This is a genomic window from Streptomyces sp. NBC_00568 (assembly GCF_026341855.1).
Lineage (GTDB): Bacteria > Actinomycetota > Actinomycetes > Streptomycetales > Streptomycetaceae > Streptomyces.
Map to the genome: position 1 here is coordinate 3,224,702 of NZ_JAPENW010000001.1, position 56,295 is coordinate 3,280,996.

The window sequence follows — 56,295 nt, forward strand, 5'->3', positions numbered from 1 at the left end:
CGTCGTGATCCACTGCGGATCGGGGCCCTCGCCCGGCAAGCACACCGGACCGGGACCGGTCGCGGCGGTCCTCGGCCGGCATCCCCGGCTGCGACTCGTCTTCGCGCATATGGGGATGCCCGAGTACGCGGACTTCCTCGGCCTCGCCGAGCGGTACGACGAGGTGCGGCTCGACACGACCATGGCGTTCACGGACTTCAGCGAGCGGCTCGCGCCGTTTCCGCCGGAGCTGCTGCCCCGGCTCGCCGACCTCGGGGACCGGGTGCTCCTCGGCACCGACTTCCCGAACATCCCGTACCCGTACGTCCACCAGCTGCGCGCGCTGGAACGGCTCGGGCTGGGGGACGACTGGCTGCGGGCGGTCTGCCACGAGAACGGCGCACGCCTCTTCGGCCTCGGCTGAGGGCGGGGGCGGGGCCCTGGACCAGGGCCCCGCCGGGAACCGCGTGATCTTCCCAGGAGTTTCCTGAGAGGCACCTGTGCGTTTCTCAGGGAAATCACAGGTTGCCGAAAGGATGCTCTCAGCGGCGCCCACCAAGGTGTCCGCTATGACCACGACCTCGCCCCAGGGGCGCACCGAACTGCTGAGGCCGGACGGGAGCCCCGTCCGGGTGCTTGTGGTGGACGACGAGCTGTCGATCACCGAGCTGCTGTCCATGGCCCTTCGCTACGAGGGCTGGCAGATCCGCAGCGCGGGTGACGGGACGGGTGCGGTGCAGACCGCGCGCGAGTTCCGGCCCGACGCCGTCGTCCTCGACATGATGCTGCCGGACATGGACGGGCTGACGGTGCTCGGCCGGCTCCGCCGGGAGCTGCCCGATGTCCCGGTGCTGTTCCTGACGGCGAAGGACGCGGTCGAGGACCGGATCGCGGGGCTCACGGCCGGTGGCGACGACTACGTCACCAAGCCGTTCAGCCTGGAGGAGGTCGTGGCCCGGCTGCGCGGTCTCATCCGGCGTTCGGGCGCCGCCGACCGGCGGTCCGAGTCCGTGCTCGTCGTCGGGGACCTCACCCTCGACGAGGACAGTCACGAGGTGTCGCGGGGCGGTGACAACATCCACCTGACCGCGACGGAGTTCGAGCTGCTGCGCTTCCTGATGCGCAATCCGCGCCGGGTGCTGAGCAAGGCGCAGATACTCGACCGTGTGTGGTCGTACGACTTCGGTGGGCAGGCCAATGTGGTCGAGCTCTACATCTCGTATTTGCGCCGCAAGATCGACGCCGGGCGCGAGCCGATGATCCACACCCGGCGTGGGGCCGGATATCTGATCAAGCCCGCCGTGTCATGAGCGGACGACGACGGCCGCGAGCGCAGAAGAGGCGAGGACGACAGCCGCGCACCCTGCGGGCGCGGCTCGTCGTCTCGGCGGTCGCGCTCATCGCCGTGGTCTGCGCCGTGATCGGCACGGTGACGACCATCGCGCTGGACCAGCATCTGTACCACCAGCTGGAATCGCAGGTCACCGACGCCGGCCAGCGGCTCTCGGGTCCCCCCGCGAGCCTGCGGGGCGCGAACCCCGGCGACGGAAGTCAGGATCCGGTCAAGCCGAACGGCGACGGGGCGCCGGCCTCCGACGAGGGTCTCTCCAGTGAGGACAGGCTCGAGAAGTTCGTCACCATGGGCGGGCAGCAGACGAAGACCATAGCGGCCGAACTCGGCAGCGACGGTGGAGTCGACAACGCGGTCGTCGCCGCGGAGCAGTCCAGCAGCAGCGCCGGCTTCCAGCGGATGAAGGCCGTTTCGCTCACCGCCGGACAGAAGGCCGTGCTCGCCGCCGTCGCCAGGGACGGCGAGCCCCACACCGTGGACATCCCGGGCCTGGGCGAGTACTACGTCATGTACGTGACCGGCGCTCACGGCAGCTACTACGTCGCCCTGCCCACCGAGTCCGTCAGCAACACCATCGACACCCTCATCCTCGTCGAGGTGAGTGTCACCGGCGCCGGTCTCATCGCCGCCGGAATCGCGGGCAGTGTGCTCGTCAGCCTGGCCCTGCGCCCCCTGCGCAAGGTCGCCGCGACCGCCACCCGCGTCTCCGAACTCCCCCTGCACACCGGCGAGGTCACTCTCTACGAGCGTGTCCCGGAGTCCGAGTCCGATCCGCACACCGAGGTCGGGCAGGTCGGGGCGGCCCTCAACCGCATGCTCGACCACATCCACGGCGCGCTGCAGGCACGGCAGCAGAGCGAGATGCGCGTACGGCAGTTCGTCGCGGACGCCAGCCATGAGCTGCGGACGCCGCTGGCCTCCATCCGCGGGTACGCCGAGCTGACCAGACGCGGCAGAGAAGAGACCGGTCCCGACACCCGGCACGCGCTCGGGCGGATCGAGTCCGAGGCCAGCCGGATGACGGGGCTGGTGGAGGACCTGCTGCTGCTCGCGCGGCTCGACGCCGGGCGGCCGTTGCAGCACGAGCAGACCGACCTCGTACCCCTGGTGATCGATGCCGTCAGTGACGCGCGGGCCGCCGGGCGGGAGCACAACTGGCGGCTCGAACTGCCAGAGGAGCCCGCGCTGGTGTCGGCGGACGCCGCCCGCCTGCAGCAGGTCATGGTCAATCTCTTCGCGAACGCGCGCACCCACACCCCACCGGGGACGACCGTCACCGCGCGGGTGCACCGGCACGGGCCGTGGCTGTGCGTGGACGTCCAGGACGACGGACCCGGTATTCCGGCCGATCTGCTGCCGCGCGTCTTCGAGCGGTTCGCGCGAGGCGACTCGTCGCGTTCCCGTTCCTCCGGTTCGACCGGTCTCGGGCTCGCCATCGTGCAGGCCGTCGCGGCCGCGCACGGGGGTGCGGTGACCGTGGACAGCGTGCCCGGCAGGACCGTGTTCACGCTGCATCTGCCCGCGCTCGCCCTGGAAACATCCTGGCAACCGCACTCACAGGTACAGCACAGCGCCACCACATGGGTGCAACAGGGGGCTTGACGAGAGTCGTTCCCATGCGAACCGACTCTTCTCCCGGCAACCTGCCGGCGCGGGAGCACCTCCCGGCCGGAGACGCCGGTACGCCTGTCCTGGACGTAGTGATCCCCGTCTACAACGAGGAGAAGGACCTCCAGCCATGTGTGCTCAGACTCCACGAGCACCTCAAGCGCACGTTCCCGTACGCGTTCCGCATCACGGTGGCGGACAACGCGTCGACGGACACCACCCCTCAGGTGGCGGCGCGGCTGGCGGCACAGATCCCGGAGGTCACGTCCTTCCGGCTGGAGCAGAAAGGCCGCGGCCGGGCGCTGCGGACCGTGTGGTCGGCGTCCGACGCGCCGGTCCTCGCGTACATGGACGTGGACCTGTCCACCGATCTGAACGCGCTGCTGCCGCTGGTGGCTCCGCTGATCTCCGGTCACTCGGACCTCGCGATCGGCTCGCGGCTGTCCCGCTCCTCGCGTGTGGTGCGGGGCGCCAAGCGGGAGTTCATCAGCCGCACGTACAACCTGATCCTGCGCGGCTCGCTCCAGGCCCGCTTCTCGGACGCGCAGTGCGGCTTCAAGGCGATCCGCCGTGATGTCGCCCAGGTGCTGCTGCCCCTGATCGAGGACACCGGCTGGTTCTTCGACACCGAGATGCTGGTGCTGGCCGAGCGGGCCGGGCTGCGCATCCACGAGGTTCCGGTCGACTGGGTCGACGACCCTGACTCGACCGTCCACATCGTGAAGACCGCGACGGACGACCTCAAGGGGGTGTGGCGCGTGGGACGCGCTCTCGCCACCGGTTCGCTGACGCTCGACCGGCTCGCCCGGCCCTTCGGGGACGACCCGCGCGACCGCGAACTGATCGACGTGCCCAAGGGACTGGCCCGTCAGCTCGTCGGCTTCTGCGTCGTGGGCGGCCTGTCCACGCTCTTCTATCTCCTGCTCTACAGCGGCTTCCGCTCCTTCTCGGGATCGCAGGTCGCCAACGCGCTCGCGCTGCTTCTGTCGGCGGTCGCCAACACGGCGGCCAACCGGCGGCTGACCTTCGGCGTACGCGGCCGGGGCGGCGCCGTCCGGCACCAGGCGCAGGGCCTGGTCGTCTTCGCCATCGGGCTGGCCCTGACCAGCGGCTCCCTCGCCGCCCTGAACGCGGCGACGAGCGATCCCTCGCACTCCACCGAGCTGGCGGTGCTCATCGCCGCCAACCTCGCGGCGACCGTGCTGCGCTTCCTGCTCTTCCGCGCCTGGGTCTTCCCGGACCGCCAGGGCGAGTCACCGTCGCCGTCCCCGGTGGTGGCCTCGCACCAGCCGGGCCCGCCGGTCCACCCGACGGGCGTACGGCACGGCGTGGACGCGCGTGCCCCGCTGCCGCAGCGCCCGACGGCGCCCTCGTCCTCGTACGACACGGCCCAGTTCCGCGCCGGTGAAGCCGCGGACCGCACCTGGGGGGACTCGACCATGCAGTTGCAGGCGGTGCGCCCGCACGATCACGATCCGAGGAACGCGCGATGACGACACAGCCCGATACGAGTACCGACGCGGTTGCCGGCACGACTGCCGACGCGAGTACGAGCCGTCCGGGGGGCCTGAGTTCAGCCGTCGGCGCCGGCTCCACGGCGGGTGCCGAGGTCTCCGGAAGCTCCGGTCACTCCTGGGGGCCGCCCGCCTCGGCGCTCCCCCCGGAGCCGGCCCCGCCCGCGGCGGCACCCGGGTCCGGTGAGCCCGAGGAGCCGTTCTTCCGGCGGGCCTGGAGAGGCCGGCCCGAGGACCCGCGCTGGGCGCGCCCCGCTCTGCTCGGTCTGCTGCTCGCCACCGCGGTGCTGTACCTGTACAACCTGAGCGCTTCCGGGTACGCCAACTCCTTCTACTCCGCGGCCGTGCAGGCCGGCAGCCAGAGCTGGAAGGCCTTCTTCTTCGGCTCGCTCGACTCGGCCAACGCCATCACCGTCGACAAGCCCCCGGCCTCGCTGTGGCCGATGGCCCTGTCGGTACGGATCTTCGGGCTCAGCTCCTGGGCGATCCTCGTTCCCGAGGTGCTCATGGGCGTCGCCACGGTCGGCGTCCTGTACGCGGCCGTGCGCCGCAGGTTCAGCCCGGCGGCAGGTCTGATCGCGGGCGCGGTGTTCGCGCTCACTCCCGTCGCCGCGCTGATGTTCCGGTTCAACAACCCGGACGCGATGCTCGCGCTGCTCATGACCGTCACGGTCTACTGCGTGATCCGCGGCCTGGAGGACGGCCGGACGAAGTGGCTGGTCTGGGCGGGCGTCGCGGTCGGCTTCGCCTTCCTCGCCAAGACGCTCCAGGCCTTCCTGATCCTTCCGCCGCTGGCCGTGCTGTACGCGGTCTGCGCGCCGGTGAGGCTGCGGAAGCGGTTCGCGCAGCTGGGCCTCTCGGCGGTCGCGATGGTCGTCGCCGGAGGCTGGTGGGTCGCGATCGTCGAACTGTGGCCCGCGTCCTCCCGCCCGTACATCGGCGGCTCGCAGAACAACTCCTTCCTGGAGCTGACGTTCGGCTACAACGGCCTCGGCCGTATCAACGGCGACGAGACCGGCAGCGTCGGAGGCGGCGGTGGCGGCGGTGGCACCGGGCAGTGGGGTGAGACCGGCTGGGACCGGATGTTCAACTCCGATATCGGCAGCCAGATCTCGTGGCTGCTCCCGGCGGCCCTGATCCTGCTGGTGGCCGGCATCGTCCTCACCCGGAGGGCGAAGCGGACCGACCTGGCCCGCGGCTCGTTCCTCGCCTGGGGCGGCGCGCTGCTGATGACCACGCTCGTCTTCAGCTACATGGCCGGCATCTTCCACCAGTACTACACGGTGGCCCTGGCCCCGTACATCGCCGCGGTGGTCGGCATGGGCGCGACGGTGCTGTGGGAGGAGCGGGGCAAGGTGTGGGCGTCGCTCACCCTCGCCGGCGCGGTCACCGCGTCCGCGGCCTGGGGATATGTCCTCCTCAACCGCACCTCCGACTATCTGCCGTGGCTCAAGTGGCTGGTCCTCGTCGGCGGTCTGGCCGGCGCGCTCGGCCTGATCTTCGCGGGCCGGCTGGGCCGCCGACTGGCCCTCGCGGCCGTCGCGTTGAGCTTCGTGACCGCGGTCGCGGGTCCGACGGCGTACACGCTCTCCACCGTGAACACCGGGCACACCGGCTCCATCGTGACGGCCGGTCCGTCCGGGGCGAGCATGATGGGCGGCGGTCCCGGCGGCGGTGGCGGTGGCATGCGGGGAGGGTTCCCCGGTGGCGGCCAGAACCAGCAGAACGGCAACGGCACCACGCAGAACGGGCAGCAGGGCGGTGGCATGGGCCGGCCCCCGACGGGCGGTACCGGTGGCTTCCCCGGCGGGAACCAGCAGGGCAACGGCAACACCCAGGGCCAGAACCAGCAGGGCGGTATGCCCGGGGGCGGTACGGGTGACGGCGGCATGGGCGGGGGTGGCGGCGGTGTCGGAGGACTGCTGAACGGCGCGACCGTCAGCTCCAAGGCCAGGACGCTGCTGTCGAAGAACGCGGACGACTACACCTGGGCGGCGGCGGCCGTCGGCTCCCAGAACTCCGCGAGCTATCAACTGGCCACCGGAAAGCCGGTGATGGCCATCGGCGGCTTCAACGGAACCGACCCGTCCCCGACCCTGGCCCAGTTCAAGAAGTACGTGACGGACGGCAAGGTCCACTACTTCATCTCGGGCGGCGGCATGGGTGGTGGCGGCAACTCCGCCACCACCTCCAGCTCCTCGCAGATCAGCTCGTGGGTCACGGCCAACTTCAAGAAGGTGACGGTGGGTTCGGCCACCTTCTACGACCTGACGCAGCCGACGAGCGGCAGTTGACGGGCAGTCGTCCGCGGGTCCGTTGGCGGCCGGTGGTCCGGTGAGCGGGCCGGTGGCCGGTAGGTGGGCGGTGGTCCGGTAGGTGGGCGGTGGTCCGGAGCGAAGACGCTCCGGGCCACCGCCTTTTCGCGGCGCGATGATGTGTCGCCCAGCGAACAGCCGCAGTTCGCGGCGAACGTCGAGAGTGCGGCGGATCTCATGGAGGCGCGGGGCGGGGACACCGTCTCGGAGATGCGGGAGCGGGACTTCTCGTTCGCGCTGGAGATGCTGGTCGCGGGGATCGAGGCGATGGTGGCGCGGGGCTGAGCCTCGCGTGGGCGCCTGCCGGGGTGCGTGCGGGTCCGGTGGGTGGGTCGGGGCCGTGCCGGTACATCCCAGTCCGTCGCCGCTGGATCAGACGTGAGTTCTGAACGGGAGCCGCTGCTCGATCCGAACGTAAGCGACGGACATAGGGATGTACCGGCAGGGGCCCCTCCCGCCGGATCCCGGCTGCGGGTCGTACGTGGCGAAGATTCAGCCCCTCCGGCGTTTGAGGAGCGGGGTCTGGGGCGGAGCCCCAGGGGCGGGACGGGTAGGGGCGGAGGGGGCGAGGAAAGGCTTGTTCGGGCGGGCTAGTCCTGGGGGGCCAGGTGGGCGGGGAAGCCGCCGGTGGCGACCGGGCCCCAGCGGGTCGGGGTGATGCGGATGATCGACTTGGCCTGCTTGCGCATGGCCTCTCGGTACTCGTCCCAGTCGGGGTGCTCACCGGCGATGTTCCGGTAGTACTCGACGAGGGGCTCGACGGAGTCGGGGGAGTCGAGGACCTCGGCGGTGCCGTCGATCTGGACCCAGGGGCCGTTCCACTCGTCGCTGAGGACGATGAGGCTGACCCGGTCGTCCCGCTTGGCGTTCCGCGTCTTGGCACGCTCGGGGTACGTCGAGACGACGATGCGCCCCGAGTCGTCGACACCGCAGGTGAGCGGGGAACCCTGGGGGCCGCCGTCGGCCCGGCGGGTGAGCAGGACGGCCCGGTGCCGGGGGCGCACGAAGTCCAGCAACTCGTCCAGGGAGACAGAGGTGTTCGTCGCGATGTTGGGTGCCATGCGATCAGCCTAGGCCGGGTGCCCCGGAGCCGCCCGCGGGCTGAGCCGGTGGGCGGCACCGGACCCGAACGGAGCAGCTAAAGTGCTGTTCGTCCTGTGCTCGCAGTCAGGAATGTGCTGCGGAGCTCTCCTGCGCATGGCCGTATGGCCGTGCATGCCGAAGAGGTTCGTGGTGGCTGCGTCCGAGTTTTCTGAATTGCCCCGTTGTGCTACGGGTTTCGAGCTGGCCGATGCCCTGATGGCCGCGGCGCAGCAGTTGCACGAGACGGAGAGTCCTCACAACACCCTGCGCACCGCCGTCCGGCTGGCCGTCCACATCCTGCCCGGTGCCGAGCACGCCGGGATCTCCGTCATCGAGCGCAACGCCCACCGGCAGACCCTGGCCTGGACGGACGAGGTCGTCCGTTCCGCCGAGGCCCTGACGGCGGACCGCGACCGTCACCCGTACTGGAGCCGGCTCTGGACGGCGCCGGTGGCCCGGATCGAGGACAGCTCCTCGGCCGAGGGGGACGGGGAGCTCGGGCTGTCGGGCCTCGGGCTGAGATCGGTGCTCTCGTTGCGGCTGCGGGTCGACCAGCGCCGGCTCACCGTCCTGACGGCGTACGCGCGCAAGCCCCGCGTCTTCGACGAGTCGGCCACCCGGATCGGGCGGCTGTTCACCGCGCATGTCAGCATCGCGCTGGACTCGGTGACCATGCGCGAACAGCTCACCGAGGCGATGCGCACCCGGGATCTGATCGGTCAGGCCACGGGCATCCTCATGGAGCGGCTCGACATCGACGCGTCCGAGGCCTTCGACAGCCTGGTGCGGACCTCCCAGCGGGAGAACATCAAGCTCCGTGACCTGGCCCGGCGGATCGTGGACGCCAGTGAGGGCGAGTAGCCGGGTGAGGCGCGCTCACGCCGCCGGCAGCGCGTCTCCCTGCACCGCCTGGATGTCCAGCTCCACCTTCAGGGTCGTACCGATGGCGGAGATGCCCGCCTGGACGACCTGGTTGTAGTGCATGGCGAAGTCCTCGCGGTGGAGTTCGGCGGTCGCGCGGAACGCGGCGCGGGTGCCGCCCCAGGGGTCGGCGCCGGTGCCGAGGTAGGAGAGGTCCAGGTCGACGGGACGTGCGACACCGTGCAGGGTGAGTTCGCCGTGCACGGTCCAGCGGTCGGCGCCGGCCGGTGTCAGGCCCGTCGAACGGTAGGTGATCCGCGGGTACTTCTCGATGTCCAGGAAGTCCGGCGACTTCAGGTGGGTGTCGCGCATGCCGTTGCCGGTGTCGATCGAGGCGGCCGTGATCGTCGCCTCGACGCGGGACGCGGCCACCTCGTCGGGGGCGATCTCGATACGGCCCGCGAAGTCCGTGAAGCGGCCGTGCACGCTGGAGATGCCCAGGTGCTGGGCGACCACGCCGATCGAGGAGTGCGCCGGGTCGATGGTCCACGGTCCCGGCGGGGGCAGCTCGGTGCCGCCCCTGCGGGCCAGCGTCACCTGGCCGACCTCGGCACGGCCCGCCGCCGTGACGATCGCTCCGGCCGCGGCGGGCGCGTACCCGAGAGCGGTCACGATCACCGTGTACGCGCCGGGCTCGAGGCTCGTGGTGTCGTGCACGGCTCCTTCGGCGTCCGCCTCGGCCCGCAGCACCTGCGCGCCGCTCGTGTCGGTCACCGTGACGACCGCGTGCGACACGGCCCATCCGTCCCGTGTACGGATCCTCGCGGTCAGTCCCATGGCAGTAACTCCTTGCGATGCGGCAATGAAAACCGGCCCGTGGGGGGCGCGCCTCCGCTCAGAGCGCGCGCATCCCCACGGGCCGGGGCTCGGGCTACTCGCCGGGGTGGGCGAGTTCGATCTCGTGGCCGTCCACGCCACGGCCGCCGACGGTCAGCGCGGTCGCCACCGGCGGATAGCCCGCCGCGATGACGGTGTACTCGCCGCCGTCCAGGTCGGTGAAGGCGTAGGCGCCGTCGGTGCCGGTCCTGGCCGTGCCGACCACGTTGCCGGCCGCGTCCACGAGCGTCACGCGGGCGTCCGACAGGGGGCCGTGCGGCGCCCGTACGACACCCTGGACCTGGGCGCCCGAGTCGAGGTCGACCTCGATCCGGGTGACCCCGGCGCCGCCGACCTCGACGGGCAGCGCCCGCGGCCGGTGACCCGCGGCGTTCACCGCGACCGTCACGACGCCCGGCACCAGTTCGGCGAAGGCGAACTCGCCCTGCTCACCGGTGGTTCCGGAGGCCAGCACATCACCGCGGACGTCGGTCACGATCACCATCGCGTCCTTGACCGGGTCACCGCCCTCGGCGGCCCGGACCACACCGCTCAGCCCGCTGGTGCCGCTCAGCAGGATGTCGTACGCGAGCGGCTCGTCGTTCACGACGATCGTCGAGGCCTGCGGCTGGAAGCCGTCGGCGGAGGCGATCAGGACGTAGGAGCCCACACCGGGCGCGTCCACCGCGTAGGAACCGTCGGCCTGCGCGACCGAGCGGCCGAGCTGCCGTCCCGCCGGTGAGATCAGCGTGACCGCGGCCTGCGGTACGGGCGCGCTCTCGGTGCCGCGGACCTGACCGTGCACCGTGATGCCGCCGGACGCGGGCTGCGGGGTGCCCTCCCTCGTCGCGGTGGCGACGGCGGCGAGCCGCTGCGTGCCCTCGGGGGCCGCCTCGGTGGTGGCGACGGCCGGGGCGAGGGCCGCGGTGGCCGCGGCCTCGACGGCTTCGGCGACGGGAGCCTCGGTGACCGGTTCCCCGGACTTCTCCGCGGCGGCCTGCGCCATCGCGCCGGACGTCCGCAGCGGGACCTCCTTGATGAACAGCACGATGAGGAAGGCGATCAGCGCCATGCCCGCGGCGATCAGGAAGACGTCCGCGATGCCGTGGCCGTACGCGCTCTCCATCACGGTGCGCAGCGGCGCGGGCAGCTTGTCCATGTCCGGGATGCTGGAGCTGGAGTCCGAACCGGAGCCCAGGGCGGCGTACTTGGGGCCGAGGTCGGTCAGTCCGTCCTTCACGTAGTCGGTGATCCGGTTGGCCATGACCGCGCCGAGCGCGGAGACGCCGATCGCACCGCCGAGGGAACGGAAGAACGTCACGGTGGAGCTCGCCGCGCCCAGGTCGGACGGCGCCACCTGGTTCTGCGTGGAGAGCACCAGGTTCTGCATCATCATGCCGATGCCGAGGCCCAGCAGCGCCATGAAGATCGCGATGTGCCAGTAGGCCGTGTCGTAGCGGATGGTGCCGAGGAGGCCGAGGCCCGCGGTGACCAGGAAGCCGCCGCTGACCAGCCAGTACTTCCACCGTCCGGTCTTGGTGATGACCTGGCCGGAGACCGTGGAGGAGATGAACAGGCCGGCGATCATCGGGATCGTCATGACACCCGACATCGTCGGGGACTTGTCCCGCGCCAGCTGGAAGTACTGGCTGAAGAACACCGTGCCGGTGAACATCGCGACACCCACGAAGAGCGAGGCGAGGGAGGAGAGGGTGATGGTGCGGTTGCGGAACAGCCGCAGCGGGATGATCGGCTCGCTCGCCCGGGACTCGACCAGCACGAACAGCAGGCCGAGGAGGATCGCGCCGCCGACCATCGTGTACGTCTGCCACGAGACCCAGTCGTACTTGTCACCCGCGAAGGTGACCCAGAGCAGCAGCAGCGAGACCGCGGCGGAGATGAAGAACGCGCCGCCCCAGTCGACCTTCACGTCCCGCTTCACGACGGGCAGATGCAGGGTCTTCTGCAGCACGATCAGCGCGATGATCGCGAACGGCACACCGACGTAGAAGCACCAGCGCCAGCCGAGCCAGCTGGTGTCGGTGATGACACCGCCGAGCAGCGGGCCGCCGACGGTTGCGACGGCGAACGTCGCGCCCAGGTAACCGGAGTAGCGCCCGCGCTCCCGCGGGGAGATCATCGCGGCCATCACGATCTGCGCGAGGGCGGACAGACCGCCGACGCCGATGCCCTGCACGACACGGCAGGCGATCAGCATGCCGGCGTTCTGCGAGAGACCGGCCGCGGCCGACCCCAGCACATAGATGATGAGCGCTATCTGGACGAGCGCCTTCTTGCTGTACAGGTCGGACAGCTTGCCCCACAGGGGCGTGGCCGCGGTCATGGAGAGCAGCGCGGCCGTGACGACCCAGGTGTACGCGGACTGGCCGCCGCCCAGGTCGCCGATGATCTCGGGGAGCGCGTTGGAGACGATCGTCGACGACAGGATCGCGACGAACATGCCGAGCAGCAGCCCGGAGAGCGCTTCCATGATCTGCCGGTGCGTCATCGGAGCGCCGTCGGCGGCGCCTCCGTGCTTGGCGTGAGAGCCCCGCACACCGGCTGGTGTGGTCGTTGCCATGGGCTTCCTTTTCTTACGTACTTACGCGGGTGTACGGGTGGTCAGTTCTGATACGTCTGTCGCATACGGGGGAGGGTGCGCGGGCGTCCGCTGCGTGGAGCGGCAGTCGCCGAAGCTCTCGCGCAGCCGGCCCATCAGCTCGATGAGCAGTCCGACCTCGTCGTCGGACCAGTGGCTCAGCCGGTCGGCGAGCAGCCGCGATGTGCGCAGGGAGAGCTCGTCGAGCTGCTCCTGGCCGGCGTCGGTGAGGCGCAGGATGCGTGAGCGCTTGTCGGCCGGGTCGGGGGACCGTTCTATCCAGCCCCGGTCGGCGACGTGCGCGACATGGCGGCTGGTCACCGACATGTCCACGGACAGCAGCTCCGCGAGCCTGCTCATCCGCATCTCGCCGTACCGGCCGAGCAGCGTGAGCACGGCGGCGGAGCCTCCGGGGCAGTCGGGCGGCAGGATCCGTCCCATGTCCCTCTTCACGGCACCGATGGCGCTGAGCCGACGAGCCAATTCCTCGTACTGCGCCTGCTCGGCCATCGCACCCCCTGTATTCGTTGCTTGGGGCAACCATAAAAGCAGTTGGTTGCTGCAGGCAAACGAGTTCGGTGCTTCAGGGATAAAAACTTGGCAAAGGCAAGCATTGGCGAATGTAAACACGCAGGTGGGATGCGGTGGCCGGTCTCTGGTTCGCCCGGTGGCGCGCCCGGCCCGGGTGGGCGCGCCACCCGGCGAGGTCCGGTTCCGGGGTGCGGCCGACAGGAGGGACCGGCCGGGGGGGCTCGCGAGGTCCGCAGGGTGAGTTCTCGCGAGGTTCACCGGGGAGAGGTCAGAGCGGGCGCGTCGACGGGTGAGTACGGCGCCGGTGGGCGCGGCGCCGGTGGGTGCTGCGACGGTGGGTGCGGCGACGCTGGGTGCTGCGACGGTGGGTGCGGCGCCGGTGTGAAGGCGCCTCGCGGCCGGTGTGAAGGGGCCTCGTGAGCCGCGTGAAAGCCCGTCGCGATCGGCGTGAAGGGGAACCCTGCACTTGGGCAGCCCCCGCGTATTCGCTAGGGTCCTGGCCTATGGCAAACACCCAGGGCCCCGAGGGCAACTACGACCCCGCGGGCAGCACCCAGATGTTCCGTGCGTTCGTCGACGAGGCCCCCCAGGGCCGGCAGCAGCAGGCGGCCGCTCCCGCGGGTCCGCGCGTGGGTCTGATCATCGGCGTCGTCGTCGCCGTCGTGGTCGTCGCCGCGGTGGCCTGGCTCGCGCTCAAGTAACCGGGCGGGGCCGCGCCCTACTTCCACCGGACGGACACGTCCCGCGTCTCGATGTGCATGCCCAACGGCACCCGCCACGCGTCGACGCACACCGTCCAGGTCCTGCTCTTCCTCGCGCCGGCGGCGATCGGCGCGGGAAGGGTCTCGGTCGACCCGATCGTCGCCCAGTCGATCCCGAGCGACCCGATGATGTGCGTCCCGAACGTCACCGTGCCCGAACGCACCGCCGTACCGCCGGTGTTGCGGAAGGAGACGGTCACCTTCTCGCACCACCGATGATCGGCGGCCGCGCGCGAGGTGTCGCTCACGCCGAGCACGGCGGGCCCGGCGGTCGCCGTGGCCCCGGGCGGCGCGGAGGAATGCCCCGAACTCCCGCCCGTACGGCCGGAGTCGCCGCCGGAGGACGCGGAGGATCCGCCACCGGAGGATGACGAGGACCCGCCGGCGCCGCCGGTCCCCGTGTCTCCCGGACCACCGTCGCCGGCACCCGAACCACCCGCGCCTCCCCGACCGCCGGTAGACGCGTCCGGGCTCTCCGCGTCACCGGCGCCGCCTGCCGGGAGCGAGCCCGGATCACCGGTGGCCGCCTTCCCGGTGCCGGAACTCCCTTTGTTCCCGGCGACGTTGGAGCCGTCCGCGGACTCGCCGCGCAGCGGCACCAGGGACACCTCGCCCGAAGGTGCCACCGCGGCCCCCGACGCCCGCGGAGAGCCGCCCGCGGCCCCGACGGCGACATAGCCGCCGCCACTTCCGTCGCCCGCGCACGCGGCCAGCGCTCCGCCCAGACACAGCACGGCCGCCGAGGCACCCATCAGGGCACCTCGGCGACCGCGTATCGACTCGTGACGCATCGCGCCAGTGTGGCTGACGATCCGTCAATTATGAACCCCGCGTGGGGCGGTCAGTCGGAGATGAGACCTTCCCGCAGCTGGGCAAGGGTGCGGGTGAGGAGACGGGAGACGTGCATCTGCGAGATGCCGACCTCCTCGCCGATCTGCGACTGGGTCATGTTCGCGAAGAAGCGGAGCATGATGATCCGGCGCTCGCGGGGCGGCAGCTTGGCGAGCAGCGGCTTGAGCGACTCGCGGTACTCCACGCCCTCCAGGGCGGTGTCCTCGTAGCCGAGGCGGTCCGCGAGGGAGCCCTCGCCGCCGTCGTCCTCCGGGGCGGGCGAGTCGAGCGACGACGCCGTGTACGCGTTGCCGACGGCGAGGCCGTCGACCACGTCCTCCTCGGACACCCCGAGAACGGCGGCGAGTTCGGCGACCGTCGGCGAGCGGTCGAGCTTCTGCGAGAGCTCGTCGCTGGCCTTGGTGAGGGCGAGCCGCAGCTCCTGGAGGCGCCGCGGAACGCGGACCGACCAGGACGTGTCACGGAAGAACCGCTTGATCTCGCCGACGACCGTCGGCATCGCGAAGGTCGGGAACTCGACGCCGCGCTCGCAGTCGAAGCGGTCGATCGCCTTGATCAGGCCGATCGTGCCGACCTGGACGATGTCCTCCATCGGCTCGTTGCGGGAGCGGAAGCGGGCCGCCGCGTACCGGACGAGCGGGAGGTTGAGCTCGATGAGGGTGTCCCGGACGTAGCCACGCTCCGGGCTGTTCTCGGCGAGTGCGGCGAGCCGCAGGAAGAGGGAGCGGGACAGGGTCCGGGTGTCGATGGCGCCCGAAGACTCGGGTACCAGAACGGCTTCCGGGGCCTCGGCGGCAGGGACATCGTGAAGCGCGGCGTGCGCCTCGGGCGCTGCGTCGCTCTTCGTGAGCGTGAGCACCTTCGAGCTGCCCTGATCTGCGGACATGCCACCCCCTTTGGGTCGCGGACGGTCGCGGCAATCGCTCCCGTCGGAGGAACGCAGCCTCCACCTGAATACCGGAGGCGGGGCCGCGGCAAACGCGCTTCCGGAAGAATGTCACATGTCGGCAACACGCTGTAGTGACATGTCGACATGGAGAGGGTGGATCGGCCCTGGAAAAAGGGGGTCTGACGGTTTTTCAGCGCTGAAACGACAGAAAATGCGAGCTTGAGCGATTCGCTCTTTTCGGTTACGCCTCGATCCTGTTTGCGGATCGAAGACGCGCGAAGCTGCGGGCGAGGAGCCTTGACACATGCATCTGGGAGACTCCCAGCTCGGCGCTGATCTGCGACTGGGTGAGGTTGCTGTAGTAGCGCAACAGCAGGATCCGCTGCTCCCGTTCGGGCAGTTGTACGAGCAAATGCCGTACGAGGTCGCGGTGTTCGACGCCGTCGAGCGCGGGGTCCTCGTAGCCGAGCCGGTCGAGCAGTCCCGGCAGACCGTCGCCCTCCTGGGCCGCTTCGAGGGAGGTCGCGTGATACGACCGTCCCGCTTCGATGCAGGAGAGCACCTCGTCCTCGGAGATGCGCAGCCGTTCGGCGATCTCCGCGGTGGTGGGCGAACGCCCGAAGGCGGTCGTCAGGTCCTCGGTCGCGCTGTTCACCTGCACCCACAGCTCGTGCAGCCGGCGCGGTACGTGGACCGTGCGAACGTTGTCACGGAAGTACCGCTTGATCTCGCCGACGACCGTCGGCATGGCGAAGGTGGGGAACTGCACTCCGCGGTCCGGGTCGAAGCGGTCGATCGCGTTGATCAGGCCGATGGTGCCGACCTGGACCACGTCCTCCATCGGCTCGTTGCGCGAGCGGAAGCGGGCCGCCGCGTACCGGACGAGCGGGAGGTTCGCCTCGATGAGGGCGCCGCGGACCCGGTTGTGCGCGGGGGTGCCCGGCTCCAGCGTCTTGAGCTCGCCGAAGAGCACCTGGGTGAGGGCCCGGGTGTCGGCGCCGCGGCGCCGCTCCTGCGTGACCTCCTGGATCGGCGCGGGACCGGGTGCGGGATCCGGCGCGAGGCCGGGGGCGGGGTTCGATACGGGATCCGGCGCGGGGCCGGGTGCGGGATCCGGCGCGGGGCCGGCTTCCGGGCCGGGTGAGGGGCCGGGGCTCGTCGGGGCATGCGCCGAGGCGCTCGGTGCGGTGGTCGGTGCGGCGTTCGGTGCCGTGGTCTGTGCCGGGGGCGAGGCCGGGGCCGGGGCGGGCGTGAGGGCCGGTGCCGGGGCCGTGGCCGGGGCTTCCTCCTGGGGCGGCGCAGTACTGGCCGACACGGTCAACGCCACCTCTTCATTCGTCAACGATCCGTCAACGTATCCGTCAACTCATCCGTCAAAAGCGGTCATAGCATCACAAGACATGTGCACTGTGTGCAAGCACCGCATAACGCCGTGTTGGAGCCGAGTTGGAGGCGATATGGGCCGTTGGACGGTGAAAACCCCTGACCGGTTGAGGTCAGGGGCTGCGGAAGAGCGTGCGATCAAGAACGATCAGAACGGGTAATCGGCGATCACCCAAGTGGCGAACTCCCGCCAGAGCGCGACGCCGGCCTGGTGCGCCGGGTGCTCCAGGTAACGCTTGAGGGCGTCGGTGTCGTCGACGGCGGAGTTGATCGCGAAGTCGTACGCGATGGGCCGGTCGGTGATGTTCCAGTCGCACTCCCAGAACCGCAGCTCCGGGATCTGCTCGCCGAGCGCGCGGAAGGCGGCGACGCCCTCGACGACGCGGGGCTCGTCGCGCCGGACGCCGTCGTTGAGCTTGAAGAGGACCAGATGGCGGATCACGGACACTCCCTGGTGGTGCGGTTCTCTACTCGGTCGCGCCTCGCCCGGTCACACCCGCTCCGCGTGGGGCGCGCAGACACCCTGCGGCGCGGGCCCGTCCTGCGGGCTCCGCCGTGCGGGACCTGCCGCGCGGGCGTCGGCGCCGGGCGTCAGTTCTGGGCTCCGTCGGCGATCCAGCTCATGAAGTCGCCGACGGCCTGAGCGGCGCTCGATATGCCCTCGAAGCCTATCTGGACGTAATCGGCGGCCTTGGCCGGATCCGTGATGATCACGTAGAGCACGAAGACCACGAGTATGTAGATGGCGATCTTCTTCGAATTCACCGCCATCGCGGCCTCCCCTGTGACTGCTGCGCCCGGTGGGCCCCCTGTTGCCGGCGGTGAGTGTAACCTTCACGCCGCCTTTAAGGACCAACGGCCCGCTGGTCGAGGTCTTTTGCCGGGCCGGAGCGGCGCTCCGGCGGCGCAGGATGAAGGGGAGCCCCGGCGGAATCGTCAGGAGTCCCCGGGGCCTGGAGGGACCTCACTGCGGGGTCCTCGCCGCAGACTTCCCCCCGAGACGGCGGCGTGGACTTGTGGGTCCTTCCCATCAGGGGAAGCGGCGTCCCCGATGGCGCCGCTTCCCCCGTCCTCTGTGGGAGCGGAGAACCCTTGTGGGTGCGGAAGCCCCGGCGACCGATCGGCGCCGGGGCTCTTCCGTACCCGGAGCCGTACGACGTCCCCGCCCCCGGAACGCACGAAGGGCCCCGTCTTTCGACGAGGCCCTTCAGAAGCGGTAGCGGAGGGATTTGAACCCTCGGTGACTTGCGCCACACTCGCTTTCGAGGTCTGTTCGTGCTGGTCAGGGCATGATCCATAGCTGTTCAACCTCGTTCATTCCCGTACTCCTGCCCGCCGCGTGAACCGTTGCGGACGGCTTCGGACGGGGGTGAATGAGACGGAAACTGAGACGGAGCCGACCCGCACTCACCAGGCACTATCCCCACTGGCAGAAGGCGACGGAAGCGTCATCTCCTGACTTGTAGCGCGGCCATCGTTGCCCCCGGGGGTCCGTGGCTTCCACCTTCCGGACGGTGTCGATCAGCTCTCGCGGTCCGCCAGCCCGAAGCGTCGCAAAGACTTCGGGCCAGGTCGACTGGGCATAGTCCGTCACGAGACAGGCAGCACCATCGGACAGTAGAGCAGCGGCGCGCACATCGGCGGCAGGAACTCTGCCTGTCACCGCGTGTTCTGCCGCTTCGGGGCTGGCGGCTGCGATCCAATAGCCAGCCGCCGTGTTACGGGTCTCCCGCTGCGCGAGCACCAGGTTCCGCAGTGCCTCTTTGTGCTCTGCTGTATGCGTCGGGTGCTGGGCGACTTCGGCCTTCAAGTCGGGAAGGATTTGATCCACCCGGAGATCGGTGATCACGGAAAAGCACTGATGGCCTTCGAGCACGATGGGGGAGTCTGCCAAGACGAGGTGGTCCAAGGACCCCTCTCGCTGCCGGAGGATCGCAACCGTCGCCGAGGGCGTGCCGGGATTGCCGAGATCGCATTCAGGGTGCAGCGCCGCCACCCCTTCGAGGGCGCTTGCCAATCCGGCCGTGAGCGTGGTCTCCGGGTCGGCCAGCGCGGCGACAAGCTGACTGCCGAGGCGCCCGACATACCAAGGCACACCGTGGCGACATCCGGTGTCCAGGCCCGCCGTGCTGAGTCCGTCCAGCACGACGGCAAGGGTCGGCGTGCCAGCCACCCAATCTTCATTGGGTGCGGCTCCACCAGGTTGGGTGTCGATGGCGACGCGCATGCTCAGCCTTCGTGTCGGTACAGCGGGGTGATGCGTCGACTCTCCTGCACTTCAAGCGTCTTCGGGTCGTAACGGCACGAAATCAAGGTGGAGAACCTGCGCGTGCGAACCTCTCGGTACAGCTCTGCCAGGTTGTTCTCCAGGAAGTGGACGACCCCGCTCGCACCTATGGCGTGGATGCCAGCGATGTAGAGGAACGTCCCCTTGCCGTCCAGGCGAGGGAGACGGCCCAGGTATCCAACGTCGCCGTCCGACCCGTCTTCGTCCAAGGGGGACCGGTACTTCTTGCCGGCCACCTGGTCGATCAGGTGCCACGCCGTGTCCTTCTCGAACCGAAGGCTGTCGTCCCCTTCAAGCACCTGCGCCACGATCGGGGAGCGGCGCGGACCACAGATGACGACGTGGTTGTCCCGGTTGAGGTTGACGATTCCAGTCGGCGGAATCACTTCGTACTGCGCGTCAAGCTTCATGCCAGTGACCAACTTGCGCAGGTGTTCGAAGTTGTTCAGGTCCTCCCGGGTGACAACCTCGCTGGGGTTTTGATCAGGACCTTTGCCCGCTTCGTACATGCCGGCAACCGACACCGTGACCATGTCCGTGCCGAAGAACGCGCGTTCCGGCGGCGGGCCGGCAGACGCAAGTTGGCCGACGCGCCCCCGACTGACTCCGAGTCGCTTCGCAATCTCGGCTTGCGTCATGCCCGATGCCTGGGCCTCCTCGATCGCTTCCCGGCGGATGCGAGACAGCTCATTCACGTGGCTCTGATACCGCGCCATCAGGTCGATTGAGGCTTTGGCGCGGTCAACGGGGTCCGTGATCCCAGAGACCTTCTCCATGTCGTCCTGCACGTTTCTCCTAACCTCGCCTAGGGGGGCTATCAGACTCTATCGCGAGAGGGGGTTGCGCGCAGCCGCGAGTTTGCCTACGGTACCTAACAGGCGAGACGGCAACCCCCCCTAAGCAAGTCGGGGAAGTCGCATCGTGGCCGTTTGACCTGCACTGACAGCACCCGGAGGAAAGCCCGCGAGGGTCAGTACGAAGGAAGTGCTCGTTGCTTCAGAACTCAACAGTGTGCCAAGTGAAAGCCCGCCCCGGCATTGAAGCCGTGAGGGCGCGGGATCGAATCCCGCCCGGGGCACTTCGGCCGCAGGCCTGCGGTCGTGCTGCGCGATCAGTTGCGCAGCGTTCACCTTCAACGGCGCGCGGCCCCGGTGCTCGAACACCGGGACCGCTGTTCGGGCCGTTCACCTGCTAGGGAGAACACGACCCATGAACCACATCGTCACTGTTCAGGACGTTGTTACCGCGTTCGCCGACTTCATGGAGCCGACGGATGCGGAGCTGGACGCGATCGAGCGGGAGATGCCCGTCATCACGGCGGACATCGAGCTGCTGGACGCGCAGATCGTCACCCTTGACCGCACCCCCACCGAGCTGGACGTCCGCCGGATCCGGCGGGCGCAGCGCCGGGCGCTGGTCGCCCGCCGCGAGCTGGCCAACCGCACCGCCGGCGCGAGCACGTCCGGCGGTGCGGCATGAACCTTCACCGCAAGGGACGGGCCGCTCTCGTGCTGGCCCTGGTCGCCGTGGTCGCCATGGCGTTCCGCGTGTCATGGAACGCGTTGCGGGACATCGCCAACGCGGTCGGCGCGGACAACACGGCCGCGACGCTCTACCCGTTCGTGGTCGATGGCCTGATGGCCCTGGCCCTGGTCGCCACGCTGGTCCTGACGGGCAAGGCGCGGGACTTCGCACTGCGGGTACTGGGCGCCTACACGCTCGCCTCGCTGGTACTCAACTACGTGCACGGCCTCGTGCCGAAGCTGCACGACGCGCAACTCGACTGGACGCGCCTTGCCGACTGGGACCCCGCGAACTGGGCCCTGGTCCTGCTCGCGACGTCGCTTCCGGTCGGGTCGATCTACTTCGGTTCCGATCTGGTCGCCAAGGTTCTCCATCACCGCCCCACCCCGATTCCCCGGCCGGACGCGAATGCGGAGGAATCCACCGAGATCATAAGGAATCGGTCTACGGCTGACCTCGCGGTATCGACCCCGGCACCCGCCCCGGTCGCACCGCGGATGATGCCCGATCCGGTGACCGTCGACTTCCTCAAGTCGACCCAACTGGCCAAGCCGATCCCGGCCCCGGCGCCTGCTCCGGTCGCGGCGATCGAGCGTCGTCCGGTGGCCGCTGAGTCGACCCGATCGCGTCGGGCGACGGGACGCGTTCCCGCCGCCGCTCGATCGGCACGGCCGCGCCGCACCACTGATCAACTGCTCGATGAGGCCCGCACTGCAACGGCCGATTGGACGGACGCGCAGATCACGGCGGAAGGCATCCGCCGCACCGTCCGCACGTCACCGGCGAACGCCCGCACCCTGCGGGACACCCTGCTTGCCGAACGCGCCGCCTGAACTCTCCCACCATCTCTTGGAGTTCCGCTGTGACCAGCACCAACGCTGCTCCGAGCACCATCGACTACGCGTGGCACGCGCACGTGACCGTGCCCGGTGAGGGCCGTGCGTTCGCCCACGGAACCGTCACCGTCCCCTTCTCCTTCTGCTGGGACCGCGTCACCCGCGAAGTCGCCGCATGGCTGCGCTCGCAGGGCTCGACCGTCCAGCTCGCCGACATTCATCTCATCCTCGCCCCGCGCGCCTGACCGGAGGGATCGACCATGTCCAAGCCCAACACTCGCCGCCTGGACCAGGCCATCCGCGAGACGAATCGCAAGCTCGATGCCGTGCGCAAGGGTGAACTGTGGCCGCTGACCGGTTCGGAGCGCCGTCAGATGCTCGCCGCGCTCGCCGGCGGCTCCTACCGGGTGCTGCGCGGCAAGAGCACCGGCCGCGCGGACAACCGGATCGACTCCGTCTCCACCTCCGCAGAAACCCGGCTGATCGCTGAAATCACCGCCTTGCAGGTCGAACGACAGCGACTCGTCACCGAAGCGGCGCAGGCCAAGGCCGCGAAGAAGTCCTCCGGCTGGTGGTGAGCGTGGCCAGCCTGAACACGCCTCCCGGTGAGTGCCCGCAGTGCTGGCAGCACGCCCAGGACCCTCGCGCCCACCGCAACCTCCGGCCGCGCGAGGACTGCCCGCAGTGCGTTGACCACATGAACAACGGCCACCCCAACATCGTGCCGAAGAAGTCCCGCTGGTGGTGACGCGCACCCCCGCCGCCGCTCGCCGCGCACCGCCCTCCCCCTTTCACCCTCACCCCGGACACGGGGCAGTCAGGAGTGTCTCCACCCATGAGTGACAACGTCGTTCACCTGCACAAGAACACCGAAACGGCCCCCAAGTCGGCCACCGTGACCACGCTGACCGTGGTCCCTGACCCGGCACCCGCAGCACCCGTCCCGCTGTGGATCCGCTCCGGACGCGCCATCCACACAGCGGTGACACACGAGACGACCAAGACCACCGCTCGCGCCGTCGCCCGGCACACCCTCTACGTCGCCGGTGGAGCAAAGATCGCAGCGAAGCGGACATGGGACGGGCGGACCGCGTCCCGGTACGAGCGGATGTTCCGCGCCGCCGAAGCCGCGGGCAACCACGAGATGGCAACCGAGTGGGAGGAGCGCGGGCAGCACTTCCGCGAGGCCCGCCACCGCCGCCGCATGGACCTCCTGCACTCACCCGTGGACGCGGCCAAGGGCGTAGCCGTGAGCGTGGGCATGGGTGTCGGGTCGCTGGTCGCCCTCGGGATCGTGATGGCGATCGCGACGAAGGACGTCGCGGACGTCGTCACCCCGTTAATGGCGACGATCGACTTCATCAACCTGCTCATCACCATCGTCCGCGTGGTGTGGGGACCGGCTCTCGCGATCGGCCCGTTCCTGGCCCTGCTCGCCCTGTGGGCCGTCGGTAGCAAGCAGCAAGCCGCACCCGCGTGGGCGCTCCCTGCGAACGTCCGCAACAGCGAGGGTGAGCCGATCACCCCGTCGATCGTGGTCAAGGCCCTGCGCGACCTCGGAGTACCCGCGCTCCGCAACGCAATCAAGGAAATGGGGGACGCCGGCGCGTCGATGCTCGGTCCGATCCGGATCGCCGGATGCGGCGTAGAAGTCGACGTCACCCTCCCGTCCGGGGTGTCCACGAACGAGGTACAGGGCAAGCGGCGCAAGCTCGCCGAGAACCTGACCCGGCACGAGCACGAAGTGTTCATCAACATCCCCGAGGCGGCCCGCACGGTCCGTCTGTGGATCGCGGACTCGGGCGCGCTCGATGAGCCGATCGGCCCGTCTCCGCTGGTCACCGATCAGACGATCAGCGCGAACTACAAGACCGGGAAGGCGCCGTGGGGGCAGGATCTGCGCGGTGACCTGGCGGAGCTGAGTCTCTATCAGCGCCACTTCCTGATCACCGGGCGCTCGAACCAGGGCAAGACCGCTAGCCTGCGCTCGCTCGCGTTGTGGCTCGCTCTGGACCGGTCCGTTCAGTTCTGGATCGCTGACCTCAAGGGCATCGGGGACTGGGCCATGTTCGACGGCATCGCCGAAGTGCTGATCGAAGGCCCCTCGGATGACCACGTCATCGAGGCGACCGAGATGGTCGAGGACGCGGTTGAGGAGATGAACCGGCGGATCGAGGAGCAGCGCCGTGACCCGAGCATCGTGTTCGCGCCGCTGATCGTGCTGGTCGATGAAGCGCAGTTGGCGTTCATGTGCCCGGTCGTCGGCGGCGACAAGCGCCCCTACGGCGGTGCCAAGGCCACCTCCCGCTACTTCATGGCCGTGCGCAAGATTCACAACCAGGGCCGCGCGGTCGACGTGCTGATGTGGCAGGGAACGCAGGACCCGACCGATCAGAACCTTCCCAAGCTGGTCCGCGAGGGCGCGCACACCCGCGCCTCCCTCGTGCTGGGCACCGAGTCACAGGCCCGCATGGCGCTCGGTGACAAGGCGGTTGAGGACGGCGCCGCCCCGCACATGCTCCGGCAGGGGCTGGACAAGGGAACGCTGGTGGTCGCCTCGGACGGCATCAAGATGCCGAAGGGGCAATCGTCCATCACGGTGCGAACCCACTTCATCGATGATGAACCCGCTGTCGAGATCGCCGACCGTGCCCGGGCCCTACGCGACGGCGTCACGACCCTGCGCGCCGTCGATCAGGGTGAAGAGCGGGACGCGCTCGCCGACGTCCTGGCCATCCTCGGGGACGCCCCGCGCCTGCGGACCAACGAAGTCCTCAAGCGGCTGCACGCCCTGGCGCCGGACACCTACGGCGACCAGTGGACCAACGACCGCCTCAAGGCTCTGTTGGAGCAGCACGGCGAGGAGCCGAAGAAGTCGCACGGGGTCATGGTCGTCCGCAAGGATCACGTCCTTCGCGCCCTCGCCAACCGCGACGCCGACGGTTCCGCTTCCGCCTCCCAGTAACGGGGAGGCACACCCTCCCGGCTCGGGGAGGCGGGGAGAACTCCCCAGCCCCCTCCCCGAGCCGCCTCCCCTGCGTTGATCAGCGAAAACACCGTTTCAGGGAGGCGGGGAGGCACCCCAGGTCAACCCCCGAAAACCCCCTCCACAGCCCACCCCCAAGGGGGTGTATCAGCCTCCCCCACCGCGCACCGGAAGGGATTCCGCATGTACCCCGAACAGCCCACCGAGAGCCGCCCCGCGACCGCCGTGGAAGTCCACCAACCCGTTCCGCTCGCCCCCGCCGTCATAGCGTCGGCGCCCCTTGTTCCGGTCCAGCCAGGCAACGTCCCGACCGTGGCAAGCGTCGTCCTGCCCGACGGGCGCGTCGTCACCGGATACGCGATCAACCCCGTCCAGCCCGAACCGCTCGCGGCCACGCCCGCCGTATCCCGCACGGCCGTGAACATCGCCCTCGGAGGAGTTGGGTTCGGCGCAGTGTGCGGCGGGCTGCTGCTCCTGACGACGTTCATCGCCGCACTCACCGCACTCATCACCCAACTGATCACCCTTGCCGCTGTGATCTTCGGCGGCTGGATCGCCGTCCAGATCTTCAGCGCTGGCGGCTCCAAGGGTGGGACCACGGTCAACATCCGCAAGGCCGTGATCAAGCGCAACCGCTTCTACAGCTAGCTACGCCAAGGGCGGCCCCCACCGTCTCGCCAAAGCCGCGGGGCCGCCCTTGCCAACCAGCACCCATCCAAGGAACTGGAGATATCCAGCATGACGCATTTGACCGACAGTCGGCGAGAGGCGTTACTCGCCGCCGCTCTCACGGCCGCGGAACGCGGCTGGCACGTCTTCCCCCTCCGCCCCGGCATTAAGCTCCCGGCGCTGCACGGGGAGCGGACATGCCCCGGCACCAGTCCGTGCGGGAACGGGCATCAGAAGTGGGAGCAGCGCGCCACGACCGATCTCAACCGGATCCGCGCCGCCTGGACGCGAGCCCCGTTCAACGTCGGCATCGCCACGGGCCCTTCCGGGCTGCTGGTCGTCGACTTAGACACGCCAGAGCACAAGGGCAGTTCGGACGCGCCTGACGGCGCGGCAACCTTCCGGGCGCTCTGCGAGCGCGCCGGGCACGCCGTCCCCGACACCTACCGGGTCCGGACCGCGAGCGGCGGAACCCACCTGTACTTCACCGCCCCGCCCGGCGTCCGGATGACCAACACCCAAGGCACCGTTGCCGATTCGGTCGACACCCGCGCGTGGGGCGGTTACGTCGTCGCCGCCGGAAGCACCACCCCCACGGGGGCCTATGAGGCCCTGTGCGGCCCTGTGGTCGCCTGTCTGCCCTCGTGGCTCCAAAGCATCCTGCAACCTGCCCCCAAAGCCTCTCTGGCCCCTTCGGTGGCCGTAGCGGGGCAATCACGCCGATACGCGGATGTAGCGCTCGACGTTGAGACGCGGAACGTCGCGTCAGCTCAAGTCGGCGAGCGGGAAGCGAAGTTGTTCCGGGCCGCGCGGGCCCTGGGACGGTTCGTCGCGTGGGGCGACCTCCCCCGGCATGTGGTGGAGCAGGCTCTTCAGGGAGGGGGCGAGGCGGCCGGACTGTCCGCGTCCGAGTGCCGCTCCACTCTGCGCAGCGCGCTCGACTGGTCTATCGCCCACAACCAGAACCGCCGGGCGACGGCATGAGCACCCGCCGCCATCCCCCTCTGAAGAGCATCACCACCACCCCAGGTCGCCCGTCCGCCGCTCCACAGCCTGTGGACAGGGCGGCCGTGGGCGAGCCGAAAGGCGTCGCCGAAGGCGTCCCCATTGCTGTTCGCCCTGACCCGCACCCGGGCGACGGCCGCTATCCGATCGCGTGGCTCACCATCTGCGCCCCACGCGGCGCCATCCCCACCGCCACTTCCAAGTGCCTGTGCGGCAGGGACCGCAGCGCCGTCGGCCACCGCAAGGTGCACGCCCTAATCGCCGACCACACAGCACACCGTTACACCTGCCCGCTCCGCACCCGCCAGGAAGGGAGGGCCGCCGCATGACCGACACCATCGACGGGGCCGCGCTACTCGACGAGGTGGAAGCCTTCCACCGACGCTTCAACGTCTTCCCGCACGAGGCCGCCTACGTCGCCGTGACGTTGTGGGACGCGCACGCTCACCTGCTCGACTGCTTCGACTCCACCCCGCGTCTCGCGTTCCTGTCCCCGGAGCCTGGGTCGGGGAAGTCGCGGGCGCTGGAGATCGTGGAAACCCTCGTGCCGGAACCGATGACGGCTGTCAACGCGTCCGCCGCCGCCCTGTTCCGGTCGGTGTCCGGGCCCAACGGCCGGCCCACGATCCTCTTCGATGAGATCGACACCGTTTTCGGCCCCAAAGCGGGTGACAACGAGGAGCTGCGCGGCTTCCTGAACGCGGGGCACCGCCGTACCGGGGTCACCTACCGGTGCATCGGCGACGGCGGCAACCAGACCGTTCAGGCCTTCCCCTCGTACTGCGGAGTCGCCGTCGCCGGACTCGGGAACCTGCCCGACACGATCATGACGCGGTCCGTCATCATCCGCATGCGCCGCCGGGCGCGTAACGAGCGCATCGAAGCCTTCCGGGCCCGCATCCATGAGGCGGAGGGGCACAAGCTCCGTGACCGGCTCGCCCAATGGGCCGAACATGCCCGCGGGTTCGTCATGGGTGCGTGGCCGGACATGCCCGACGGGGTCAGCGACCGTCCGGCGGACGTGTGGGAACCCCTGCTCGCCATCGCCGACGCGGCCGGCGGGGAGTGGCCGCACCGGGCGCGCAGAGCGTGCGTGACGTTGGTGACCGCGTCCAAGGCCAATGACAAAGGCAGTCTCGGGGTCCGGCTGCTGACCGACCTGCGCGATCACGTGTTGGTGGGCATCGACCGCCTGCCGACCATCGCCGTTCTGGATCGGCTCAACGCTCTCGATGATGCCCCGTGGGCTGATCTCCAGGGCAAGCCGCTCGACAGCCGGCGGCTGTCGAAGATGCTCGCGGAGTACATGACGGCGGACACGGAGCCGATCGCGTCCCGCAACATCAAGACCGCCGGGAGCGTCCTCAAGGGCTACTACGCCACCGATCTGCACGACGCGTGGGCCCGCTACTGCCCCCCACCCCCGGAAAGTCCGCTACCTCCGCTACCGGGCACTGAAAACCTGGCCTGACCTGTGGAAACGCGGTAGCGGCAACCGTCCTCGGTTGCCGCTACCGCCCCGCTACCCATCCGCTACCGCTACCCCTTCCCGCTACCCCGAACAGGCCCCTGACCTGCGTGGTAGCGGCGGTAGCGGAAGTAGCGCCCCTCAGAAGGGGGCCCCGGCCCCCGCTCCTCCCACGCGCCGAAGGAGCACCGCATCCATGAACGCGGCCCGACTCGCCGAAGCCGTTGACCCGTCCCTTGTCCTGCTGACCGTCGAAGAGGCCGCCCGTCGCCTCCAGATCGGCCGCACCGTCTGCTACCGGCTCATCAGTTCGGGAGAGCTGGAGTCCATCACTGTCGGCCACCTGCGCCGAATCCCGGCCGATGCCGTCCCCGAGTTCGTTGCTCGCCAACGCGTCCGGCAGCACCCCGCCGCCCCGATCACTCTCGCCTCCGTCGCCTGAGGAGCACGCATGGCTGAAGACAAGAACGAGAAGAAGCGCACCCGACAGCCGAACGGCCGTTCGTCCATCTACCAAAGTAAGGACGGGAAGTGGCACGGCCGCGTCACGGTTGGCATCCGCGACGACGGTACGCCCGACCGGCGGCACGTCGAACGCAAGACTCGTGCCGAGGTGACCGCCGCAGTCCGTGAGCTGGAGAAGCAGCGGGACGCGAAGACGATCCGCAAGGCGGGCCGTCCGTGGACAGTCACGACCTGGCTGACTCACTGGGTCGAGAGCATCGCCCCACTCGCCGTCAACGAGAACACCATGGTCGGATACGGGGTCGCCGTGCGGAAGCACCTGGTCCCCGCGCTTGGTGCTCACCGGCTGGACAAGCTCAGGCCCGAGCACATCGAGACCTTCTACGGGAAGATGCAGGCCGACGGCCGTAAGGCCGGAACGATCCACCAGATCCACCGCACCTTCCGCACGGCGTTGAACGAGGCGGTGCGGCGCGGTCACCTGGGACGGAACCCCGTCCAACTCGCCAAGGCGCCTCGCCTCCGGGAAGAGGAGGTGGAACCGTACAACGTCGAAGAGGTCCAGCGGCTCTTGCGGGCCGCCGACGACCGCCGTAACTCCGCACGCTGGGCCGTGGCGCTCGCGCTCGGTCTGCGGCAGGGCGAGGCTCTGGGTCTCAAGTGGGCTGACGTTGACCTTGAACGGGGCGTCCTGATGGTTCGCCGGAGCCGGCGGCGCCCGCGCTACGCCCACGGGTGCGGGGACACCTGCGGCAGGAAAGCCGGGTACTGCCCGCAGCGTCAGCGGACCAACCCGGAGACGGCCGACACGAAGTCCCGCGCGGGCCGGCGGGCGGTCGGACTGCCCGCACAGCTCGTGGATCTGCTGCGGACGCACCGGACCAAGCAGGAGACCGAACGCGCGGCGGCAGGAGAGGACTGGACGGATGAGGGTTGGCTCTTCGCCACGCCGACCGGTCGGGGCACATCACCCCGCACGGACTACGACGATTGGAAGGAACTCCTTGACGACGCGAAGGTACGGGACGGCCGACTGCACGACGCTCGGCACACGGCGGCAACGGTGTTGCTGATCCTTGGGGTATCTGAGCGGGCCGTGATGGGTCTCATGGGCTGGTCAACGACGGCTATGGCCGCGAGATATCAGCACATGGTCGACACCGTCCGGAGCAACGTCGCACAACAGGTCGATGGACTTCTCTGGGTGCCAACGGGAGACGGGCGAAACTAGCTGTGACGGGTTCCCGAGGTCTTGGGCCCCGGGAACCCTACTACCTACTTTCGCCTACGTCGCAGGCTGAGCGGGTGCCGATCCAAGAAATCGGCAGCGTCAGCCCGTCGCTGCTTGTCTGAGTGCAGCAGGTTGACGAGGACGGCCAGTAGATAGGCGATGAGGTACACAAGCACCACGCTGACAAGGATCATCACTGGTGCTCGGGCCATCATCTCGGACAAGACGGCGCTGGTCACAATCACTTCTCCTGACCAGACCCATTCGTGATAGATACCGGGTCTGCCGATTCCTCAGCGGGGTCCGTGGCAGGAGTCATTCTCGATCTCGACGATGGACAACGCTTCGCTTCTGGCCCGCTTGGCGGCGGTTCGCATGCCCGTTTCACGAAGTGTGCCGATCGACACCAAGTCCTGGATGTCACGTTAGGTGTCGACTCGAACACATCGCAAGGGAGAGAGGCGAGCTGCGGGGAGCGGGGGAGGCATCAGGGGGCGCGCGGTAAATCGCGTCCGCTGGCCGAGGCATCCTCCCGAGATGTAGGCCGGGGGCAGAAGACCATGAACCCGGTGGGCTTTCCCGATGAGCGAGCAACTGAGACGGGAACTGAGACGGAAGCCGGAGAGGCGCCCGGTTCGATGAACCGGGCGCCTCTTCTACCTGCGGTAGCGGAGGGATTTGAACCCTCGGTGACTTGCGCCACACTCGCTTTCGAGGCGAGCTCCTTCGGCCGCTCGGACACGCTACCGAGGGAGACCCTACCCCAAGGTGGGCCGTGGTCTGAAATCCGTTTCGGCGCCTCCGGACGTTCCGCGCGGGACGTGGGCCGGACGGCCGGCCGGAGCTCGGCCGCTACTCGGCCGGAGCCCGATCGGAGCGCGCCCGGTGCTCGGTCAGCGGTCGCGGAAGAAGTCGGTGAGCAGTGCGGCGGACTCCTCGGCGAGGACGCCCTCGACGACCTCGGGCCGGTGGTTGAGCCGCCGGTCGCGGACGACGTCCCAGACGGAACCGGTCGCGCCCGCCTTCTCGTCGCGGGCGCCGTACACCACCCGCTCGACACGGGACTGCACGAGCGCTCCCGCGCACATCGTGCACGGCTCCAGGGTGACGACGAGCGTGCAGCCGGACAGCCGCCACTCACCGAGCCGCGCGGCGGCCCTGCGCAGCGCGAGGACCTCGGCGTGCGCCGTCGGGTCCCCGGTGGCCTCGCGTTCGTTGTGCCCGGCGGCGAGCACGGTCGTACCGTCCGGGGCCAGCACGACGGCGCCGACGGGAACGTCCCCGCCCCGAACGGCCAGCCGTGCCTGGTCCAGAGCGAGCCGCATCGGTGCCCGCCATGGATCACGTACGGGATCGGGCGGCCGAGGTACCTGGTGGGGGGTGCTCACCCGGGGAACCTAGCGGAATCCCCCGGAGCCGACGACAGGCACCCGCACTGGCGGGAGCCCAGGACAGGCACTTCTCCCGGCGGGAGCCCAGGACAGTCACTCGCCCCGGCGGGAGTCGACGACAGGGACAGCTCCGGGCGACCCGGCCTCCCGCCCCGCCGCCCGTACAGAGGCGTACTCGGCCTCCTGCGCCGGGGCGGGAGGCCGGGCAACGGCTCCGCTGCCACCGGCACGGCACGCCGACCCGCGGGCACGAGGGGCGAGCCCACCGGAAGGCGGCCGAGCTCACCGGCGGGCTGGGCCGAGACCACGGGCGTGAACGCCGAGCCCGTCGGCGTGAGGGCCACGGCCATCGGTAAGAGGGGTTGAGCCGCAGGTACGGGGACCGGGCGCACTGGTATGAGGGCCGGGCCCACCGGTACAGGGGCCAGGCCCACCGATGTGAGGGCCTGGTCCACCTTCGGGGCGCCGGGCCCACCGTCCGGGCGCCTAGCGCACGGTCTCCAGGACCTCTGCCGCTCCCAGCGCGTCGGCGATCGTGCTGAGCGCGTCGCCTTCGTCCAGGGCCAGCAGTTCCCTCTCGCTCACTCCGAGGTCCGCGAGGATGTAGCGGTCCCCGACGGGGCTGTGCGACACGGCATCGCCGGACACGATCCCCTGCTCCTCGTCGTCGTCCACGGAGTCCTCGGGTTCACCGTCCTCCGTACCGTCCAGGTCGAGGGAGTCCAGGTCGGCGTCGTCGCCGCCCGGCTCCCGTCCTAGTAGTTCGTCCGTGAGCAGGATCTCGCCGTACGAACTGCGGGCAGCCGCGGCGGCGTCCGAGACGTAGATACGCGGATCCTCCTCGCCGTCCACGCGGACGACGCCGAACCACGCGTCCTCCTGCTCGATGAGCACGAGCACCGTGTCCTCGTCCGAGACTTCACGGGCCAGGTCGGTCAGATCCGACAGGGTCTCCACATCGTCGAGCTCTGTATCGCTCGCTTGCCACCCGTCTTCGGTGCGCGCGAGCAGTGCGGCGAAGTACACCGTGACTCTCCCACTGGTCATAGGCGTGCCGGTTGGGGTTCCCCCCGGCGGAGGCTGTGGGCGGGGAGTGCTGCTCCGGGCCCCGCCCACTCGGAATCGTGGCAGAAACAGAGCGTTCAGGGGACGTCTTCGGCCTGCTGTGTCTGCTCCTTTGATCGCTAACAGCGGATCGTACGCGGATGCCCGCGCCGCGTACGCACCTCTCGGCCCGACACGGCCACCGCACCGCCCCTCGTGGGACGGGCGCCGCCCGCTCCCACGGCGGCCGGGCGGCCGGTTTCCCACGGGCGAGCCACCGACTGCGGTCTGGGCGCGTCTTCCCCGCACGGCGGGCGTGCCATCGAGTGGGCTGCGGGCGCGTCACTCCTTCACACCGGGTGTGCCCCCGGTCGTGGTGCGGGCGTGTCACCACGCGCGGTGGGCCGTGTCGCCGAATTCCTCGTCGGCGTGGCGGCCATGGTGATAGGGGCGGCATGTCGGCCAGGTGGGCGCGTCGGTCACGGCGCTGTGGGCGCGCCGGCGACTCCCATGGGAGCGGCCTGGCGACCTGCGGTGCGAGCGGGACGCGGCTCGGCGGGAGCGTGTCACCTGCTCACCGGGCGTGTCACTGGGCTCGGAGTGGGCCTGGGCGCGGGCTGGGCGACGGTCGCGGGCCGCTCCGCCCCGTGCGCGTCGGCCGGCGTCGGTCGCGGTGTCCGTCGGACGCCGCCGGCCGCCGCGCACGGGGGGGCGTGACGGGGCGGGCTACCAGCGGAAGGTGCGCATGCGCATGGCGTGGCGCAGCCGGGCGGTCTTGGCGCGGCGGGGCTGAACCCGGTCGCGCAGCTCGCGTGCCTCGGCCAGGTCGCGCAGGAACTGGGCTCGTCGCCTCCTTCGTTCGGCGTCGCTCTCCAGCCGCTCGGAGGTCTCCTCTTCCGGGTTCCGCATTGGCACACCACCCCAGGTCCGTCCCTCCCACCTTCCCTCTGATGGACGGTTTGATGCCAGCGGACGGGTGATGCCGGGGGACGGGCCTTGCCGGGCGGGACAGTGGCGGGCGGCGGGAGCCCGGCTACTGTTGTGGACATGCGTCTCCACGTCGTCGACCACCCCCTGGTCGCCCATAAGCTCACCACCCTGCGCGACCGGCGCACCGACTCCGCGACCTTCCGGCGGCTCGCCGACGAGCTGGTCACCCTGCTCGCCTACGAGGCCACCCGTGACGTCCGCACGGAGCAGGTCGACATCGTGACCCCGGTCTCCCCGACCACGGGCGTCAAGCTCTCCCACCCGCGCCCGCTCGTCGTGCCGATCCTGCGCGCGGGCCTCGGCATGCTCGACGGAATGGTCCGGCTGCTGCCGACCGCCGAGGTGGGCTTCCTGGGAATGGTGCGCGACGAGGAGACGCTTCAGGCCTCCACGTACGCCTCCCGCATGCCGGACGACCTCTCCGGCCGCCAGGTGTACGTCCTCGACCCGATGCTGGCCACCGGTGGCACGCTCGTCGCCGCGATCCAGGAGCTGATCAAGCGCGGCGCCGACGACGTCACCGCCGTGGTCCTCCTCGCCGCCCCGGAGGGTGTCGAGGTCATGGAGCGCGAGTTGGCGGGCACGCCGGTCACCGTCGTCACGGCCTCGATCGACGAGCGCCTGAACGAGCACGGTTACATCGTGCCGGGTCTCGGCGACGCCGGGGACCGCATGTACGGGGCCGCCGAGTAACTTCGCGGCGGCACCTGAGCCGCTCCGCCGCGACGGCGGAGCGGCTCAGGTGTCAGCAGCTCTTCTTCGAGGCGGAGGGCGCGGGCTTGGGCTGAGCCAGGACGGTCAGCGCCTTGTCGGCGTCCTCCTTTTTCGTCAGCGCCTTGAAACCGGTGCCGATGATGAGGTCGACCGTCGTGGCCTTCGCGCGGCCGTCGGTCTTCAGCTCGGCGCCGGAGAGCTGGGTGTTGAGGACGGGGAGCGCGGCCTGGTCGGCACCCTTGGCGCCGAGCAGTATCCCGGCGCCCGCGACCTTCTTGTCGTACGCGGCCGTCGCGTTGCCCACGTCACCGATCTTGAAGCCGCGTTTCTTCAGCTCGTCCGCCGTCTCCTTGGCGAGCCCGCTGCGGGGCGTCGCGTTGAGGACGTTCACGGTGATCTGGCCGGGCTTGGGCAGGGCGGCCGCGAGCTCGGCGGACGCCGCGGCGGCCTTCGCCGAGGGCGTGACCTTCGAGCCGCATTCGGCCTTGGCGCCCGCGGCCGTGGCCGTGTCATCACCGCCCGTGAAGACGTCGATGAGCTGCAGGGTCCCCCACCCGATCAGCCCGAGTGCGGTGACGGAGGCGACGACCAGGAACGCGAGCCTGCGACGTCCACGGGGTCGGCGCATCCGCGGGTACTTGTCCCCCGTGATCCGGTACTGGCCACCCATGCCAGGGGGAGTAAGCATGCTCATGGGCGCAGCGTAGTGCGCCGAGACCCCGATGCCTACTAAATGATCATTGCCCGGCGTTCAGTTCAACCCTTTGGGGTCAAGCCGTGGCCATTAGTCCAGTTCAAGGACGCGTGCGTGCAGCACCTGGCGCTGCTGGAGCGCGGCGCGGACGGCGCGGTGCAGGCCGTCCTCCAGGTACAGATCGCCCTGCCACTTGACGACGTGTGCGAAGAGGTCGCCGTAGAAAGTGGAGTCCTCGGCGAGGAGGGTCTCCAGGTCCAGCTGGCCCTTGGTCGTCACGAGCTGATCGAGGCGGACCGGGCGCGGCGCGACGTCCGCCCACTGCCGGGTGCTTTCCCGGCCGTGGTCGGGGTACGGCCGGCCGTTTCCGATGCGCTTGAAGATCACACGGAAAGCCTACCGGTCAAGACCTTCCGGGCGCAGCCATGGCGACGGAGTGCGACGCTGGAAAAGATGCCGTAAATCATCGCAAATCGGGAACAGGGGTCTGAGATGAGTGACAGCGAGACCATGCCCTCGGCTGCCGCTGGGACCGCTCCCGACGAGGAGGTCCGTGCCTCCGCACTCCCGCGGGAAGCCCTGGAGATCGCCTCCGGCTACGCCTTCGCGGGTCCCGCCCTCGATCTGGGCGCGCTGCTCTGGGACGGGACGTGCCTGCCCGACGCGCAGATCCGTGTCCCGTTGCCGATGCTCAACCGGCACGGCCTGGTGGCGGGCGCCACCGGTACCGGCAAGACCAAGACGCTCCAGCTGATCGCCGAGCAGCTGTCGGCGCAGGGCGTGCCGGTCTTCCTCGCCGACATCAAGGGTGATGTCTCCGGGATCTCGGCGCCGGGCGAGCCCGGGACGAAGGTCCGGGAGCGGGCCCGGGAGGTCGGCCAGGAGTGGACGCCGGGCGGCTGTCCGGCGGAGTTCTACGCGCTCGGCGGCCTGGGCCACGGCATTCCCGTACGGGCGACGGTCACCGCCTTCGGACCGGTGCTGCTGTCCAAGGTGCTCCAGCTCAACCGGACCCAGGAGCAGTCGCTCGGCCTGATCTTCCACTACGCCGACCAGAAGGGCCTGGAACTGGTCGACCTCAAGGACCTGCGCGCGGTCGTCGCCTTTCTGACCTCGGACGAGGGCAAGCAGGAACTGAAGGGGATCGGCGGGCTGTCCACCGCCACGGCGGGCGTCATCCTGCGGTCCCTGACGGCGTTCGAGGCGCAGGGCATGAGTCCCTTCTTCGGGGAACCGGAGTTCGACACGAGCGAGCTGACGCGTACGGCGCCGGACGGCCGGGGCGTGGTGTCGGTCCTCGAACTGCCCGCCGTGCAGGAGAAACCGCAGCTCTTCTCGACGTTCCTGATGTGGCTGCTCGCCGACCTCTTCCACGATCTCCCGGAGGTCGGGGACGCCGACAAGCCGAAGCTCGTCTTCTTCTTCGACGAGGCCCATCTGCTCTTCAACGACGCGTCGAAGGCGTTCCTCGACTCGATCACGCAGACCGTCCGGCTGATTCGCTCGAAAGGAGTCGGCGTCTTCTTCGTGACGCAGACGCCGAAGGACGTCCCCGGGGATGTCCTCGCCCAGCTCGGCAACCGGGTCCAGCACGCGCTGCGCGCCTTCACCCCGGACGACCAGAAGGCGCTGAAGGCCACCGTGAAGACGTTCCCCGACTCCCCCTACGACCTCGAAGAGGTCCTCACCGGCCTGGGCACCGGCGAGGCCGTCGTCACCGTGCTGAGCGAGAAGGGCGCTCCGACGCCGGTCGCGGCGACCCGTCTGCGGGCGCCGCAGTCCCTGATGGGGCCGGTGGAGGCGGGCGCGCTCGACCAGGCGGTCCGGGCCTCGCCGTTGTACGGGCGGTACGCCCAGGCCGTGGACCGGGAGTCGGCGTACGAGAAGCTGACGCCGGCGCGGGCCGGCGGTGGGGCGGCCTCCGGTTCGCGGCCGTCCCCGCCGTCCTCTTCCGCCCCGCCGTCTTCGGGCGGGCGGGGTGCGCCGGAAGCCGCGCGCTCCGGGGGCCGGAGCCGGCCGAAGGAGGACGCCTCCGTCGTCGAGCAGGTCGTCGGCAGCGGGCTGTTCAAGTCCCTGGCCCGGTCGGTGGGGACGCAGATCGGGCGGGAGATCACGCGGTCGATCTTCGGGACGGCTCGGAAACGGCGCTAGAGGGAGGGCCGGCTCAGGAGGGGTTCGCTCGGAGGGTTCGCGAGGGGCGGCCGCCCCGGGTGGGACGGCCGCCCTTTGTCGCCCGCTGTCTGCTCCAGGTCGTCAGACGCGCGGGTCCTCCGGGGGCGTGCCCGGCCGCTGTTCGTCCGGGCCGGTGCGGGGGACGGGGTGGCGTTCGGGGCGGGGGCTCGGCGTGGGGGCGGGGGCGTTGTCGCGGGCGGCCTCCGCGCGCAGGAGGGCGCGCAATACCGCGTACGGGTCGCTGGGCATGGGTGTGTCCTGTCCTTGTGTTCGGCGTTCGCTGGTGAGTGACCGTGGGCCGGTGCCTCGTGGGCCGGTGGCCGGTGGCCGGTTCGGCGGAGAAGCCGGGTCTGTCAGCAGCGCAGGACCACGCAGCGGAGCGTGTGCAGGACGGGGGTCATGGGCGAGGGCGCGGGTACGGCGGACGCCGGTGCCGGTTCGAGGTCGGACCGATGCGGCGGGATTCCCGTGGCGGGGCGCTGCGCGGCGAGTGCGCGGTGTCCCTGGCGGTGTGACGGGCGCAGGGCCGTGTCGAGTACGTCGTGCTCCGCGGCGCCCTCGGTGGTGCCGGTGACCGCGGTGGCGGCCGAGGCGGTGAACGCTTCCGGGTGCGGGCCTGTCGCGAGCAGCGCGACGACGAGCAGCACGAGGATCCGGAGCCACGGGCCGCCCGTCGGACGGGGGTGTGGGTGGCGTGGAGCGGTGCTCATGAGCGTGATGTGCCACCGGAGGCGGGTGGCTCACCGTGTCGGAGCGGAGATACGCCCTGTTGGCGTAGGGCTGGGGTGCTGACCTCGTGTGCGGGGTCCGGTCCGGTTCGGTGCGGGTTCGGTGGGTGGGTCGGGGCCGTGCCGGTACATCCCAGTCCGTCGCCGCTGGATCAGACGTGAGTTCTGAACGGGAGCCGCTGCTCGATCCGAACGTAAGCGACGGACATCAGGGATGTACCGGCACGGCCCCTCCCGTGCGTGGACGGCCGCGGGTGCAAGATCCAGCCCCTCCGGCGTTTGGGGTCTGGGGCGGAGCCCCAGGTACGGGCACAAGTGCCGGGGGCGGTGGGGCGCCGGTTTCCCCGGGCCCGGGTTACTTGCCGGAGGCCTTCGCGGCCTTCATCTCCTGTTTGTGGGCGCGGACCTTGGCGAGGGACTCGGGGCCGGTGATGTCGGCGACCGAGCGGAAGGACTCGGGCTCGCCGTAGAGGCCCGCGGCTTCGCGCCAGCCCTTGGGGCGGACGCCGAGTTGTTTGCCGAGGAGGGCCAGGAAGATCTGGGCCTTCTGGGCACCGAAGCCGGGGAGTTCCTTGAGGCGCCGGAGGAGTTCGTCGCCGGTTCCGGCGTCCTTCCAGACGGCGGTGGCGTCTCCGTCGTAGTGCTCGACGAGGTACTGGCACAGCTGGTGGATGCGCTTGCCCATGGAACCGGGATAGCGGTGCACGGCCGGCTTGGCCGAGAGCAGCGCGGCGAACTTCTCCGGGTCGTACGAGGCGATCTCGTGCGCGTCGAGATCGTCCGCCCCCATGCGCTGAGCGATCGTGTACGGCCCCGTGAAGGCCCACTCCATCGGCACCTGCTGGTCCAGCAGCATGCCGACCAGGGCCGCGAGCGGGCTGCGGCCGAGCAGTTCGTCGGCCTCGGGCTGCTGGGCGAGGTGAAGAGTGACGTCCATGGATCGATGATCCCGCGTGCGGGGCCGGGACGCTCGGTCGTGGCCGCCCGGGTTCGGCGGGTGGTCGCCCCGCACGTACGATCTCTGGGATGTGAGTTAGGTGAGCCTAACCTGATAAGAGTGGGGATGGACCGTGACCACCGAGATCTACCGTGACACCTGGGGCATCCCGCACCTGCGCGCCGACAGTGCGAACGAACTCGCACGCGCCCAGGGCCGGATCACCGCGGTGGACCGGGCCTGGCAGCTGGAGGTCGAACGGCACCGCTTCCAGGGCACCTCGGCCGCGTTCCTCGGCGCGGAGGCCGTCGGCTGGGACCGGTTCGCCCGTCAGGCCCGGCTCGACGACACCGCGCGACGCTGCTTCGAGACCCTGGCGGAACGGGACCCCGAGACCGCCGAGTGGATCGTCGCGTACGTCGACGGAGTCAACGACGGGCTGGCCGAAGGGGCCGGTCGTGCGCCCGAGTTCGCGGCGAGCGGGCTCGCTCCGGGGCGCTGGGAGCCCTGGAGCCCGCTGGGGATCTGGCTCGGTACGCACATCCTCTTCGCCGGGTTCCCCGCCAAGCTGTGGCGTGAGGAGGTCGTACGGCGGCTGGGCGCGGACGCGGTCGGGCTGTTCGCCATGGACGGACCGGGCACGGCCGGGAGCAACGGATGGCTGGTGAGCGGCGAACGCACCGCCACCGGACAGGCGGTGATCGCCGGTGACCCGCACCGCTTCATCGAGGACCCCGGCGTCTACCAGCAGATCCGCCTCTCCTGCCCCGAGTTCGACGTCGTCGGCATCGCCGTTCCCGGCGTCCCGGGCATCGCGCACTTCGCCCACACCGGAACGGTCGCCTGGGCGATCACCAACGCGATGGCCGACTACCAGGACCTCTACCGGGAGCGGCTGCGCCTCGCGGACGCCGGGGACGGCGGAGCCGTCGAGGCCCTCGATCCCGACGGTGTGTGGCGGGCCGCGGCACGGCACGTGGAGCGGGTCGAGGTGGCCGGCGGTGCGTCCGTCGAGGTCGAGGTGATCGAGACGGCGCGCGGGCCCGTGGTGATCGGGGGCGTCGGTGCCGAGGAGTCCATCAGCCTCCGCTGTCCGCCCCGCGTGACGGGTGACCTCGGATTCGGCGCGCTCCTCCCGCTGCTGCGGGCCCGCCGGGTCGCCGACGTGGACCGGGCGTTCGACGCCTGGGCGGAACCGGTGAACGTCGTGCAGGCCGCCGACACCGAGGGCGGGCTGCTGCACCGCGTCGCGGGCCGGGTCCCGGTCCGCGGCACGGCCAACCGCACCCGGGTGGTGCCCGCCTGGGAGGCCGGGCACGAGTGGACCGGCTGGCACGAGATGCCGTACGGCCCGGTCGAGGACGGCGTCGCCGTGATGGCGAACCAGCGCGGCCCCGCGGCCCCGCTCGGCGTCGAATTCTCCCCGCCTCACCGCGCCGCCCGCATCCGGCAGTTGCTCGACGCGGGCGACACGTGGTCGGCGGGCGACATGCCGGCCATCCACATGGACACCCGTCTCGGCTCCGCCGCCGCCCTGTTGGACCGGCTGGCCGCACTCGAACTGTCCGGTCCCGCGGCCGAGCTCAGGGACCGGCTCCTGCGCTGGAACCGGCACATGGACGCCGACAGCGGCACGGCGGCGGTGTTCGCGGAGGTGCGCGGCGCGGTCGTACGACGGCTCGCGGCCCACCCCGCCCTCGCCGTCCTGGCCGAGCCGCCCGCCCACCCGGCCGTCTTCCTGCCCTGGCTCGCGCTCACCCCGCGCGTCGCCTTCGCCCTCGAGAACCTTCTGACGGAACGGGAGTTGTACGGCATCGACCGCGACGACGTGGTGCGCGCCTCCGTCGAGGAGGTGGCCGCCCGGCCCGCGTCCCGCACCTGGGGCGACACCCATCGCCTCGCTCCCTGGCGGGCTCTCACCGGCACCGCGTACGACGAACCGGCCCTGTCCGGCGACAACGACTGTGTCCTGAGCACGTCCTCGGTACCCGGACTGACCGACCTGAGCGCGCGGGGACCCGCGGCCCGGTACGTCTGGGACCTCGCCGACCGGGACAACAGCCTCTGGGTGGTGCCGTTCGGCGCCGACGGCGTTCCCGGCGCGGCCCACCACCGGGACCAACTCCCCCTGTGGCTCGCGGGAGATCTCGTCCCGGTGACCACCGACTGGAACGCGCTGACCAAGGAGAGCCATGACGACTGAGACGTACGCCGACGCCCGCGAGGCCGTCCACGAGCAACCGGTCGACGGCTTCGGCACGGTCCGGGTGCTGCCCGTGGACCCGCACGCCGACCTCGACGTCCTTCACGGCTGGGTCACCGAGGAGCGCGCCGCGTACTGGGGCATGACCGGGTTCACGAAGCGGCAGGTGCTGGAGACCTACCTCCACCTCGACTCGCTCGACACCCACCACGCCTTCCTCGCGGTCAAGGACGGCGTACCCGCCGCGCTCTTCCAGACGTACGAGCCCGAGGCCGACCGGGTCAGCGAGTGCTACGAGGTCCGGCCCGGCGACATCGGCGTCCATCTGCTGATCGGACCCCCGGCCCCCGGGGGCGGCGCGCGGCCGGGCTGGTCGTCCACGCTGCTGGCCGCGTTCCTGGCCTACGCGCTGACGGGCCTCGACCGGCAGCGGGCCGTGGTCGAACCCGACGCCCGCAACGCCAAGGCCATCGCCCGCCTGACCCGGCAGGGCTTCGTCCCGGCCGGGGACATCGTGCTCCCCGAGATCGACCTGCCCGAGGTCCATCTGCCCGAGAAGCCCGCCCTGCTCGCCTTCCTCACCCGCGAGGCCTTCGAGAAGGGTTCGACGGCGCCGAGGTGAGCCGGACGCGGCCCCCGTCCGTACGTAACCGAGACTCTGCACATGCGGATACGGAGACGGCGTGTGAACGGAAGCAGGCAGCGAGACCGGCGGCGGCGCGGCGCCCGTGCCCTGGCCCTGCTGGGCGGCGTCCTGGTGCTGGTGCTCTTCGGGGGCGTGGGCGGCGCGTCCGCCCACGCCGCGCTGACGAGCACGGACCCGCAGGACGGCAGCGTGCTGAAGTCGGCACCCCGCCAGGTGACCCTGACCTTCAGCGAGTCCATCGGGCTGCTCGACGACTCCTTCCGCGTGCTCACCCCGGAGAACCGGCGCGTCCACACCGGCGAACCGAGCCACGCGGACGGCCGCTCCGACACCGCCCGCGTCACCCTGCCGCGCGGCCTAGGCACCGGCACGTTCACCGTGGCCTGGCGCGTCGTCTCGGCGGACAGCCACCCCGTCTCCGGCGCCTTCACCTTCTCCATCGGCAAACCCTCCGCGACCGCCGCGCCCCTGCCGCCCACCGGTGGCGATCCCGCCTCCGCCGCCCTCTACGACATCGCCCGGTACGCCGCGTACGGCGGTCTCGCCCTGCTCATCGGCGCCACGACATTCTTCCTGGCCTGCGGTTTCCCGGGCTCCGTGCGGCGTCTGCTGGTGACCGGCTGGTGGATCCTGCTCGGTTCCACGCTCGCGCTGCTCCTGCTGCGCGGCCCCTACGAGCGCGGCACCGGCCCAGGAGAGGTCTTCGACCCGGCGATCCTGCGGGACACCCTGACGAGCCGGCCCGGCATCGTGCTGGTGGCGCGGCTGGCGCTGCTCGCCGCGGCGGCCTTCCTGCCCCTGCGGGCGCCGGCCGGAGACCGGGAGGCCGGCCGCGGTGTCCTCGTCCTCGGCGGGCTCTTCTCGCTGGGCCTCGCGGTCACCTGGGCCGCCTCCGAGCACGCCTCCGCCGGTATCCAGGTGCCCGTGGCGATGGTCTCCTCCGTGCTGCATCTGCTCGCCATGGCGGTGTGGCTCGGCGGTCTGACCGCCCTGCTGACGGCCCTCTACCGTCCGGCCGAGCTGATCCCTCCCGCCGTCGTCACCCGCTTCTCCCGGCTCGCCCTCACCTCGGTCGCCGTTCTCGCGGCCACCGGCGTCTACCAGTCCTGGCGCGGCCTCGGCTCCTGGGACGCCCTGACCGCGACGTCGTACGGCAGGCTCCTGGTCGTCAAGCTCGGCGCCGTGGCGCTGCTGCTGGTGGGCGCCGCCTACTCGCGACGCTGGACGGCCCGGCTGGCGGTGACGGCGGCCTCGGAGAACTCGGAAGCCTCCGAGAGCTCGGAAGCCTCGGAGACCTCGGTCGCCGTTCCGGCCGAGCGTGTGGCGGTCGCGGTGACGGCCGGCGCGACGGCGGACAAGGACACCGGCGCGGCGAGCACGGCCGCCGGGGACACGGACACCGGCACAGACACCGACACGGACACGGCCATCGGCTCGGGTGGCGGACAGAAGGACGCGGCCGAGCGGGCGTCCGAGGACGGTCGGGCGGACGGTCGGCAGGACGCAGGGGGAGACGGGCCGGCGGGTGCCGCCTATCACCGGGGCCTGCGTCGGTCGGTCCTCGCCGAGGTCACCGTCGGCATCCTGGTGCTGGTGATCACGACGATGCTGACCGGGACCCAGCCGGGCCGCGCGGCCACGGAGACCGCCGCCGCCGTCGCGGCCGCTGACCGGCCGACCTCGTCGACGACCGTCGTGCCCTTCGATGTCGGCACCCCAGGCGGGCACGGCAAGGTCCAGGTCGAGCTGTCGCCGGGCCGGGTGGGCGAGAACTCCGTGCAGGCCGTGATCATCGGCCCCGACGGCGGTCTCGCGACCGTCCCCGAACTGCGCCTCACCTTCACCCTGGAATCACAGAAGGTCGGCCCGATCGACGCGGAGGTCACCGACAAGGGCGGCTACTGGACCTCCGACGGCCTCACCCTTCCGCTGCCGGGCACCTGGACCATGAAGGTCACGGTCCGCACCACCGACATCGACCAGATCACCGTCTCGAAGCACGTGAAGATCGACTGAGACGGGAGCGGGTGCGGCCGTCGGGCCCCACCGCCCGGCGGTGGAGCCCTTCGCGGCCGGCCCTTCCGAGGCCGGCCCTTCCGAGGTCGGGCCTTCTACGGTGTTCCGTCCGCGGGAGGCCGCCGGGCGGCTTTCAGCGCCCGGTCCAGCTGCTCGCGGGCCCGGCGCTGGATCGCTTCGCCGTCGTGCAGCAGCCGCTCGGTCTCCTCGGGGGTGAGCGGAACGGGCCGGGGCCCTTCGTCCGTCAGCAGGCCGTAGAGGTAGCGGCAGGCCGCGTCCTCGTCCGGGAACGGTTCCACCACCTCGCACCGACCGCGTTCGTGGACGCCCACCACCCACCGGCCGTCCTGTTCGGCCAGGAAGAGGCGGTCCGCCGGCCACGGACCGCCGGGACAGCCGGCGATCTCGTACCGCCCGGCCGCGACCCCGGCGGCCCGCAGGGCCGCGCACAACTGGTGCCTGTCCATGGCGCCGGCCTTCACTCCCGGTCGGTCAGTTCGCGCGTTGGATGTTGCCGCTGGCCAGGAGACCGGTGACGGAGCCGTCCACGACCCCCGACCTGGGGCAGAACGCCGGGGAGGTCACGTACTGCACACCCTGGCCCGGCTGCTCGAACGCCGCGGCCTGGGGCCCGGCGCACAGGACGGTGTCCTTCACCACCCGGTACAGGTGGTAGTTGTACGGATACCGGGGATCCGACGTGTTGAGGTTGGACGGCGGCAGCGCCCGCTGCGCGAACTTCGCTCCGGCCGGCGCCAGGTACCTGCCGAACTCGTCGCCGAAACGGTCCACCAGGTCGCCCGGGTGGAGCGTCACGGGGCCCGCGATGACCTGCCCGGTGTTGTTGTGCGCGAAGCCCTGGTCCGGCGGGTACCGCCAGTCACCCCGGCCGAGATCGGCCGTCGGGTTCCACCACTTGTTCAGGAACTCCACGGGAGTGAGCTGGCCGAACCGCTGGTAGCCGCTCAGGATGCCGCCGAGAACGCCGGTCTTCGGCAGGTGTGCCGGGCCGAACCGCCAGTCGCCGCACACGGACGGCGAGTGCGTCGCGTACGCGTAGGGCGGCGGCACCAGCCCGAGGCACTCCGTCCGCGGCGCCCGCGGATCGCCTCCCTGCGGCCGCGCGGTGCCGGCGGGCGACGTCGCCGTGTCCGGCCCCCGGGGCGCGGCGGCGGTCTGGGCGGGGGCGGCGGCGGGTGTCTGTGCCTGCGCGGGGGCGGCGGCGACTGTGCCGAGCAGCACGGAGCCGGCGAGGCCGGCCACCGAGGCCAGGCTCGCGGACCAACGGAACGATCTCAACGAAGACTCCTGACGAGAAGTGTCCGAGGCGCTGTACGCGCCCTTTGGACTCATCTGTGCCAAGTCCCCGAGAGGCGATAACAGGTGTACGGCCGGATGGCGGGCCGGTGCGGGAGACCCGGGGGACTCACCGCTCGGCGGCGCGCGATGCCCGGCTCCTCGAGCCCGGACCGGAACGCGAAGAAGGTCCTGACCAGTCGAAACCGGTCAGGACCTTCTTCGTATTGCCCGGTGAGAGCAATGGCGGAGGATACGAGATTCGAACTCGTGAGGGGTTGCCCCCAAATAGTCCACGTCTGCCGAAGCGATGCCTTCGTCCCGATCTGCGGACGGATCGGCCCCTCACCATCCGCTCAGCGGCCCCCCGCGAAGATCCTTCAGCTCCACCCCGGGCGGCCCGTACTGCTCCAGCGCCGCAACCAGTTCGCGCTCCTTGAGCCGCCACGCGTTGACCGGTCGGCTGGTAAATGCGATTCCCGTAGGCGCCTGCTGGGCCGTGACCTGTGCCGCGATCTCGTTCACGGTTGACCAGGGCTTCTCGCTGTCCGGCATCGGGGCCAGCCCCCGACGCCGCTTGATGCCGAGGTACGGCGCCTTGATCCGCAGCGACAGCTGCCCAGGCACCTTCCAACCGCCCGGCCGGATGTTCTGCTCCCACCGCACCAAGGCGACTATCTCGTCCCAGGGGACGAACACGATCCCTGCCTCATACCGCACCAGCGGGCTTCCCCCGAGGGTGACCCCCTCCGCATCGATCCGCAGCGCCACCTTGCGGCTCAGCGACATGGCCGTGAGCCCTACGCCGCAGAGCACGAAGAAGGCCACGCACAGCACGATGGGCAACGTGAGGTCCCCGAGGTAGAGGACCAAGCCCGCCACACCCGTGCAGAACATCACCAACAGCGCGTTCTTGACCGTCCAGCCGAACCGGACGACATACGCATCTGCTCCACCAGTCACGTCGCTCACGCAGAGATGATGGCCACCTCTGGCAGCCACGCACAAGACCCCTGCCTACCGTGTGCTGCGTGTAGGCGTTCGTCGTCGGTGACCCCCCAGTGTCGGCAACTGTGCGTATGGCCGTCCGGGGCCGTTCATGGGCGTTCGCGCGACAGGCGCGCGAGCGCAAAACGGCCGGCCCGGGTCATCGACCAGATCATGGGATGGGAACCGGGCACCTCCGCACGTATGCGGGCGCGGTACCTCCATGTACCGGACGCCATGCTCAAAGACGTCGCTCGGAAGATCGCCGATGCCATCTGGGGACCCTCGGCACCCCTTGCGGACAAAAACCAGGACAACGAGGTCTGAGGACAACGAAGAAGGGCCCCACCTTGCGGTGGGGCCCTTCGACATCGTGCCCGGTGAGGCACTGGCGGAGGATACGAGATTCGAACTCGTGAGGGGTTGCCCCCAACACGCTTTCCAAGCGTGCGCCCTAGGCCACTAGGCGAATCCTCCGGGGCAAACAATACAAGACGTTGAGGAGTGCTCGCGAACTCGTTCCCGCCCCGGGGATCCTGTACTCTTTGCGGAGCCCCTCACGTGGCGCTATCTGACTGAACTCCCCCAGGGCCGGAAGGCAGCAAGGGTAGGTTGGCTCTGGCGGGTGCGTGGGGGGCGCTTGCGTTTCCGGAAGGGCCGTCGGCCCGATCGGGGACGGGATGCCGCCGGGGTCGCGCCCGGGATGCGCTCAGGGCGGTCCTTGTTGTCAGTGGGCGCCTATAACCTCGTAAGCGTGTCGTCTCTCGCGCTGTACCGCCGCTATCGCCCGGAGTCGTTCGCCGAGGTCATCGGGCAGGAGCATGTCACCGACCCGTTGCAGCAGGCGCTGCGGAACAACCGGGTCAATCACGCGTACCTGTTCAGCGGTCCGCGCGGGTGCGGCAAGACCACGAGCGCGCGCATCCTGGCCCGCTGTCTGAACTGCGAGCAGGGGCCCACACCGACCCCGTGCGGGGAGTGCCAGTCCTGTCAGGACCTCGCCCGCAACGGCCGGGGCTCCATCGACGTCATCGAGATCGACGCGGCATCTCACGGTGGTGTGGACGACGCCCGTGACCTGCGGGAAAAGGCCTTCTTCGGGCCCGCGAGCAGCCGGTACAAGATCTACATCATCGACGAGGCCCACATGGTCACGCCGGCCGGTTTCAACGCGCTGCTGAAGGTCGTCGAGGAACCGCCGGAGCACCTCAAGTTCATCTTCGCCACGACCGAGCCCGAGAAGGTCATCGGGACGATCCGGTCGCGGACCCACCACTACCCGTTCCGGCTGGTGCCGCCCGGGACCCTGCGCGAATACCTGGGCGAGGTCTGCGGGCAGGAGGGCATTCCTGTCGCGGACGGCGTGCTTCCCCTGGTCGTACGGGCGGGCGCGGGCTCCGTGCGTGACTCCATGTCCGTGATGGACCAGCTGCTCGCGGGCGCCGCCGATGCCGGTGTGACATACGCCATGGCCACCTCGCTGCTCGGGTACACGGACGGCTCGCTGCTGGACGCCGTAGTCGAGGCGTTCGCGGCGGGGGACGGCGCCGCCGCCTTCGAAGTGGTGGACACCGTCATCGAAGGCGGCAACGACCCGCGGCGGTTCGTCGCCGACCTGCTGGAGCGGTTGCGGGACCTGGTCATCCTGGCGGCCGTTCCGGACGCGGCGGAGAAGGGGCTCATCGACGCTCCGGTCAACGTGGTGGAGCGCATGCAGGCGCAGGCCGGGGTGTTCGGCGCCGCCGAGCTGAGCCGCGCCGCCGACCTCGTCAACGACGGGCTGACGGAGATGCGGGGAGCCACCTCACCGCGCCTCCAGCTCGAACTCATCTGCGCGCGCGTCCTGCTGCCCGCCGCCTACGGGGACGAGCGGTCCGTCATGGCCCGGCTCGACCGTATCGAGCGCGGGGTGAACTTCTCCGGCGGCGGAGCGGCGCCCGCCATGGGCTACGTGCCCGGACCCGAGGCGCACGGCGCGGTGCCGGTTCCGCAGGCCGGACCGGCGGTTCCTCCCGGGGGCGGCCCCGCGGCGGCCCGTGCGGCGGCTCGCGGAGCCGGACAGGGAGCGGGGCAAGGGGGAGCCGGCGCGAGCGCCGGGGCCGTGCCGGGAGAGGCACCCGGGACATCCGCCCCCGTCGCGCCTGCGGCACCCGTGGCACCCGTCGCCCCCGTGGCACCCGCGGCCTCTGTGACCCCTCCGGCCGCACCGACGGCCCCGCCCGCCCACGCTCCCGTGGCGCACGAGCAGCCCGCGGCCCCGGCCGGTGCCCCCACGGGGGCCGCGCCCGGCGCCTGGCCCACCGCGACGGCCGCTGCGGCGGCCGTCGGCGCCCCGGCGGCTGGCCGACGGCGACACCCGCGGGCGGCGGGCAGGCTCCGGCGCAGCCCGCTCCGGCCCCGGCCGCCACCCCTGCTCCGGCCGCCGCCGCTCCGGGAGCGCCCCAGGCCCCGGCCGGGCCACCGGCCGCGGGTGGCCTCGACCCCCGCACGCTGTGGCCGAACATCCTGGAGGCGGTGAAGAACCGCCGCCGGTTCACCTGGATCCTGCTCAGCCAGAACGCCCAGGTGACGGCGTTCGACGGCACGACCCTCCAGATCGGCTTCGTGAACGCCGGTGCGCGGGACAACTTCGCGAGCAGCGGCAGCGAGGACGTGCTGCGGCAGGCGCTCGCGGAGCAGTTCAACGTGCAGTGGAAGGTCGAGGCGATCGTGGACGCCTCGGGCGGTCCGGTACCGCCGGCCGCTCCGGCGGGCTCCGGATTCGGCGGCGGAGGCGGTTACGGCGGTGGGGGAGGCGGCGGCTACGGAGGCGGTGGCGCCGGTGGGTACGGCGGGTCTCCGGCCGGCCAGCGCCCCGCGCCCCAGCAGTCCTCGGCTCCGGCCTCGCAGCCCCCGGCCCCGCAGTCCGGCCCGTCCGCGGGCCACACCCAGGGCCGGGGCATGTCCGCCCCCGCGTCGGCCCCGCCCCCGGCACACGAGCCGCCGCCGGTCGCCCCCGAGGACGACACCCCCGAGGACGACGACCCCGACCTGGACGAGTCCGCCCTCTCGGGCCACGACCTGATCGTCCGCGAGCTGGGAGCGACGGTGCTGGAGGAGTTCTCGAACGAGTGAGGGCGCGGGACAGGGCCCGCCCTCGGCACAGGGCCTCCGCGTCCAGGAGCGTCTCGGCCGAGGGGTCCCGGCCACGGGAGCGCCTCTCGGTGACGGTTCCCGGCGGGTCGGGGACGGCCCGGTTTGGAGGATCGCACCAGCTCCGCGACCCCCTCGCTTCGGAAGCCCCCACAAGGGCACCCTCGTGCGGCGGTTAGGCTGACCCCGTGAAGGTCCTTGTCATCGGTGGCGGCGCCCGCGAACACGCCCTGTGCCGCTCCCTGTCCCTCGACCCCGACGTCACCGCCCTGTACTGCGCTCCCGGGAACGCGGGGATCGCGGAGGTGGCGGAGCTGCACGCGGTCGACGCTCTCGACGGCACCGCCGTGGCCGCGCTGGCCACGGAGCTCGGCGCCGAACTGGTGATCGTGGGCCCGGAGGCCCCGCTGGTCGCCGGTGTCGCCGACGCCGTGCGCGCGGCGGGCATCCCCTGCTTCGGCCCCTCCGGGGAGGCCGCGCAGCTGGAGGGCTCCAAGGCGTTCGCGAAGGACGTGATGGCGGGTGCCGGCGTCCCCACGGCACGCTCGTACGTCTGCGCGACGCCGGAGGAGGTCGAGGAGGCGCTCGACGCGTTCGGAGCGCCGTACGTCGTGAAGGACGACGGACTGGCCGCCGGCAAGGGCGTCGTCGTGACCGACGACCTCGACGCGGCGCGCGCGCACGCCAACGCCTGCGACCGCGTCGTCATCGAAGAGTTCCTCGACGGCCCCGAGGTCTCCCTCTTCGCGATCACCGACGGCACGACCGTCGTCCCGCTCCAGCCCGCCCAGGACTTCAAGCGCGCGCTGGACGGCGACGAAGGCCCGAACACCGGCGGCATGGGCGCGTACTCGCCGCTGCCCTGGGCGGACCCGAAGCTCGTCGAGGAGGTCATGGAGACCGTTCTCCAGCCGACCGTCGACGAACTGCGCCGGCGCGGCACGCCGTTCTCCGGCCTGCTGTACGCCGGTCTGGCGATCACCAGTCGTGGCGTGCGGGTCATCGAGTTCAACGCCCGCTTCGGCGACCCCGAGACCCAGGTCGTTCTCGCCCGTCTGAAGACCCCGCTCGCCGGTGTCCTGCTGGCGTCCGCGAACGGCACCCTCGCCGATCTCGAACCGCTGCGCTGGAGCGAGAAGGCGTCGGTCACCGTGGTCGTGGCCTCGCACAACTACCCGGACACCCCGCGCACCGGCGACCCGATCACCGGGCTCGACGACGTGGCCGCCGAGGACGCCCCGAACGCGTACGTCCTGCACGCCGGCACCCGGCACGAGGGCGGGGCGGTGGTGAGCGCGGGCGGTCGCGTGCTGTCCGTCACGGCGATCGGATCGGACCTCACCGAGGCCCGCGAGCGCGCCTACACGGCGGTCGCCCGCATCGGCCTCGAGGGTGCGCAGCACCGCACGGACATCGCCGCGAAGGCGGCGGCGGAGGCGTAGCCCCAGGTCCCCATAGCATCACAGGGCCCCGGATTCCGTACGGAATCCGGGGCCCTGTCGTGCGGGAACCGGCCACTTCCACCTGCGGGTTTCTGTACGGAACCGGGGGCCTGATCATGGCCCACCGTCATCCACCTTTCCCCAGAGCCATTCCATCGGGTGACCGATGCCCCAACCAGCTGACTAGGGCCGAGGCCCCAACTAGGGTGCGGCGAAAGCATTCCGGCACTTGGCCCACCGGCATTGCGATGTCGGTGGCGGGTGCCACAGTGGGGGAGTGAGCAACGCCAGGGCATCCGTCGGCACCGGCAGTGGAATGGCCGGGGCCCGGCGGACAACAGGGGGTGACGTCCGGTCGTGACCGGTATGGGTATGGGTGTGGAGGCGGGCGCGCAGACCGCGCGCTCCCGGGCTCTCGCTGTGCTGCGCATCCGCAGCAGGGCGCTGGCCGTCGCCCTGCTGCCCGCGGCCGCGGCCGTCGTGCTGCTCGTCGGTGGCTCCACCGGCCGCATCACCGGTGAGCCCTGGGGGACCGCGCGGTGGATCGTGACGGTCGTCGCCGTCGTCGTCCTTCTGGCGGCGGCGGGCATCGCGCTCGTCGTGGCCCGCGCCCGGCCCGCGATGAGCCCCACGGTCCCCGTCTCGGAGGCTTCGGCCCCAGATCTCTACCGGATGGTCCGTGACCTGGCCGACCGTCTCGACGTACCGGCCCCCTCGGAGATAGCGCTCACCCCGGACTGCGACAGCTGGCTGGAGGACCGCACCCACCGGGCCCACGGCCGGTCCTCGTCGGGCAGCGGGGACGCTTCGGACCGCGCTGACGGCGGGCGGGGCGGCCTGGGAGTGCCCGGACTGACGAACCGCGTCCGCCGAGCCCCCGTCGCCCCCGTCCTCGTCATCGGCTCCCCCTTCCTGTGGTGGATGCGGGTCGGCGAGCTGCGGGCGGTCCTCGCCCCGGTCGTCGCCGGTACGGGCCCGTCGGCGCACCCGGACATAGCCGCGGCCCGCCGTTTCGTACGGGGCCTGGACGCGGCCGTGGCCGTGTCCTCGGCACCCGGCCGTGGCCCGCTGTCCCGCACGGTCCTGGCCGGTGTGGGCTGGGTGACCCGTCTTCTGCTGCGCAGCTGCCGGGGTCATGCCGCCGAGATGGAGCGGGGTGTGGCGTCCGCGGCGGCCGAGCGCGCACAGGCTGTGGACTACGGCGTGCGGATCGTCGCCCAGGAACAGGTGGGTCTGGCGTACGCGGGCTGGGACCGGCTGCTGACCCGTGTCGCGCTGCCCGCCTGGCGCATGGGCCGCTGGCCCTCCCGGCTGGACGTGGGCGTCGTCGCGGCGCTGACCGAGCTGTCCCGCCGCGACCGTCTGGCCGAGGGCTTCGCCTCCCGCCTCGGCGAACGCCCCGCCTGCGACCTGCTCGAAGAGCCCGGCACCGTGGACGAGGCGGCTTCGCTGCTCGCCGCGCGCCTGTTTCACGGCGGTCCCGCCGAGGCCGGCCCCGACTGGGCGCCGGTCGACTGGCAGGACTACCCGGACGAGGTCGTCGACCGCAAGTGGCGTACGGACGCGGCCCGCCTCCACCGTGTCCTGGACGCGCTCGGCGTCCGGCACCCCGCCGACCCCGCGCTGCCCGAGGCGGACGGCCCGACGCTGGCCCGGGTGATGGACCATCTGACCGCGCCGACGGAGCACCTGTCCGCACCGGCGGACGACAGGCTCGCCCCGGCCCCGGCTCCCGGCCCGGATGCCGCCCTCGCCGAGCACCGCACGGAGGCGTACGGCGAGATGGGCATCGCCGAGAGCGACGACCCGGACCTCGCCGTGGGGAACGAACGGTCGGCCGCCCTCGCGGCCCGGCTCACCGCGGAACTGGCCCGCGAGGAGGCGTCCGCCCCGGCGCCGCATCCGCCCGCCGGGGGCGCCGAGCAGCAGGGCCCCGACCACGCTCTCTGGGACGACGGGACGCTTCCGCTGTTCCCCCTCCAACCGCCCCGGACCGGTCGCGAGTTGCTGGCCGACCACGTCACGGCGATGGTCTGCTGCGCGGCGATGGACACCGCCGGGGCGACCCCCGGACTCGACTGGCTGGACGGCCCGTCCCTCCTCGTCGCGGGGGAACGGGCCGCCGACCTCGGCCCCCGGGTCCTCACCCTGATAGAGACCGGTGATCCAGCTCCCCTGCGGGACTGGCTCCGTCACCTCGGCGTCCGCCCGGAGAAACCGGTCCGCCTGGTCTGACGCCCTTCCGGCGGCCGCCCCACGCTGTTCGCCGCTGCCTCCGCCCCGGCGGAGGCAGCCGTTCCACTCACGTCAATTCGCGACGAACGGTGACGGACTGCGTGCGTAATGTGATGTGCTGGGACCGATCGCGCACGGTGCAAGGGCTTACCAGAACGACGGGGGCACCAGGGAGGGGAGCAGCCATGGGATCGGAGCAGATCCGCCGCTGGGAGTCGGGAGCACTCGCGCACGCCGTCACGGATCCCTTCGGCCAGGGCCCCGTTCCCTGGCTCCGCGGCAGTGAGACCTATTTCGACGACACCGGCCATGTCGTCCCCTGGTACCTGGACACCGACGCGGCCCAGCCGCCGCACCCGGCGACCGGCGCGTCCAGGATCCCGGGCCCGCGCGCCACCTCCGGCACCCGCGCGCGCTCCGGCACCGGAGGCCCCCGCTCCGCGGACGACGTCCACCGCCAGATCAAGGGCTTCACCACCACGGGTGCCGCCGCTCCCGGCGAGTCCATCGACTTCCATGTCACCGTGGACCCGCCGCAGGAGTTCAGCGTCGACATCTACCGCATCGGCCACTACGGCGGGGACGGTGCCAGCAAGATCACCACGAGCCCCCGTCTCTCCGGCATCGTCCAGCCACCGCCGCTCACGGCCGACCGCACCGTCTCCTGCCATCACTGGTGGCTGTCCTGGCGCCTCCAGATCCCGTCCTACTGGAGCGTCGGCGCCTATGTCGCCGTCCTCACCACCGCCGACGGCTACCGCTCGCACGTCCCCTTCACCGTCCGCAATCACCAGACGGCCGACCTGCTCCTGCTGCTCCCGGACATCACCTGGCAGGCGTACAACCTGTATCCGGAGGACGGCCACACCGGCGCCAGCCTCTACCACGCCTGGGACGAGAACGGCCGTCTGCTCGGCGAAGCCGACGCCGCGACGACCGTCTCCTTCGACCGCCCGTACGCGGGCGCGGGTCTCCCCCTCCATGTGGGCCACGCCTACGACTTCATCCGCTGGGCGGAGCGTTACGGCTACGACCTCGCGTACGCCGACGCCCGCGACCTGCACGCCGGCCGCGTCGACCCCACCCGCTACCGCGGCCTGGTCTTCCCGGGCCACGACGAGTACTGGTCGCCGCAGATGCGCCGCACCACGGAACTCGCCCGCGAGCACGGCACCTCGCTCGTCTTCCTCTCCGCCAACACCATGTACTGGCAGGTGGAGTTGGGACCGTCCCCCTCGGGCGTCGCCGACCGGCTGCTGACCTGCCGGAAGCGCCGGGGTCCGGGCAGGCCCGCCCTGTGGCGCGAGATCGACCGTCCGGAGCAGCAGCTCATCGGCATCCAGTACGCGGGACGGGTTCCCGAGCCGCACCCCCTGATCGTCCGCAACGCCGACCACTGGCTGTGGGAAGCGACCGGCGCGCACGAGGGCGACGAAGTGGAGGGCATGGTCGCCGGCGAGGCGGACCGTTACTTCCCGCGCACCCCACTGCCGGAGCACCAGGGCCGGATCCTGCTCGCGCACTCCCCGTACCCGGACAGCGAGGGCACACCCCGGCATCAGGAGACCTCGCTCTACCGGGCCCCGTCCGGCGCCCTGGTCTTCGCGTCCGGAACGTTCGCGTGGTCCCCGGCCCTCGATCGCCCCGGACACGTGGATCCGCGGATCCAGCGGGCGACCGCCAATCTCCTCGACCGCATCTGCAAACACGACTGAGGAAGCTCCGCCGGGAGTTCCGCGACACACCGGTACCGCGGGCACCCGGGCCCGCTCGCCACGCCCCCTGTCCAAACGTGCTCGCCCCGTACGGGAGAATCGAGCTATTCAGACAGAACCACGGGGAGGAACCGTGTCCGGATTCGTCGAAAAGCCCGAGCCCCTTCAGGTGCCGGGTCTGGTACATCTGCACACCGGCAAGGTGCGCGACCTGTACCAGAACGAGGCGGGCGACCTCGTGATGGTCGCCAGCGACCGCATCTCCGCCTACGACTGGGTTCTCCCCACCGAGATCCCCGACAAGGGCCGCACACTCACCCAGCTCTCCCTGTGGTGGTTCGACCAGCTCTCCGAACTGGCGCCCAACCACGTGCTGAGTACCGAACTCCCGCCGGGCGCCCCCGCCGACTGGGCCGGCCGCACCCTGATCTGCAAGTCCCTGCGGATGACCCCGGTCGAGTGCGTCGCCCGCGGCTACCTGACCGGCTCGGGCCTCGTCGAGTACAACGAGACCCGCACCGTCTGCGGCCTCGCGCTGCCCGAGGGTCTCGTCGACGGCTCGGAACTCCCCGCGCCGATCTTCACCCCCGCCACCAAGGCCGCGGTCGGCGAACACGACGAGAACGTCTCGTACGAGGAGGTCGCCCGTCAGGTCGGCGCCGACACCGCCGCCGAACTGCGCCAGGCGACCCTCGCCATCTACAGCCGCGCCCGCGACATCGCCCGCGAGCGGGGCATCATCCTCGCGGACACGAAGTTCGAGTTCGGCTACGAGGGCGAGACCCTCGTCCTCGCCGACGAGGTGCTGACCCCCGACTCCTCGCGCTTCTGGCCCGCCGACGTGTGGGAGCCGGGCCACGCGCAGCCGTCCTTCGACAAGCAGTACGTCCGCGACTGGCTGACCTCGGCGGAGTCCGGCTGGGACCGAAAGAGCGAGCAGCCGCCGCCCGCCCTGCCCGAGCACGTCGTGGAAGCCACCCGCGCCAAGTACATCGAGGCCTACGAGCGACTGACGGGCATCCGCTGGTCCTGACCTCGTCCCGGGCCCGGCCACCCGCCGGGCCCGGCAGCCACCCGCGCCGGGCAGCCCGAAGGGTTTCCCACGTTTCCGCCCCGGTCGGCAGACACGAAGAAGCCCCCCGACCTGAGGCCGGGGGGCTTCTTCTCCTGAGCGGACGACCAGGTTCGAACTGGCGACCTCAACCTTGGCAAGGTTGCGCTCTACCAACTGAGCTACGTCCGCATGCGCCGTGGCGCGACAGCCACTATACCCAACCTCGCTCCCGTGCGAGACGCACCGCCGCGTGCCGGTTCTCCGCCCCCAGCTTGGAGGCGGCCGACGACAGATAGTTCCGCACGGTCCCCTGCGAGAGAGCGGCCCGCTCCGCGATCTCCGCCACGGGCGCCCCGTCGGCGGCCAATTCGAGCACCTCGGCCTCGCGCGCGGTCAGCGGCGAGTCCCCGGCGGAGATCGCGTCGGCGGCCAACTCCGGGTCCACATAACGGTTTCCCGCGTGCACTGTACGGATGATCTCCGCAAGCCGCTGCGCACTGACCGTCTTGGGGACGAACCCCCGTACTCCCGCCGCAAGCGCCCGCTTCAGATGCCCGGGCCGTCCGTGACTCGTCACGATCAGTACTTGGCAGTCCGGCAGTTCGGCCCGCAGAGATGTGGCCACGCTCACACCGTCCGCCCCCGGCATCTGAAGATCCAGGACGGCGACATCGGGCACATGTGCCCGCGCCATCGCCAGAGCCTCCGGCCCGGTCGCCGCCTCGGCCACCACGACCAGGTCGTCCTCCAGCCCGAGCAGCGCGGCCAGGGCTCCCCGGATCAGATGCTCGTCGTCGGCGAGCAGCAGCCGCACGGGCGGTACGGGCGTCGAAGCGCCCGGGGACACGGCCGTCATGGGGTGGCCTCCCTCACCTGGTGCGGAACGGACGGGAGGGACGGCGGTTCTCCGTCGGGGGCGGGCGACAGCGGTACGTCCGCCGTCAGCCGGAACACCCCACCGCTCGCGCCGGCCCGCAGCACTCCGTCCACCTCCCCCAGTCGCTCCCGCAGTCCCACGAGTCCGGAGCCTCTCCCCGGTCCGGAGCCCCCGTCCGGGCCGGGGCCCGGCTCCGTCCCGTCCGGCGCCCCGTCGTTCTCGACGGTGAGTGTCACCCGCTCCTCCGTCACCCGCAGGGCCAGCGCGCAGCTTCTGGCGTCCCCGTGCCGCAGCACATTCGTGGTCGCCTCCCGGACGACCCAGCCGAGCGCCGACTGCACCTGTGCGGGCAGGTCCGCGGCCGTGCCGGTGATGACGCAGTCGATGCCCGCCGCGGTCAGCACGCCCTGCGCTCCGGCCAGTTCGGTGGTCAGGTCGGCATCGCGGTATCCCCGTACGACCTCACGCACCTCCCGCTGGGACTCCCGCGCGATCCGCTGCACCTCGGTCATCTGGTCCACGGCCTCGGAGCGCCCCCGCCTGGCCAGCTGCACGGCGAGCTCGCTCTTGAGGGCGATCACCGCGAGGTTGCGGCCCATCACGTCGTGCAGATCGCGGCCGAAGCGCAGCCGCTCCTCGGCGACGGCGAGCCGGGCGCGGGTCTCGCGGGCCTCGTCGAGTTCGTAGACGGCGTTGAGCAGCCAGACGGAGAAGGCGGCGGTGAAGGTGAGGAATCCGGCGGTGAGCAGGACCAGGACGGCGGTGATCAGTGCGGCGGGGCCCGCGAAGCCGAGGGGCAGGGAGAGCGTGCCGGCACCCGCGGACGCGCCGAGCACGGCGTACGCCATCCGGCGTCTGTCGCGTGTCCCGAGCGCGAACGTGCCCGTGCCGAACGCCGTGACACCGACGAACAGGGAGGAGGCGACCAGGAACTCGCCGTCGCTCGCGG

At 70.9% G+C, this 56,295-nt stretch carries 52 protein-coding genes, 3 tRNA genes, 1 other RNA gene and 3 pseudogenes (2 of these 59 only partly in view); 31 read left to right on the forward strand and 28 right to left on the reverse strand.

Translation table 11 applies throughout. The annotated features are described in order from the left end of the window. From OOK38_RS14010 to OOK38_RS14035, 6 genes and pseudogenes are all read left to right on the forward strand, one after another. Positions 1-403, forward strand: the 3' end of a protein-coding gene (locus tag OOK38_RS14010; RefSeq protein ID WP_266849337.1) for an amidohydrolase family protein. It extends 482 nt beyond the left edge of the window; only the last 403 of its 885 coding nucleotides appear in the window; its start codon lies beyond the left edge, outside the window; its stop codon occupies positions 401-403. A gap of 145 nt (positions 404-548) precedes the next feature. Further along, a complete protein-coding gene (locus OOK38_RS14015; RefSeq protein WP_261703843.1) occupies positions 549-1,289 on the forward strand; it encodes a response regulator transcription factor in 741 nt (246 codons plus the stop codon). Beyond that, complete coding sequence (locus OOK38_RS14020; RefSeq protein WP_266760425.1) at positions 1,286-2,932, forward strand: HAMP domain-containing sensor histidine kinase; 1,647 nt, start codon at positions 1,286-1,288, stop codon at positions 2,930-2,932. Before OOK38_RS14015 ends, OOK38_RS14020 begins: the two co-directional genes overlap by 4 nt. A gap of 14 nt (positions 2,933-2,946) precedes the next feature. Continuing rightward, positions 2,947-4,431: a bifunctional glycosyltransferase family 2/GtrA family protein gene (locus OOK38_RS14025; protein ID WP_266848459.1), complete on the forward strand. Its 1,485-nt coding sequence runs from the start codon at positions 2,947-2,949 to the stop codon at positions 4,429-4,431. Further along, positions 4,428-6,746 carry a glycosyltransferase family 39 protein gene (locus tag OOK38_RS14030; protein ID WP_266848461.1) on the forward strand — a complete coding sequence of 773 codons (2,319 nt, stop codon included), beginning with the start codon at positions 4,428-4,430 and terminating at the stop codon, positions 6,744-6,746. The genes OOK38_RS14025 and OOK38_RS14030 overlap by 4 nt, the downstream gene beginning before the upstream one ends. Before the next feature lie 183 nt (positions 6,747-6,929). After that, positions 6,930-7,052 (forward strand): annotated as a pseudogene (locus OOK38_RS14035) (TetR/AcrR family transcriptional regulator); the annotation flags it as partial. Between the two features lie 305 nt (positions 7,053-7,357). Here OOK38_RS14035 and OOK38_RS14040 read toward each other — a convergent pair. After that, a complete protein-coding gene (locus tag OOK38_RS14040) occupies positions 7,358-7,828 on the reverse strand; it encodes a PPOX class F420-dependent oxidoreductase (protein ID WP_266848463.1) in 471 nt (156 codons plus the stop codon). Positions 7,829-7,982: 154 nt separating this feature from the next. Between OOK38_RS14040 and OOK38_RS14045 the strand changes: the two genes are divergently transcribed. Then, a complete protein-coding gene (locus OOK38_RS14045; RefSeq protein ID WP_266849339.1) occupies positions 7,983-8,711 on the forward strand; it encodes a GAF and ANTAR domain-containing protein in 729 nt (242 codons plus the stop codon). Positions 8,712-8,726: 15 nt separating this feature from the next. On the opposite strand, the gene OOK38_RS14050 is transcribed toward OOK38_RS14045, so the two are convergent. From OOK38_RS14050 to OOK38_RS14060, 3 genes are all read right to left on the reverse strand, one after another. After that, positions 8,727-9,548 (reverse strand): YceI family protein, encoded by an 822-nt coding sequence (locus OOK38_RS14050; RefSeq protein ID WP_266848465.1) that lies wholly within the window; start codon positions 9,546-9,548, stop codon positions 8,727-8,729. 94 nt (positions 9,549-9,642) lie between these two features. Beyond that, complete coding sequence (locus OOK38_RS14055) at positions 9,643-12,168, reverse strand: MFS transporter (RefSeq protein WP_266760417.1); 2,526 nt, start codon at positions 12,166-12,168, stop codon at positions 9,643-9,645. Between the two features lie 21 nt (positions 12,169-12,189). Further along, the gene (locus OOK38_RS14060; RefSeq protein ID WP_266760416.1) at positions 12,190-12,696 is read right to left on the reverse strand and encodes a MarR family winged helix-turn-helix transcriptional regulator; all 507 of its coding nucleotides are present in this window, start codon (positions 12,694-12,696) and stop codon (positions 12,190-12,192) included. A 524-nt stretch (positions 12,697-13,220) separates the two neighbouring features. On the opposite strand from OOK38_RS14060, the gene OOK38_RS14065 reads away from it, so the two are divergent. Beyond that, positions 13,221-13,418 (forward strand): hypothetical protein, encoded by a 198-nt coding sequence (locus OOK38_RS14065; RefSeq protein WP_266760415.1) that lies wholly within the window; start codon positions 13,221-13,223, stop codon positions 13,416-13,418. A gap of 17 nt (positions 13,419-13,435) precedes the next feature. Here OOK38_RS14065 and OOK38_RS14070 read toward each other — a convergent pair whose 3' ends face one another. The 7 genes from OOK38_RS14070 to OOK38_RS14100 all read right to left on the reverse strand — a co-directional run bounded on the left by OOK38_RS14070 (position 13,436) and on the right by OOK38_RS14100 (position 19,677). Next, on the reverse strand, positions 13,436-14,230 hold the full coding sequence (locus tag OOK38_RS14070; RefSeq protein WP_266760413.1) for a hypothetical protein: 795 nt from the start codon (positions 14,228-14,230) through the stop codon (positions 13,436-13,438). A gap of 89 nt (positions 14,231-14,319) precedes the next feature. Beyond that, positions 14,320-15,216, reverse strand: a complete 897-nt coding sequence (locus OOK38_RS14075; RefSeq protein WP_266760411.1) for an RNA polymerase sigma factor SigF — start codon at positions 15,214-15,216, stop codon at positions 14,320-14,322. A gap of 244 nt (positions 15,217-15,460) precedes the next feature. Further along, entirely contained in the window at positions 15,461-16,534 is a 1,074-nt protein-coding gene (locus OOK38_RS14080) for an RNA polymerase sigma factor SigF (protein ID WP_266848467.1), read from the reverse strand. A 216-nt stretch (positions 16,535-16,750) separates the two neighbouring features. Further along, entirely contained in the window at positions 16,751-17,044 is a 294-nt protein-coding gene (locus OOK38_RS14085) for a Dabb family protein (RefSeq protein WP_266760408.1), read from the reverse strand. A 149-nt stretch (positions 17,045-17,193) separates the two neighbouring features. Then, the gene (locus OOK38_RS14090) at positions 17,194-17,373 is read right to left on the reverse strand and encodes a hypothetical protein (RefSeq protein ID WP_266760406.1); all 180 of its coding nucleotides are present in this window, start codon (positions 17,371-17,373) and stop codon (positions 17,194-17,196) included. 646 nt (positions 17,374-18,019) lie between these two features. Continuing rightward, positions 18,020-18,829 (reverse strand): protein phosphatase 2C domain-containing protein, encoded by an 810-nt coding sequence (locus OOK38_RS14095; protein ID WP_266760404.1) that lies wholly within the window; start codon positions 18,827-18,829, stop codon positions 18,020-18,022. Positions 18,830-18,831: 2 nt separating this feature from the next. Further along, a complete protein-coding gene (locus tag OOK38_RS14100; RefSeq protein WP_266760402.1) occupies positions 18,832-19,677 on the reverse strand; it encodes a sigma factor-like helix-turn-helix DNA-binding protein in 846 nt (281 codons plus the stop codon). 421 nt (positions 19,678-20,098) lie between these two features. Between OOK38_RS14100 and OOK38_RS14105 the strand changes: the two genes are divergently transcribed. From OOK38_RS14105 to OOK38_RS14155, 11 genes are all read left to right on the forward strand, one after another. Further along, a complete protein-coding gene (locus tag OOK38_RS14105; protein WP_266760400.1) occupies positions 20,099-20,368 on the forward strand; it encodes a DUF6284 family protein in 270 nt (89 codons plus the stop codon). Beyond that, positions 20,365-21,246 (forward strand): DUF2637 domain-containing protein, encoded by an 882-nt coding sequence (locus OOK38_RS14110; RefSeq protein ID WP_266760398.1) that lies wholly within the window; start codon positions 20,365-20,367, stop codon positions 21,244-21,246. Before OOK38_RS14105 ends, OOK38_RS14110 begins: the two co-directional genes overlap by 4 nt. Before the next feature lie 29 nt (positions 21,247-21,275). Continuing rightward, a complete protein-coding gene (locus tag OOK38_RS14115; protein ID WP_266760396.1) occupies positions 21,276-21,494 on the forward strand; it encodes a hypothetical protein in 219 nt (72 codons plus the stop codon). A gap of 15 nt (positions 21,495-21,509) precedes the next feature. After that, positions 21,510-21,827, forward strand: a complete 318-nt coding sequence (locus OOK38_RS14120; RefSeq protein WP_266760394.1) for a hypothetical protein — start codon at positions 21,510-21,512, stop codon at positions 21,825-21,827. Then, positions 21,821-21,997, forward strand: coding sequence for a pRL2-8 (locus OOK38_RS14125; RefSeq protein ID WP_266760392.1), 177 nt, complete (start codon positions 21,821-21,823; stop codon positions 21,995-21,997). Before OOK38_RS14120 ends, OOK38_RS14125 begins: the two co-directional genes overlap by 7 nt. 87 nt (positions 21,998-22,084) lie before the next feature. Further along, complete coding sequence (locus OOK38_RS14130) at positions 22,085-24,214, forward strand: FtsK/SpoIIIE domain-containing protein (protein ID WP_266760390.1); 2,130 nt, start codon at positions 22,085-22,087, stop codon at positions 24,212-24,214. 204 nt (positions 24,215-24,418) lie between these two features. Further along, positions 24,419-24,883, forward strand: coding sequence for a hypothetical protein (locus OOK38_RS14135; RefSeq protein WP_266760388.1), 465 nt, complete (start codon positions 24,419-24,421; stop codon positions 24,881-24,883). A gap of 90 nt (positions 24,884-24,973) precedes the next feature. Next, positions 24,974-25,888: a bifunctional DNA primase/polymerase gene (locus OOK38_RS14140; RefSeq protein ID WP_266760386.1), complete on the forward strand. Its 915-nt coding sequence runs from the start codon at positions 24,974-24,976 to the stop codon at positions 25,886-25,888. Between the two features lie 346 nt (positions 25,889-26,234). Continuing rightward, a complete protein-coding gene (locus OOK38_RS14145; protein ID WP_266760385.1) occupies positions 26,235-27,380 on the forward strand; it encodes a DUF3631 domain-containing protein in 1,146 nt (381 codons plus the stop codon). A gap of 193 nt (positions 27,381-27,573) precedes the next feature. Then, a complete protein-coding gene (locus tag OOK38_RS14150) occupies positions 27,574-27,819 on the forward strand; it encodes an excisionase family DNA-binding protein (RefSeq protein ID WP_266760383.1) in 246 nt (81 codons plus the stop codon). A 9-nt stretch (positions 27,820-27,828) separates the two neighbouring features. Continuing rightward, on the forward strand, positions 27,829-29,073 hold the full coding sequence (locus OOK38_RS14155) for a site-specific integrase (RefSeq protein WP_266760381.1): 1,245 nt from the start codon (positions 27,829-27,831) through the stop codon (positions 29,071-29,073). 44 nt (positions 29,074-29,117) lie between these two features. Here the strand turns inward: OOK38_RS14155 and OOK38_RS14160 are convergent, their stop codons facing one another. The 5 genes from OOK38_RS14160 to OOK38_RS14180 form a co-directional block, all read right to left on the reverse strand. Further along, positions 29,118-29,312 (reverse strand): hypothetical protein, encoded by a 195-nt coding sequence (locus OOK38_RS14160; protein ID WP_266848468.1) that lies wholly within the window; start codon positions 29,310-29,312, stop codon positions 29,118-29,120. Between the two features lie 424 nt (positions 29,313-29,736). Beyond that, positions 29,737-29,821 (reverse strand) — tRNA-Ser (locus OOK38_RS14165). 145 nt (positions 29,822-29,966) lie between these two features. After that, positions 29,967-30,398: a tRNA adenosine(34) deaminase TadA gene (gene tadA / locus OOK38_RS14170; protein ID WP_266760379.1), complete on the reverse strand. Its 432-nt coding sequence runs from the start codon at positions 30,396-30,398 to the stop codon at positions 29,967-29,969. Between the two features lie 552 nt (positions 30,399-30,950). Continuing rightward, positions 30,951-31,490, reverse strand: coding sequence for a hypothetical protein (locus OOK38_RS14175; protein ID WP_266765757.1), 540 nt, complete (start codon positions 31,488-31,490; stop codon positions 30,951-30,953). A 744-nt stretch (positions 31,491-32,234) separates the two neighbouring features. Then, positions 32,235-32,417 carry a hypothetical protein gene (locus OOK38_RS14180; protein WP_266760377.1) on the reverse strand — a complete coding sequence of 61 codons (183 nt, stop codon included), beginning with the start codon at positions 32,415-32,417 and terminating at the stop codon, positions 32,235-32,237. Positions 32,418-32,555: 138 nt separating this feature from the next. On the opposite strand from OOK38_RS14180, the gene upp reads away from it, so the two are divergent. After that, complete coding sequence (gene upp, locus OOK38_RS14185; RefSeq protein ID WP_266760375.1) at positions 32,556-33,191, forward strand: uracil phosphoribosyltransferase; 636 nt, start codon at positions 32,556-32,558, stop codon at positions 33,189-33,191. Positions 33,192-33,243: 52 nt separating this feature from the next. On the opposite strand, the gene OOK38_RS14190 is transcribed toward upp, so the two are convergent. Further along, complete coding sequence (locus OOK38_RS14190; protein ID WP_266760373.1) at positions 33,244-33,906, reverse strand: LytR C-terminal domain-containing protein; 663 nt, start codon at positions 33,904-33,906, stop codon at positions 33,244-33,246. 90 nt (positions 33,907-33,996) lie between these two features. Then, positions 33,997-34,293, reverse strand: a complete 297-nt coding sequence (locus tag OOK38_RS14195) for a type II toxin-antitoxin system VapB family antitoxin (protein ID WP_003999914.1) — start codon at positions 34,291-34,293, stop codon at positions 33,997-33,999. Positions 34,294-34,398: 105 nt separating this feature from the next. Between OOK38_RS14195 and OOK38_RS14200 the strand changes: the two genes are divergently transcribed. Then, on the forward strand, positions 34,399-36,057 hold the full coding sequence (locus tag OOK38_RS14200; protein WP_266760371.1) for a helicase HerA-like domain-containing protein: 1,659 nt from the start codon (positions 34,399-34,401) through the stop codon (positions 36,055-36,057). 102 nt (positions 36,058-36,159) lie between these two features. Here the strand turns inward: OOK38_RS14200 and OOK38_RS14205 are convergent, their stop codons facing one another. From OOK38_RS14205 to OOK38_RS14215, 3 genes are all read right to left on the reverse strand, one after another. Beyond that, positions 36,160-36,327, reverse strand: a complete 168-nt coding sequence (locus OOK38_RS14205; protein WP_266760369.1) for a hypothetical protein — start codon at positions 36,325-36,327, stop codon at positions 36,160-36,162. A gap of 104 nt (positions 36,328-36,431) precedes the next feature. Continuing rightward, positions 36,432-36,788, reverse strand: a complete 357-nt coding sequence (locus tag OOK38_RS14210; protein ID WP_266760368.1) for a hypothetical protein — start codon at positions 36,786-36,788, stop codon at positions 36,432-36,434. Between the two features lie 373 nt (positions 36,789-37,161). Continuing rightward, entirely contained in the window at positions 37,162-37,743 is a 582-nt protein-coding gene (locus OOK38_RS14215) for an HhH-GPD-type base excision DNA repair protein (protein ID WP_266760366.1), read from the reverse strand. A gap of 133 nt (positions 37,744-37,876) precedes the next feature. Here OOK38_RS14215 and OOK38_RS14220 point away from each other — a divergent pair, with 133 nt between their 5' ends. From OOK38_RS14220 to OOK38_RS14230, 3 genes are all read left to right on the forward strand, one after another. Then, on the forward strand, positions 37,877-39,946 hold the full coding sequence (locus tag OOK38_RS14220; protein ID WP_266760364.1) for a penicillin acylase family protein: 2,070 nt from the start codon (positions 37,877-37,879) through the stop codon (positions 39,944-39,946). Next, positions 39,936-40,568: a GNAT family N-acetyltransferase gene (locus OOK38_RS14225; protein WP_266760362.1), complete on the forward strand. Its 633-nt coding sequence runs from the start codon at positions 39,936-39,938 to the stop codon at positions 40,566-40,568. Before OOK38_RS14220 ends, OOK38_RS14225 begins: the two co-directional genes overlap by 11 nt. Positions 40,569-40,631: 63 nt before the next feature. Then, a complete protein-coding gene (locus OOK38_RS14230) occupies positions 40,632-42,608 on the forward strand; it encodes a copper resistance protein CopC (RefSeq protein ID WP_266848470.1) in 1,977 nt (658 codons plus the stop codon). A gap of 95 nt (positions 42,609-42,703) precedes the next feature. On the opposite strand, the gene OOK38_RS14235 is transcribed toward OOK38_RS14230, so the two are convergent. The 3 genes from OOK38_RS14235 to OOK38_RS14245 form a co-directional block, all read right to left on the reverse strand. Next, the gene (locus OOK38_RS14235; protein WP_266848472.1) at positions 42,704-43,075 is read right to left on the reverse strand and encodes a hypothetical protein; all 372 of its coding nucleotides are present in this window, start codon (positions 43,073-43,075) and stop codon (positions 42,704-42,706) included. Positions 43,076-43,100: 25 nt separating this feature from the next. Then, on the reverse strand, positions 43,101-43,907 hold the full coding sequence (locus OOK38_RS14240; RefSeq protein ID WP_266848474.1) for a TNT domain-containing protein: 807 nt from the start codon (positions 43,905-43,907) through the stop codon (positions 43,101-43,103). 342 nt (positions 43,908-44,249) lie between these two features. Then, the gene (locus tag OOK38_RS14245) at positions 44,250-44,876 is read right to left on the reverse strand and encodes a hypothetical protein (protein WP_266760357.1); all 627 of its coding nucleotides are present in this window, start codon (positions 44,874-44,876) and stop codon (positions 44,250-44,252) included. Between the two features lie 165 nt (positions 44,877-45,041). Here OOK38_RS14245 and OOK38_RS14250 point away from each other — a divergent pair. Next, positions 45,042-45,218 (forward strand): annotated as a pseudogene (locus OOK38_RS14250) (site-specific integrase); the annotation flags it as partial. 62 nt (positions 45,219-45,280) lie between these two features. On the opposite strand, the gene OOK38_RS14255 reads toward OOK38_RS14250, so the two are convergent. Then, positions 45,281-45,368, reverse strand: a tRNA-Ser gene (locus OOK38_RS14255). Between the two features lie 71 nt (positions 45,369-45,439). On the opposite strand from OOK38_RS14255, the gene ffs reads away from it, so the two are divergent. From ffs to OOK38_RS14285, 6 genes and pseudogenes are all read left to right on the forward strand, one after another. Next, positions 45,440-45,538: signal recognition particle sRNA small type (gene ffs, locus OOK38_RS14260), an RNA gene on the forward strand. A 107-nt stretch (positions 45,539-45,645) separates the two neighbouring features. Beyond that, positions 45,646-48,005, forward strand: a pseudogene (locus OOK38_RS14265) (DNA polymerase III subunit gamma and tau). 206 nt (positions 48,006-48,211) lie between these two features. Then, complete coding sequence (purD, locus tag OOK38_RS14270; protein WP_266760339.1) at positions 48,212-49,465, forward strand: phosphoribosylamine--glycine ligase; 1,254 nt, start codon at positions 48,212-48,214, stop codon at positions 49,463-49,465. A 366-nt stretch (positions 49,466-49,831) separates the two neighbouring features. Next, positions 49,832-51,700, forward strand: a complete 1,869-nt coding sequence (locus OOK38_RS14275) for a hypothetical protein (RefSeq protein ID WP_266849341.1) — start codon at positions 49,832-49,834, stop codon at positions 51,698-51,700. A 185-nt stretch (positions 51,701-51,885) separates the two neighbouring features. After that, a complete protein-coding gene (locus OOK38_RS14280; protein ID WP_266760337.1) occupies positions 51,886-53,415 on the forward strand; it encodes a N,N-dimethylformamidase beta subunit family domain-containing protein in 1,530 nt (509 codons plus the stop codon). A 133-nt stretch (positions 53,416-53,548) separates the two neighbouring features. Next, complete coding sequence (locus OOK38_RS14285; RefSeq protein ID WP_266760335.1) at positions 53,549-54,448, forward strand: phosphoribosylaminoimidazolesuccinocarboxamide synthase; 900 nt, start codon at positions 53,549-53,551, stop codon at positions 54,446-54,448. 137 nt (positions 54,449-54,585) lie between these two features. Here OOK38_RS14285 and OOK38_RS14290 read toward each other — a convergent pair. From OOK38_RS14290 to OOK38_RS14300, 3 genes are all read right to left on the reverse strand, one after another. Next, positions 54,586-54,658, reverse strand: a tRNA-Gly gene (locus OOK38_RS14290). Between the two features lie 22 nt (positions 54,659-54,680). After that, entirely contained in the window at positions 54,681-55,325 is a 645-nt protein-coding gene (locus OOK38_RS14295; protein WP_266760333.1) for a response regulator transcription factor, read from the reverse strand. Then, positions 55,322-56,295 carry the 3' portion of a sensor histidine kinase gene (locus OOK38_RS14300; RefSeq protein WP_266765755.1) on the reverse strand. 325 nt of this gene lie beyond the right edge of the window, so the window shows 974 of its 1,299 coding nt (coding positions 326-1,299); its start codon lies off the right edge, out of view — the gene reads right to left on this strand; it ends in the stop codon at positions 55,322-55,324. Before OOK38_RS14300 ends, OOK38_RS14295 begins: the two co-directional genes overlap by 4 nt.

Bases quoted from the DNA above. Each gene is read 5' to 3' on its own strand.
- OOK38_RS14190 (WP_266760373.1), bottom strand. From the start codon at position 33,906: ATGAGCATGCTTACTCCCCCTGGCATGGGTGGCCAGTACCGGATCACG.
- OOK38_RS14275 (WP_266849341.1), top strand. From the start codon at position 49,832: ATGGGTATGGGTGTGGAGGCGGGCGCGCAGACCGCGCGCTCCCGGGCT.
- OOK38_RS14120 (WP_266760394.1), top strand. From the start codon at position 21,510: ATGTCCAAGCCCAACACTCGCCGCCTGGACCAGGCCATCCGCGAGACG.
- OOK38_RS14155 (WP_266760381.1), top strand. From the start codon at position 27,829: ATGGCTGAAGACAAGAACGAGAAGAAGCGCACCCGACAGCCGAACGGC.
- OOK38_RS14045 (WP_266849339.1), top strand. From the start codon at position 7,983: ATGCCGAAGAGGTTCGTGGTGGCTGCGTCCGAGTTTTCTGAATTGCCC.
- OOK38_RS14145 (WP_266760385.1), top strand. From the start codon at position 26,235: ATGACCGACACCATCGACGGGGCCGCGCTACTCGACGAGGTGGAAGCC.
- OOK38_RS14140 (WP_266760386.1), top strand. From the start codon at position 24,974: ATGACGCATTTGACCGACAGTCGGCGAGAGGCGTTACTCGCCGCCGCT.
- OOK38_RS14075 (WP_266760411.1), bottom strand. From the start codon at position 15,216: ATGTCCGCAGATCAGGGCAGCTCGAAGGTGCTCACGCTCACGAAGAGC.
- OOK38_RS14020 (WP_266760425.1), top strand. From the start codon at position 1,286: ATGAGCGGACGACGACGGCCGCGAGCGCAGAAGAGGCGAGGACGACAG.
- OOK38_RS14095 (WP_266760404.1), bottom strand. From the start codon at position 18,829: ATGCGCGTCGCCATCGACACCCAACCTGGTGGAGCCGCACCCAATGAA.
- OOK38_RS14235 (WP_266848472.1), bottom strand. From the start codon at position 43,075: ATGGACAGGCACCAGTTGTGCGCGGCCCTGCGGGCCGCCGGGGTCGCG.
- OOK38_RS14065 (WP_266760415.1), top strand. From the start codon at position 13,221: ATGGCAAACACCCAGGGCCCCGAGGGCAACTACGACCCCGCGGGCAGC.
- OOK38_RS14210 (WP_266760368.1), bottom strand. From the start codon at position 36,788: ATGAGCACCGCTCCACGCCACCCACACCCCCGTCCGACGGGCGGCCCG.
- OOK38_RS14200 (WP_266760371.1), top strand. From the start codon at position 34,399: ATGAGTGACAGCGAGACCATGCCCTCGGCTGCCGCTGGGACCGCTCCC.
- tadA (WP_266760379.1), bottom strand. From the start codon at position 30,398: ATGCGGCTCGCTCTGGACCAGGCACGGCTGGCCGTTCGGGGCGGGGAC.
- OOK38_RS14205 (WP_266760369.1), bottom strand. From the start codon at position 36,327: ATGCCCAGCGACCCGTACGCGGTATTGCGCGCCCTCCTGCGCGCGGAG.
- OOK38_RS14180 (WP_266760377.1), bottom strand. From the start codon at position 32,417: ATGCGGAACCCGGAAGAGGAGACCTCCGAGCGGCTGGAGAGCGACGCC.
- OOK38_RS14150 (WP_266760383.1), top strand. From the start codon at position 27,574: ATGAACGCGGCCCGACTCGCCGAAGCCGTTGACCCGTCCCTTGTCCTG.
- OOK38_RS14225 (WP_266760362.1), top strand. From the start codon at position 39,936: ATGACGACTGAGACGTACGCCGACGCCCGCGAGGCCGTCCACGAGCAA.
- OOK38_RS14295 (WP_266760333.1), bottom strand. From the start codon at position 55,325: ATGACGGCCGTGTCCCCGGGCGCTTCGACGCCCGTACCGCCCGTGCGG.
- OOK38_RS14110 (WP_266760398.1), top strand. From the start codon at position 20,365: ATGAACCTTCACCGCAAGGGACGGGCCGCTCTCGTGCTGGCCCTGGTC.
- OOK38_RS14060 (WP_266760416.1), bottom strand. From the start codon at position 12,696: ATGGCCGAGCAGGCGCAGTACGAGGAATTGGCTCGTCGGCTCAGCGCC.
- OOK38_RS14025 (WP_266848459.1), top strand. From the start codon at position 2,947: ATGCGAACCGACTCTTCTCCCGGCAACCTGCCGGCGCGGGAGCACCTC.
- OOK38_RS14055 (WP_266760417.1), bottom strand. From the start codon at position 12,168: ATGGCAACGACCACACCAGCCGGTGTGCGGGGCTCTCACGCCAAGCAC.
- OOK38_RS14105 (WP_266760400.1), top strand. From the start codon at position 20,099: ATGAACCACATCGTCACTGTTCAGGACGTTGTTACCGCGTTCGCCGAC.
- OOK38_RS14040 (WP_266848463.1), bottom strand. From the start codon at position 7,828: ATGGCACCCAACATCGCGACGAACACCTCTGTCTCCCTGGACGAGTTG.
- OOK38_RS14135 (WP_266760388.1), top strand. From the start codon at position 24,419: ATGTACCCCGAACAGCCCACCGAGAGCCGCCCCGCGACCGCCGTGGAA.
- OOK38_RS14030 (WP_266848461.1), top strand. From the start codon at position 4,428: ATGACGACACAGCCCGATACGAGTACCGACGCGGTTGCCGGCACGACT.
- OOK38_RS14015 (WP_261703843.1), top strand. From the start codon at position 549: ATGACCACGACCTCGCCCCAGGGGCGCACCGAACTGCTGAGGCCGGAC.
- OOK38_RS14090 (WP_266760406.1), bottom strand. From the start codon at position 17,373: ATGGCGGTGAATTCGAAGAAGATCGCCATCTACATACTCGTGGTCTTC.
- OOK38_RS14130 (WP_266760390.1), top strand. From the start codon at position 22,085: ATGAGTGACAACGTCGTTCACCTGCACAAGAACACCGAAACGGCCCCC.
- upp (WP_266760375.1), top strand. From the start codon at position 32,556: ATGCGTCTCCACGTCGTCGACCACCCCCTGGTCGCCCATAAGCTCACC.
- OOK38_RS14280 (WP_266760337.1), top strand. From the start codon at position 51,886: ATGGGATCGGAGCAGATCCGCCGCTGGGAGTCGGGAGCACTCGCGCAC.
- OOK38_RS14050 (WP_266848465.1), bottom strand. From the start codon at position 9,548: ATGGGACTGACCGCGAGGATCCGTACACGGGACGGATGGGCCGTGTCG.
- OOK38_RS14070 (WP_266760413.1), bottom strand. From the start codon at position 14,230: ATGGGTGCCTCGGCGGCCGTGCTGTGTCTGGGCGGAGCGCTGGCCGCG.
- OOK38_RS14215 (WP_266760366.1), bottom strand. From the start codon at position 37,743: ATGGACGTCACTCTTCACCTCGCCCAGCAGCCCGAGGCCGACGAACTG.